The sequence below is a fragment of the Methylophilus sp. genome (assembly GCF_052437885.1).
In the GTDB taxonomy this organism is placed as follows: Bacteria; Pseudomonadota; Gammaproteobacteria; order Burkholderiales; family Methylophilaceae; genus Methylophilus.
The window spans coordinates 283,259-340,929 of record NZ_JBQVPB010000001.1 but is presented as its reverse complement, the minus strand read 5'-3'; the positions used below and the strand labels follow the sequence as shown (position 1 = coordinate 340,929).

The window sequence follows — 57,671 nt, the reverse complement described above, 5'->3', positions numbered from 1 at the left end:
ACACCATTGAGCTTACCGGCTCTTGCAGCAAACTGGATGCATTTATCGAAGCCATAGACCGCAGCGCGATTCTGGAAACCGTGCGTACCGGCGCGTCCGGCATCGGTCGTGGCGACCGCATCCTCAAAGTTTAAACACCCCTAATTTTAAATATATATACCTAAGCATTTGTATTGAAAGGCAAAAGCAGACATGAACGTTTATTACGACAAAGACGCCGACTTAAGCATCATTAAAGGCAAAAAAGTGACTATCGTGGGCTACGGCTCACAAGGTCACGCACACGCAGCAAACTTGCGCGACAGCGGTGTAGACGTCACTATCGGTTTGCGTAAAGGCGGCAGTTCATGGGCTAAAGCTGAAGGCGCCAAACACACGACACTGGAAATCGCTGCTGCAGTGAAAGAAGCTGACGTAGTGATGGTATTGCTGCCAGACGAGACCATGGCAGAGATCTTCCATGCCGAAATCGCACCTAACCTGAAAAAAGGCGCTGCGCTGGCATTTGCTCACGGCTTTAACATTCACTACAACCAGATCGTGCCGCGCGCTGACCTGGACGTGATCATGATCGCGCCTAAAGGCCCAGGCCACACCGTGCGTTCAGAATACCTCAAAGGGGGCGGCGTACCTTCACTGATCGCTGTTTACCAGAACACCTCAGGCAAAGCCAAAGACATCGCATTGTCCTACGCGGCGGCTAACGGCGGCACCAAAGGTGGCGTGATTGAGACTGATTTCCGTGAAGAAACAGAAACTGACCTGTTCGGTGAACAGGCTGTGCTGTGTGGTGGCGCGGTTGAACTGGTGAAAGCCGGTTTCGAGACTTTGGTTGAAGCTGGTTATGCGCCAGAAATGGCCTACTTCGAGTGCCTGCACGAGTTGAAACTGATCGTTGACCTGATGTATGAAGGTGGTATCGCCAACATGAACTACTCCATTTCCAACAATGCGGAATATGGTGAGTACGTGACTGGCCCACAAGTGATCAACAGCCAGTCCAAAGATGCAATGCGTCAATGCCTGACTAACATCCAGAACGGCAACTACGCCAAACAGTTCATCCTAGAAGGCCGTACCAACTATCCAGAAATGACAGCACGCCGCCGTTTGAACGCTGCTCACCCTATCGAGCAAGTGGGTAACAAACTGCGCGCCATGATGCCTTGGATCGCTAAAAACAAACTGGTTGATCAAAGCAAGAACTAATTAAACCAGCCACAAGCAAAAAGCACAGGCAGATATATCGCCTGTGCTTTTTTATTTGTAGAATCTCAAATTGAAAAATGATAAAAAAGATTCTTGTACCAGATCAGTGCCGTCCATTGATCAATAAGCACAAGAGAATAAGGACACCAGTGAAGCTCGCCATTCTGCTGCAATACATTGCCCCCAAACAACTGCTGACAGCCGCTGCCGGCAAACTGGCGCACTGGCAAGCCGGCGGCCTGACTACAGCTTTTATCGGCTGGTTTGTACGCAAATATCACGTCAATATGGAGGAAGCGCTGAACGGCAATATTGATAGCTACAAGACGTTCAACCTGTTTTTTACCCGCCCGCTTAAACCAGGTGCCAGACCATTGGCAGACAATCGCTTTGTTTGCCCGGTAGATGGTGCGATCAGCCAGTTTGGCGAGATCAAGAACGGTCAGATCTTCCAGGCCAAAGGTCATCAGTACACAGCGCAAACTTTAGTCGGTGGCGATGCCAACCTGGCTGCTAATTTTGACAGCGGTAGCTTTGCCTGCCTGTATTTAAGCCCAAAAGATTATCACCGCATCCACATGCCTTGTGATGGCAAATTATTGCAAATGACGTATGTGCCGGGTGATCTATTCTCGGTGAACCCAACCACCGCCGCCAATGTACCCGGCCTGTTTGCGCGCAACGAGCGTGTAGTATGCACATTTGAATCCGCACAACATGGCAAGTTTGTGCTGGTGCTGGTCGGCGCCACCATCGTCGGCAGCATGGCGACCGTTTGGCACGATAGCAAAGACCATATCATCAACCCGCCACGTCCGGGCAAAGTGGTGCAGTGGGATTACAAAGACCGTAATATCACCTTAAAACAAGGTGAAGAAATGGGCCGTTTCCTGCTTGGTTCCACAGTCGTCATGTTATTTGAAAAAGATGTGCTGGATTTTAATGCCAGCTGGCACGCAGGCAAGCCTATCCGGTTAGGTGAAGCAATGGGCCGTTAAGGTAATGGCGACTTAAACACCGCTCAATAAAAAATCAATTGCTGCAATAATTTCAAGCCTTGCTTCAGCAAGGCTTTCTACTTCTTCGCCCAGCTCTCGCTTCGCAATGCCTGCCAATTGCGGTGTCATCATCAAGTATTGGTTTGCCTGGACAGACAACATAGGTGTCAATCTGCTCATCGCATGGTAACCAACCTTGGTAACCGAGGCCAGCGGCACTACTACGCAAGTTTGCATTGCATCCAGTAAATCATTTTGTACATTTAATAGATAAGGAAACTGCTCTTGAGTGGCTGCATTTTGATTACGATACACACTAAACTGTGCCATTAGAATGCTCTCAAGCTGTCACCAAATACACCATTGGATTCAACTTGCTGGTTATATACTTCAATCGCACACTTGTTTTGCTCAAGCCAAGCTTGCTGTTGTCTGGCGACAACAACAGTCGAAAGTGTTTCTTCAAACACAGCAGAAAGATTGATATCAAGCTCGCGTGCCTGACGGAGCAAATCGCTATTTACACTTAAATTAGTTGCGCGCTTGGGCGCATGTGGATTAAATAACATTGATATATCCCGCACCATTGATGCGCATAATATATGCGCATCAATGGTGCGTGTCAAACCCAAATACGTTACTCCGCAAAAACTTACCCATTCAAGCTCTTGCTGACTATCTCGAACACATCTCCAGACAAGCCGGGCGTGGCCTGTATGGCTTCCAGTGCTGCTTTCATCTGCACTTGCAAGGCAGGTGTGTAACGTTTCCACTCGCGCAAGGGGGTGACCATGCGCGCGGCGATCTGCGGGTTGATGGTGTTCAGTTCAATAATCACATCACGCAAGAATGCGTAACCTTTACCGCTAGGGTCGTGGAATTTCACCGGGTTATTGATGGCGAACGCGCTATAGAGTGAGCGTACGCGGTTAGGGTTCTTGATATTGAAATCTGCATGGTTGCGCAACATGGCCAGGTCATCAAAGATCTGTTCGCGACTGGCGATCGCCTGCAGCGAGAACCACTTATCCACCACCAGCGGATAATCCCTGAAGCGCGTATAAAAGTCGGCGAACACCTCGGCACGTTGTGGCTGACTGCTATCAGCCAGGCAGGCCAGCGCGGTCACGCGGTCGGTCATATTATCTGCAGCAGCGTAATGCGCTTGTGAACGGCTGGCGCAGCCGGTGCCGTTGGTCACTGTGAGTATCTCCAGCACCGCATGCTGCAGGGCTCGGCGGCCCATGGCTTGTGGCGTGATCGAGAACGCACCGGCATTGCTATTAGCACTATACAAAGCCGCTAGCGTGTCTTTATGCGCGCTTTTGATCTGTTTGACTATGCTGGTACGCGCCGCATCTATCGCCGCCGGGTCAACCACGGCCTGATGCTGCGCTATCACCCCCAGCAAGGGCAAACTTAATGCTCGCGCCAGCAATGCTTTGTCGCCATGCCCGGCCAGGCCCTGTTCTATCAGGGCGCCTACATCAGCAACAAACTGTGAGATATCGGTATCCGGCTTTTCCATGACACGCTGTATGGTGCGCAATGCCAGGGTCTGACCGGCTTCCCATTTGTTAAAGCCATCGCTGTCATGCACTTGCAGCAAACGCAAATCATCGTCGCTCAGATCTGTTTCCAGTTTCACCGGCGCCGAGAAGCCTCGCAGAATGGAAGGCACAGGCCGGCCGGGCAGATCAGCGAAAGTGAATGTTTGCTCACGCGCTGTCACTTCCAGCACGCGGGTAGGCAGGATCTCTTTGCCGTTGGCATCCAGCAGGCCGAACGCGACCGGGATATGCAAGGGCTGCTTGTTGGTTTGCTCAGGCGTATCCGGCTGTGACTGTTTAAAGGTCAGCGTATAGTTTTGCTGCGCGGCATCATATTGGCTGCTCACTTGCAAGGTTGGTGTACCCGCCTGTTTATACCAGCGGAAGAACTGCGACATATCGCGGCCTGAAGCATCAGCCATGCACTGCACAAAATCGTCGCAGGTCACGGCGTGTCCGTCATAGCGGTCAAAATACAGATCAGTCGCCTTGCGGAAAGTCTGGGCGCCCAGCAGGGTATGCTGCATGCGTATCAGCTCAGAGCCTTTTTCGTAGATGGTCTTGGTGTAAAAGTTGCTGATCTCGATAAACTGGTCTGGCTGCACCGAGTGTGCCAGCGGGCTGCCATCTTCAGGAAACTGCAAGCGGCGCAGACCATTCACATCATCGATACGCTGTACCGCACGCGAGTTCAGGTCAGCACTGAACTCCTGGTCACGGAACACGGTAAAACCTTCCTTGAGCGAGAGCTGGAACCAGTCGCGGCAAGTCACGCGGTTGCCGGTCCAGTTGTGGAAATACTCGTGAGCGATCACGCCTTCCACACTCATAAAATCACTATCGGTCGCGGTTTCCTGATGCGCCAGTACCAGCGCGGTATTGAAAATATTGAGCGAGGTGTTTTCCATCGCGCCCATATTGAAATCACTCACGGCGACAATATTGAACAGGTCCAGCTGATACTCGCGGCCATAAACCTCTTCATCCCACCGCATCGATTTTTTCAGTGACTCCATGGCATGGTCGCACTGCTTTTCGTCGCCCGCCCGCACATAAATATGCAGGTCTACCTGGCGGCCCGAAAGTGTGGTGAACGTATCCGCCACACGTTGCAGATTACCGGCCACCAGCGCAAACAGATAACATGGCTTGGGGAAAGGGTCATGCCAGACACGGAAATGCCGCCCATCTGGCAACCCACCCTCCTCCTGCAGATTGCCATTAGACAGCAACACTGGATACAAACTGGCATCTGCCTCTATGCGCACGGTAAACACGCTCAGCACATCCGGCCTGTCCTGGTAATAAGTGATGCGCCTGAAGCCTTCGGCTTCACACTGCGTGCAATAATTGCCCTGCGACTGATACAAGCCTTCCAGCGCGGTATTCGCCGCCGGGTCGATCTCGCTGATGATGGTTAAGGTAAATTCCTCGCCGGGATCGACTATCGTCATCTGCCCATCGGCAAGCGTATAGCTCTCAAAGCGCTGACCACTCAACGCCACAGAAAGAATGCTTTGCTCTTCGCCATCCAGTACCAGATCACTGGAAACCGCGGCCGGATTCTTCACATATTTCACTTCTGAAGTGACTATGGTCTTACCCGGCAACAAGTTAAAACTCAGATTCACATGCGCGGCTTGATAAGGCGCTGGGGTGTAGTCTTTGAGATAAATGGTTTTTGGTGCTACTGCGTTTTCTGTTCGCATGGGGATGACCTGAGAGATGAGAATTATTTAGGATTATATTTGAGAGTCAGCACTTGGGAATTGGTTTAATCATTAATTAGGTCAGAGCGAGGGGCCATGAGATGGGGAATAGGGGCCAGGGTCTAGTCTAGAGCCCCTGGCCTCTGGCATTTAGGGTTTCACAGGTTTGTCGGGCCGCTGAAAAGTGCCCACCAGCCTGCCTTTGGCAATCACATGGCCAGTCATCGCTTTCAGCAATGTGTCACGGTTGGCACCGGGCGGGATGTCCAGCACAGTATCCAGCGCAAACACCTGCACATTATAATGGTGCGGCGGGTCACCTGCCGGCGGTTTGGGGCCGACATAGCCGATCTTGCCGGTGGTCGCCTGGCCTTGCATCATGCCATCCATACCCTCTGCCTTATCCACCAGCCTATCCTGCTTTTGCAGGCCTTCGCGCAAGGTGGTGATATCTTTGCCTATATTCCACGCCACCCAATGCACTACCGGGGTGACAGGCCTGGCGTCAGGGTCTTCCATAATGATGGCATAGGATTGAGTGCCAAACGGCCCCTTGCTCCAGCTCAGCTCAAAACTCGCATCCTGATCATAGCTGGAATGTATATCAGGGATCTTTTCGCCGTTTTCAAATGCAGGGCTGCTCACATCCAGCTTGCTCGCCTGCTTGCCTCTCACCCCTGTTTCACTGCGCAGCATGGCGATAGGCACGCCGCTACCTTGTGCGGCCTGTTTCTGCATGCTGGTGGCAGGCGTCTGCACCAGGGGTGTGGCTGAAGCTTTCTCATCGCCTTTGTAGCTGACTTTATAAATGGCGCCATTGACATCATCGCTGAATAAAAGATTGCCCTGTTTATCGACTACCAGGCCGAATGGGCGGCCACTCTGGCCTTTAGGGCCGACGAATCCTGTGAGAAAAGGCGCAACCGAGCTGGCTTTGCCGTTCTCAAAATTGATACGTACGATCTCATAGCCGGCAGGTTTTTGCCGGTTCCACGAGCCATGCATGGCGACAAACGCATTGTGACGATATTTTTCAGGAAACTGGCCTGCATTGTAAAACGCCATCTGCATGGGCGCAGCGTGGCCGGTATAGCCCAGCACCATAGGCACGCTGGTTTTACGCCACTCGGATTTTTCCAGTTTGCCGGAAGGGATCAAACGCGGATTTTCGACATTATTGCCAAAGATATACGGCCAGCCATAGCGCTTGCCCTGCTCTATCTTGTTGATCTCTTCAGGCGTCACATCGTCGCCCAGCCAGTCTATGCCATGGTCCATGCCCCACAGTTCACCTGTCTGCGGGTGCCAGTCGAAACCTATGGTATTGCGCAGACCTGATGCAAAAATGACGCGTTTTTTGCCATCCAGCGTGCTGCGCAGCATGGTCGCATTCTCAATATTGGTTTCTATACACTCGTTACAGGTAGAACCCACCGAAATATACAGCATGTTGTCTGGCCCGATGGCAATGGTGCGGTCATGGTGCTGGCCCGCATCCGGCAGATCGGAGATGATCATTTTCAGTGGCCCGAAATTACCCCCTTCCAGCACAGGCGCAGTAAACACTTCTTTCACCGTCACCAGATATACCGTATCGCCGTAAAAAGCGATGCCGTGCATGCCGGAGCGGCTGGCAACACGCACAGGCGCGGCAAAAGTATCGCCGCTATTTTTCAACATCAGCACATCGCCCTGCTCACGCCGTGTCACGTAGAGGTCACCTTTGGGCGAAAGAGCCAGAATACGGGTATTGCCCAGGTTTTCGGCTATCCTGGTGACAGCAAAGCCCGCTGGCACTTTGAGCTCACTGAGCGCAGGCGGCAGCAGCTCGGTAGGCTGCATGATATAGCTTTGTAAGGGCATAAAGACTTTTGCAGACACTTTTGCCTCGTCGGCAGATGCAGTGGCTGTGAATAGCCAGCACATGCTAAAAATGAGACCCAATCGATAAAATAAATCTCGCCCGGTGCTAGTGGGAAAAGATAGCTTGGAGAGCAATAGCATGGGGAATCCTCAACAGGGTGTGATTAGATGATACAGTAGCGGGCTTATGCCTGCGACTGATCAGCGTTTTGCGACTTCGATCTCATCGACGATGCCATCGTCATTAACGACAAATTCAGACACCTGATGCCCGCCCTGATAAAGCATAGCCACATTGGCTTCAGTCGCGGGCACGGTGATGCGCGAATTATTGATCATAAAAACAGTGAAGTACTTATTGGCGTTTTTATCGAAATGCTCCCATACCGAGAATACGTCTTCCAGGTACAGGCCATCGATATTCAAGCCATTCAACTGTAAATCTGTTTTGTTGTAGTTGTTCATTTTATTCACTTCAAACGACAGTAGAGCTTGATTGAAACCTGGGGATCACCTTAGTTCCGGGAAATATCCTTGGTCCTGGTATGTGACACCGCCTTCAATATGCCTATGCCGGTGAGGATCACAGAAGCAATAATGATGTACAAATGCGGCACACCAGCTTCTACCAGCGCCCATGCGATCCCGCCTATGAGAATCGCAAAGCCGATCAGATATAGAACAAACGATGACATATAGTCTCCACAATATTTTTATAGGGTGGTATATGATAGTTTTTAACCAGGCTATCAAGTATCAGACAGGGGCTGAAAAGCGTGTAGGAAATACGGAAATTTGTTGAAAATTGAATTGGTGTATAGCCATAAAAATAAACGCTTTTTGCTATCAAAGCGTTTTCAGTTCGCATCAGCATGACCTATCATTTGTTGGGAAGACTAGAAGCGGGTCAACACTATCCATAAAGCCACAAAATAGGATGCCGTGAAGAATCCATGAATATATTCTCGACTTAATCTGAACTCTGCTGGAGACGGAATAATCCCTCTGTAGATAACATAATAAATCGTAGATAAAATCATTAATGCGAATATCCAGGCCACAGGTGGGAGTAAGCCTAATGCTTTTACAAGCAGATTTTGCCGTTCTTTACGTAAATGATCGCCATTTAGAATGGTGCTGCCATTAATAATAAAGTCAGCTATCAGGTCCCATTTATCCTCTTCTACTGCAGCAGAATGAGATCCAGAAACGTATTTGAACTCGTAGACTCGAGCATTCCCTTGTTGTTTAAATCCATCATGCCCTGCGCCGCCCAAGTCCTGAATTCTAAGAAATTCAAAAAGCTTTGGAAAAATGGCAACGACCCAATCTGCGGTTGCGACAAAATTCAACACGGCCCTCACTCTAGGCTGCTTAGATTGGATATACCGATTCCAATCGAATTTAGTGGTGACAACACTACCTGCGAACACCACATTCTCAAACTTACAGCAGGGGTAGAGCTCTATAGCCTTGGCTAGCAAGTAAGTACCATTACTATGGCCTACATAAGATATTTTAGCTTTTGGATATCTGGCGAGAGCTTCGGTATATTGATCCATAAGCCATTCGACCTTATCTCTCCGAGAGAAGGAAAACAAAAATGGCAGCATGGGAAAATAGCCATAGCTAGAAGTCTCTGTCGCCCATGCTTCAGGATTAGAAACTTTAGCCTTGATTTTTCTGGCAAGCTTGTGTGTCCAGTATCCATTATCACGTATGCCATGAATGACAAAAACCAGTTGCTCAACATTTTCATTGATTGCAGCAACCTTCTCGTCAGCGGGTAATGAAGATATTTTTTTAAGCTCTTCTTCTGTAGCTGCCAATGCTAAATTAAAGATAAATTTACGCTCTGATCCATACTTGTCATCCGAAAAATCAACAACATTTCTATGACCGGAATATGGCACATCCAGATAAATAAAGTCCCCGCCAGAAACCAGATCTATGCTGTCGTTCGGTGAAACCATATCATCGACCGAACCCAATAGTTGTACTGTTAAAGCACCACCAGGTTTCGATTTCACACTTTCAGAGTACTGTATCCGCATGTGTATCCATTGCACTCTTAACTGCGTGATGAATTCCGCACCTTTTTTAATTTGAGTAATGGCAAAAGCCTTACGCGTTAATAGATTAAATAAACGAGCTCCAACCAATCCTATTGACCAGGATATTGCCTTAGCCAAACTCAAATGATGTGTCACTCGCCAACCACGATTCAAACCTGCCAGTAGAATCACCCTGTCAACTTTTTTAGACCATACGCGAGCAGGGATCAGCTCAGCCCCGAATTTCTTTTTGTACACCTGCTCAAAAGGGGCATGTTGCGTTTCACCACATGCCACCACATATAGTTTTCTTGCAAGCACTGCCCCAAAACTATGCCCCACAAAGATAATTCTTTTGATTTCGTTCTTATCAAGGGTTCTTTTTGTATCAATTTCAGAAATTTCAGAAATCAAACGACAAATAATTTGATTTGGATCCTTCAATGAATACCATTGCAGAGGAAGTTCAGGGCAATAAATAATGGCATCAGGCCACTCATCAAGTATGGATTGCTTTACATCATCAAGACTTTTAGCTTTGTTGTTAAAAGCATGCAGCAAGACAACTAAAGTCGTTATATCTGCTGTTACGACGCTGTTTACACTCATACTTATCTCCCAAAGTTTTTAATAAGCAATTCAGAGGACATACATCGGCAATGCGATATTACTTAGATAAACATACATGGAAATAACAGCGAATATCTACCATTTGATCAAAACGAAGCTTAAATAAATCAAATATAAAAACGGAATCACAAAAACTCAATAAAAAAACCGCCTCACAAGACGGTTTTTATTTGCAGCGCTTCGATCTAATTACAAAATGGATTTAACTGTTTTCAATACATCATAAATTGTGGAATAGAAGTTTTTGAACCGCGTGCCGTCTGCTACGGACTCGTTGCTAGTACCCTACTGACCGAGGCACTTTTTAAATTTCTTTCCTTTATTAAGCCTTCTTCACGAACTCCGACTTCAGCTTCATCGCACCAAAGCCGTCGATCTTGCAGTCGATATCATGGTCACCATCGACCAGGCGAATATTCTTTACTTTAGTACCCACCTTAACCACTGATGAAGAGCCTTTGACTTTCAGGTCTTTGATGACAGTGATGGTGTCGCCATCTTGCAGCAGGTTGCCGTTAGCATCGCGTATCACTTTTACTTCTTCTGAATCAGTTGCTGCAGCTTTGCTCCATTCATTTGCACATTCCGGGCATACGTAGTTGTTGCCATCTTCATAGGTGTACTCGGATTGGCATTGCGGGCAGGCTGGGAAGGACATAATCGCTTTCGTGAGACAAATAATATAGGCAGTTATTCTAATGGGTAATTATTTAATTACCTTGTTGCTAATCAATATTCTTAAGTTATTTGTAGGCGGCATGCCGACTTTTTTATTGAATCGCTTAAGCTACACTTCAGCATTTACAAATCACGGTTTATTGCTGACCCATGATTTTTACAAACAGGCGTTGGATGACCCATTTGAGCCTTGCTAAAAACATAAGCCCATTCATCACATTGCTGATCGGCCTGCTCACTCAAAGCTGTGCCGTGATCCCCGATCACGAGCGCACATTTGAAAAGATCAATCCGCAATCACAGCAGGTTGAGATAGTTGGGGCAAAAGACACCCTATCCCAAGCCAAGGTTGATAAGGCCCTGCAAAAGCTCACGCCTGACGAGCAGATCCGGGCGTCACTTGAGAACCACCTTAAAATTGAGCAAAGCATCTCTGATAGCCACTTGTTTGCCGATAACGCATTCACCTTGCTGGCGAATGGCGAATCTACCTTTGGCAAAATAAAAGAGTTGATAGGCCGCGCCGAGAAGCATGTTCACCTGGAATATTTCACTTTTGAAGATGTGGATCTGGGTGGCGTGACGCTCAAGGCATTACTACTTGAAAAACTTGCCAAAGGGGTTGAGGTGCATGTGATTTATGATGCTTATGGCTCCCAGCAAACGCCGCCAGAGTTCTTTGAATCACTGAAGAAAGCCGGAGCCAAGATTACGGTGTTCCATCCCCTGGAAGGTGCATCTCTCAAGCAAATCAATCAGCGCGACCATCGCAAGATCCTGATTGTAGATGGCAAGGTGTCTATCATCGGCGGTGTGAATCTGAGCAAAACCTACCAGAGCAAAGGCTCTTTCAAAACCTATAAAAAGGAAACGCCCAACCCCTTAACCGATGCGGCCTGGCGCGATATGGATGTGCTGATACAAGGCCCTATTCTCGGTGACATTCAGCGCGTATTTCTGGAAAACTGGGATAAAGCCCAGCCATTAGACCAGACACATTTCTTTCCCAAGTTGAACAAACAGGGCAACCAGTTTGCACGTGTGATCGCCACACCAGCGACCAAACGTAAAGATACAGACTCGCCTTATTACCTCTCCATGCTTTCAGCCATTGAAAGTGCGGAAGACCGCATTCTGATCAACGCCGCCTACTTTGTACCGACCAGGGCACAATTAGAGGCGTTAGTAAAAGCGGCCAACCGTGGCGTGCGTGTGGAACTCATGGTGCCCAGTTTTACTGATTCCACCTTGTCACTATTGGTACAGCGTTCCAGATACAGCCTGCTGCTTGAAAACCACATTACGATCTATGAGATGCAAGGGCAGGTGTTACATGCCAAAACCATCACCATTGACGGCGTATGGTCTGCCATCGGCAGTTCAAACTTTGATTACCGCAGTGCCGGGATCAATGCAGAAGTAGACGTAGTGATTCTGGGCAAAGAAATCGCCAGGGGACTGGAAGACCGTTTTAAAGAAGATATGCAAGATGCCAATAAGATAGAGCAAGATACATGGCAAAAACGTGGCCTGCTGGACAGAATCAAACAACAATCGGCACGGATTTTTGAAGGCTTCTTGTAGCCATCAATACGGCGTACCCATAAAAATCGCCTCAGTAAGAGATGATTTCCGAGCAACGATAGCGCCAAATCCTCACAATCGCTTCGGCTTGGGCAGGGCTGCTTTGGCTTCTGCCAAACGCATTTGCCGCGCGGCTTCTTCATCGCGCACGGCGTCTATCACCCGCACTACACTGTGCAGGTCGACCGGCTTGTGATCGGGTTTGAAATGGCCGGTCAGCACGGTTTCCGGCGTCAGCTCGCCATGTGCATACAGTGCCCAGATCTCTTTGCCATATTGTGTATTGAGCAGCTCAGGCGCGAACTGGCCGAAAAAATCAGCCAGATTGCTGACATCGCGTTCCAGCATGCTCATGGCGTGATTGTTGCCCGCCGCGTCTACCGCCTGCGGCAGGTCAATGATCACCGGGCCAGCGTCGCCGAGCAGGATATTGAATTCGGAAAGATCGCCATGCACGATGCCGGCGCACAGCATGCGCACCACTTCTGTCAGTAGTGTCTGGTGGTGCTGCCTGGCCTCTGCAGCGCTAAATACCACATCGTTCAGCCTGGGCGCGGCATTGCCTTCGGCGTCAGCCACCAGGTCCATGATCAGTACGCCTTCGTAGAATTGATACGGCGTAGGCACGGTGACGCCAGCCGCGGCAAGTCTGTACAGGGCATCGACCTCTGCGCTTTGCCAGGCCTCTTCTTGTGCCTGTTTGCCATATTTTGAACCCTTGGCCATGGCTCGCGCCTGGCGGCTGCTTTTGACTTTGCGGCCTTCGGTGTAATCGACACTCTGGCGAAAGCTACGCTTATTCGCTTCTTTATACACTTTGGCGCAGCGTGTCTCTCCGCCACAGCGTACGACATATACCGTGGCTTCTTTGCCGCTCATCAACTGGCGTATCACATCATCAATGATGCCGTCTTCAAGCAGTGGTTGTAATCTTGGCGGGGTTTTCATAATGCAGGAAAATAAGAATGGTGGTCAGACTAACATTAAATCTATGGCCTATGCGTGATTGACCATCGAGTTGTGCATTTATCTGCCTATGCACATAAAAAAACCGCCTCACTGGGAGGCGGTTTTTATTTGCAGCAATCTATTCTAAACTACAGAACAGATTTCACTGTGTTCACAACATTCTCAACTGTGAAACCAAAATGTTTCATCAGTGCGCCGCCTGGAGCAGATTCGCCGAAGGTATCGATACCTACAACTGCACCTTCCAGACCAACATATTTACGCCAGAAGTCTGGGTGAGCAGCTTCAACCGCTACGCGAACAACGCCTGGAGTCAGAACGCTGTCTTTGTAAGCCTGGTCTTGGCGGTCAAATACGTTAGTAGATGGCATTGAAACCACACGTACTTTAGTACCGGCAGCATTCAGTTCAGCTGCGGCTTTAACAGCCAGATCCAGCTCGGAACCGTTAGCGATGAGGATCACTTGTGCACCAGCGACATCAGAGAACACGTAGCCACCCTTGCGGATCGCTGCTAGTTGTGATGCTTCGTGCTTGATACCTGCCAGGTTCTGACGGCTCAGTACCAGGCTGGTTGGGCCTTCTGTACGCTCAACGGCAGCTACCCATGCTACGGTAGTTTCTGTCGCTGAACCTGGACGCCATACATCCATACGAGGGATGTAACGCAGACCGGAAGTGTTTTCAACTGGCTGGTGAGTCGGGCCATCTTCGCCTTGACCGATAGAGTCATGGGTCAGCACGTAGATCACACGTTGATGCATCAACGCAGACATGCGCATGCCGTTTTTCATGTAGTCAGAGAACATGTGGAAAGTACCGCCGAATGGCAACAAGCCACCGTGCAGTGCTACACCGTTCATGATCGCAGCCATACCGAATTCACGTACACCGTAAGAGATGTAGTTACCTGGTTTTTTCGCATCAACGTGTACGAAGCTGCCAGTTGAAGTCAGGTTAGAACCAGTCAGGTCAGCTGAACCGCCCAGGAATTCAGGCAGCAATGGAGCCAAAGCGCCAATTGCGTTTTGTGAAGCTTTACGGGAAGCATTGCCTTCCGCTTTTTCGTTCACTGCAGCGATGATCTTGTCGGTTTCTGCTTTCCAGTTAGCTGGCAATTCATTAGCCGTACGGCGTTTGAATTCTGCAGCTTCAGCCGGGAATGCTTTTTCGTAAGCTGCGAATTTTTCATTCCAGCTAGATTCTCTGGCAGCACCTTTAACTTTTTGGTCCCAGCCTTCGTATACGTCAGCAGGGATCACGAATGGCTCATGCGCCCAGCCGATTTCAGCACGTGTAGCAGCAACTTCAGCGTCGCCTAATGCAGAACCGTGGCAGTCATGTGAACCAGACTTGTTTGGTGAACCTTTACCAATGATTGTTTTACAGCAGATCAGTGATGGTTTGTCAGTCACTGATTTAGCTTCGTCAATCGCTTTCTGGATCGCAGCCTGGTCGTGACCATCAACTGAAACAACGTGCCAGCCGTATGCTTTAAAGCGGCCTGCGGTGTCGTCTGTGTACCAGCCTTCGATGTGGCCGTCGATAGAGATACCGTTGTCATCCCAGAAAGCCATCAGTTTGCCCAGGCCCCAGGTACCGGCCAGTGCACATGCTTCGTGAGAAACGCCTTCCATCATGCAACCGTCGCCCAGGAACACGTATGTGTAGTGGTCAACGATGTCGTGGCCTGGCTTGTTGAATTGGTCAGCCAGCAGTTTTTCTGCCATAGCGAAACCAACACCGTTAGCAATACCCTGGCCCAGTGGACCTGTGGTTGTTTCAATGCCTGGTGCGTAGCCGAATTCTGGGTGACCAGCACAGCGTGAGTGCAATTGACGGAAAGTCTTGATATCTTCGATACCCAGATCGTAACCAGTCAGGTGCAGCAATGAATAAATCAGCATTGAGCCATGGCCGTTAGACAGTACGAAGCGGTCACGGTTAGCCCATTGTGGATTTGTAGGATTGTGGCTCAAATTGTGGTTCCAAACCACTTCAGCGATCTCTGCCATGCCCATAGGTGCGCCTGGGTGACCGGAGTTTGCTTTTTGTACAGCATCCATGCTCAAAGCACGGATAGCGTTGCACAAGTCGACACGTGTTGCCATTGTTTTCTCCCAAATGAAAATAAGAGCGGTCTTACACAAAAAGCTGCAAAACCTTGATTGAATTCTTTAAAAAGGGCGAGAAACCGGCCCTTTTACGGAAAGGGTAGATTATTCCTTAGAACCCGTTTTTCATCAAGGGTTAAAGCCATTTAATTATCGCCGGCAACGGTAGCAGTGAAATCTAAAACCTGTTAAATCCCCGGCTGGCGATAGCCATGTATGGCGTTTTCCCCTACCATGTAAAAAACGTATTGATCACAAAGGAGTATGTAAATGTCTGACGATAGAATCATTATGCGTGTGGGTGAAGCCCTGGTTGCTGGTGGCCCACCGGGAACCGCAGCGGAGCCGGAGGTCGCGATCGGCGAAATGAACGGCCCTATGGGCACTGCCTTCGCCAACCTGCTCGGCGACCAGGTCAAAGGCCACACCCGCGTGCTGGCGATCATGAACACTGACATCATGGTGCGCCCGGCGACACTGATGGTCAGTAAAGTGACAGTGAAAGACCCGCGCTATACCAACATCCTGATGGGCACTGTGCAAGGCGCGATCGCCAATGGCGTGCTGGATGCCGTGCGTAGTGGCGATATCCCCAAAGAAAAAGCCAATGACCTCGGCATTATCGTGTCAGTCTGGTTAAGCCCGGCGATCCTGGAACAGGAAAAGATAGACCACAAAGCCTTGTTCGACATTCATAGAGAAGCGACTTTCAAGGCGATCCAGAAAGCCCTGCGCAACGAGCCCAGCATAGACTGGCTGCTGGAAAACCAGGAGAAGATCGTGCATAAGTATTACCAGATGGGCCTGGATAACAAGATTTAATCGATCGCCGCGTTGTCGCAATAAAAGTCGCAATAAAAAAGGATGCTTGAGCATCCTTTTTTTGATTTAAACCTGTTTCAACTTGAGTTCTAACTTAAGTTCTGTTGATAGACAAACCGCCATCTACCAGTGAAGCAGTACCTGTGACGAACGAGGCATCATCTGAAGCCAGATACAAGACAGATTGTGCGATTTCTTCTGGTTTACCGACGCGCTTCAGTGCATGCATGCCGGTGAGAAACGCCTGTGCTTCTGCCGTATTGTTTTTTTCCCTATACATATCGGTATCGACTGCACCTGGCAACACGGCATTGACTCTCACGCCTTTAGGGCCATATTCGGTTGCCAATGCCTGGGTCAATCCGATCAGGCCTGCTTTACTCGCTGCATAAGCTGCAAACTCAGGAAATGCAGCGGTGTGACCGACAAAGGTAGAAGTAAAGATCACTGACCCACCACCCTGCTTTGCCAGTTCCGGGATCTGGTATTTCGCACCCAGAAATGCGCTGGTTAAATTGATGGACAGTGTCTCGTTCCAGCCTTGTAGCGACACTTTGTCAGATGCGCCTATCTCACCCAGTGTGCCTGCATTATTAAAAGCGATATCCAGCTTGCCGAAGCTGTTGACTGCCAACGCGACCAGCGACTGGTTGAACGCTTCCGACTGCACATCACCGGCGTATGCAATGGCCACACCGCCATCAGCCACGATCTCTGCCACCAGAGTCGCCAGTTCGGATTCCCGGCGCGCGGCAACAACGACTTTGGCGCCATGCTGGGCAAATAATTTGGCAGTGGTGCGGCCTATGCCTGAGCTTGCACCAGTGACGATAGCCACTTTGCCTGCCAGACGTTGATATGTTTTGTTAGTCGTATTTGTCATGCTGTTCTCCTTAATTAAATGAAAGATGTTCTGTAACCACGAGTGCAGTATGCGCGCCTGATTTAATTAAAAATAGCCATGAATAATTACAAATACTTTATACTAAAAGTATAAGATAAAGCGGGATGGCCCTGATGGAAACACTAAGCAGCATTGAATCTTTTGTCCGCAGTGCCGAGCTTGGCAGCTTTTCTGCCGCAGCACGCAGGCTAAGCCTGACGCCGGGCGGTGTGAGTAAAAATGTGGCGAAACTGGAAGCCGATCTAGGGGTGCGCTTGTTTCATCGCAGCACGCGCAGCCTGACGCTTAGCGAAGCGGGAGAGCAGTTTCTGGCACAAGTGACAGGCGGCCTGGACGCGATACAATCAGCCATTGCCAATACCAGCACTGTCGCCGGCCAGCCTGCCGGCACGCTGAAGGTAGGCATGGCCATGGCGTTTGGACGCGACCATATATTGCCTTTACTGGGGGAGTTTCTAAATGAATACCCGGCGATCAGACCTGATTGGCGCTTTGATAACCGACAGGTGGATCTGATACGCGAAGGGTTTGATGCGGCCATCGGTGGCGGCATTGATATCGCGCCCGGTGTGGTGGTGCGCGAACTGGCCAGGATACACCTGGTGCTGGTCGCTTCACCAGCGTATCTCGCCAGTCGATTTACGCCTGAAACGCCTGCCGAGTTAGCGCAACTTGATGCACTGATACGTTACTCTCAAACCACCAACCGTCCCACGCCCTGGCATCTCAAGACACTCGCTGGTGACCAGGCGACCCTGGAGCTCCCGCCACGCGCCACCCTGAATGACCCCGAAATGTTATGCAATGCCGCCATGGCTGGCCTGGGTATCGCGCACGTACCAATGCCGCATGCAGTGCGCCATCTGGAAAGTGGTGCCTTAGTCAGGGTATTGCCGCAGTGGTATACAGAAACCGGGGTGATCTGCTTGTATTTTGCGGCCAAAAAACTGATGCCCGCCAAAACCAGGGTGTTTGTGGATTTTATTGTCGAAAAATTTCGCGCTGAACGCTATTCCGAGAGATGGTCTGCGGTTTAAAGCGCCTGGCGTTGCAGATGGCCACCCAGAGGACGGGGCCATCAGCCCCATACGTCATTATTTAGTTAATGCAGCGATCACCGCTTCAATCGCCTTGCAGTTACCCCTGGCATCATCAAAGGTCAGCAATGGCGCTTTGTCATTCAGCACACAGTCGCTGAAATGCTCGATCTCCAGATCAAAGTGATTGGCTTTAGGCAACACCAGGGTTTCCGATTTGCCGCCTGCCTCCCAACTGATCACAGGGTCATCGCCAGGGTAGCTCCACATGTTATGACACTTGATCCAGCCTTTGTCACCTATCAGTTCATATTCGGCTTTGCGGCTGCGCTCAAAGCTCACATCAAACTGGCCAAAACGTGCACGCCCTTGTGCATCCGGCCCAAAATCCAGCACACCACTCGCCACTACATCGGCGCCATGTTCGTTTAACTTGCCATAAGCGACGACATTATTCGGCTCTGCCGGCGCATGCCCGCCACCAAAACACCAGCGCAAGGCATGAATGGCATAAGGGCCTATATCCCACAGTGCACCACCGCCGTTAGCCATGCTGCGGTTGATGCGATACATGCGGGCAGGCGGCATCAGGAAAGAAAAACTGGCGCGGCAGGACAGCACATCACCAATCAAACCGGAATCCACCAGCTCTTTAATTTTTGCGTGCTGCGGATGGAAGCGGTACATAAAGCCTTCCATCACCTTGACACCTTTGGCTTTGGCAGCGGCTTCAATCTTGTCTATATCCGCCAGGTTGGTGGTCATCGGTTTTTCAATCAGGATATGCTTGCCTGCATTGATCGCTTTCAGCGCCCACTCGGCATGTTCCTCGTTCGCCATCGGGCAATACACTGCCTGCACATTGCTGTCGTTGATCAGGCTATCCATATCGTCGTAGCAAGTGACACCAGTTGCATCAGGTGCATACTTGTCCAGTATGGCTTTGGCGGCACCGGCACGACGGCTGCCTATCGCTACCAGCCGTGAATTTTTTGCCTCGACAATAGCTGGCAATAAGCGCTCATTGACGCGGGCGGCACCGAGAATGCCCCAGTTGAGTTTTGTAGTCATTGTGTATCTTCCTGTTTTTTAATCGCTGCCTTCTGATCGGTCTGATTATACCCCGCAAAAAATGCCAGGATATTTCACATGCATCAAGTGAAGACAAAAGCCGGCCAGCGTTAGTGCCCTGACTCAGGCAGAAGTGCCCTGAATCAAGCTAGATTAGCCCCATTTTCTGTGCACTGATCGCCGCTTCAGCGCGTGAAGAAACATTTAACTTGCGGTAGATCTCTTTCACATAGCCGGCGATGGTATTGCGCTTGAGGCCCAGTATATTGGCGGTTTCTGCCATCGTCATGCCTTTGGCGATGATAGACAGCACTTCTTTTTCACGCTCAGTCAGCAACTCTTGCGGCTGCTGGCTGTAGGGCTCATGAAAGTGCCGCAATAATTTTCTGGCGATGGCTGGCGACAACGGTGGCTGGCCGGTGACTATGCCGTTCAAGGCCTGCACCAGCGCATGCTGAGGCTGATCCTTGAGCAGGTAGCCATGTGCGCCAGCTCGTAAAGCCGGGAAAATATGTCTATCGTCGTCAAAAATGCTGGCAACTACGCAAATCGTGGACGGAGAGTGGCGATTAAACCATTCAATCACCGTAATGCCACTGCCATCTGGTAGACTTAAATCTATTAAAGCGATAGCGACTGGCGGGCCAGTAGAAATCACGGCGATGGCCTGGGCGATATTATTTGCAGCAGCAATCGCGATGCCGGGAAAGCTATTGTGTAATACTTCTGATAACCACAGTTGTGACTCCGGCGTATCTTCAAGTATGAATGCGGTTTTCATGGGGTGGCCAGCTCGCGTGCGCTCAAACAGATTAGAGTGACTATATACGAATTTAAAATGAATACACTCCCGCAAACGCGGGGGCTCGCAGACAAACAACAAAAATAATCAGCAACATAATAATAAGCACCATGACCTACCTATACACGCACGTCTCAAAGATGCACTCGCCCGCATGGCTGATGTTATGGGCGTCATCCATCGCCGCCCCTAACGCTTTCGCCAGCGACAACATTCCCACCGCGTCCTATTTTGCGCTGGATACCATGGCGCCGGAAAGCAGCTGGGCGCTACGCTTTGAACAGCGTCACAACCATTTTGATGCGCGTTATGATGACCGTGGACATCTGTCGCCCACAGGCAGCGGCTTTAACAATCTGAACCTGAATGCCAGCATGTTTCCCGCGCTTTCCGCCCTGGGGCCTGGTGCCTCATTGGGCAGCACGCGCTTTGATCACAAAACCGAGAACCAGATCAGCATCTTAACCATAGGCTATGGCTTGACGCCCAACCTGACCATAGGCGCGATCATTCCTTATGCTATTTCTCAAACGCGGGTGAATTTTGCCGTCCAGGGTGGTAATGTCGGCTTCAATCCGGCATTTAATGACAGCCAGCCTATAGGGCCGGGCAACTTTCCATTTGCGCCGGCGGGTGGCGGCATTGCACCCATAGGCACGGCCGGGGTGCAGAATATACTGACCAACCCTGCATACGGCTATCAATACAAAGCACTGAAAGACAACCGCAGCGAAGGCTTTAGTGACCCCACGCTGGGCCTGTTATGGCGCGCGGTGAAATCGCCGGCTGAAAGCCTGATCCTGGGCCTGGGGCTACGCATGGGCCTGGCAAAAAAAGACGACCCGGACAATTTACTGGATATACCGCTAGGCGATGGCAGCACCGACATCCGCAGCCGGGCGGAGTACTTTCATGACCTGGGCGGCAACTTTGACTTGCGCCTGCTGGCCGATTACAACTGGCAATTCTCGGATGAAGCCCGCATGCGTATCGCCGCGCCCGGTCAGGCCCTGGCACCAGCAAGCTCTAAACAGACGCTGCATAGAGACCTGGGCGATTATTTCGAAACAGATATTGAATTAGGTTACCGCTGGTCGAACTGGCGGCTTGCCGGCACCTGGCATCGCTTCCAGAAAAGATCCGATGAGTATAGGTCCAGCCTGGGCACTGACACTGAGTCGCTGGAGGCTTACACCGACCGCCGGGCAGACCAATACCGTGTCAGCGCGACCTGGAGCGGAGTGCAGGCATGGCAGCAGGGCAAACTGGCTATGCCGGTGATCGTTAAACTGGAGTTTCAGGATACCTATGCCGGCCGTAACTTTACTGATGTGCAGGATATCTACCTGCAAGTGATCACCTTGTTCAAATGAAAAAGCGCGCGCTATTTTCATCCTGCATCTTCATTCTGGGCTGGTTGCTCGCCGTGATACCCGCCGGGGCCGGCGCCGCGCCTGCTGTTGCAGCGGGCATAAAAATAAACCAGGCCGCTTTTGTCCTCAGCGAGAGTGCCACCCCGCCACCGGCACAGGCGGCCTGGTCATCGACTGACCTGCCGGATATATGGAAGCTGTCGCACCCTAACACCTTCGGCAGCGGCTGGTACCGCTTTCAGTTTGATTACCCCGGCCTGGATGCACATGAGATCCATGCCTTGTACCTTTCGCGCATGAGCCTGAATGCCGAGGCTTTCCTGAATGGCAGGAAGATAGGTTCCGGCGGCTCATTCACAGAACCAGTGTCGCGTAACTGGAACCGCCCGCTGCTGTTCACCATCCCGCCCACACTTCTGAAAGCCACGCATAACACGCTGTATATCCGGGTGATCGCGCCGCAGAACTCGCAAGGCATGCTCTACCCGCCGCAGATAGCCCAGTTGCACAAACTGCAGCCGGAATATGAGAAAGCGAGGTTTATCCGCATCACCCTCAACCAGACTTCTAGCCTGCTGATCGTCGGCATAGGCCTGCTCATGCTTAGCCTGTGGTGGCGCCGCAAACAGGATACCGCTTACGGCCTGTTCGGGCTGGCGGCTTTCGTCTGGGCACTGCAATCGCTTAATTTCTACATTATCACCGCACCGCTGCCCACCGCGCTGTGGGAGATACTGGTGAATGCCAGTTTCCAGGCGATCGCCACCTTGTGGCTGATCTCACTGCTGGACTTTGTCGGCATCCGCCTGCCACGTTTCAATCAATTGCTGTGGGGGATCTTGATCCTGGCGCCGCTGACATTGCTGCTCACGCCAGCAGACTACTTTATGCTGGCCACCGATTTCTGGCATCTGATCACCATGGTGGTCGTGGTGTTCGGCCTGGCCTTGCTGGCAAAAACCGGGTTTGTGCATCGCAACAAAGACGCCAGGCTATTGCTGATGACGCTGAGTATCATTCTGCTGTTTGCTTTCCATGACTGGCTGATACACACCAATGTGCCCGGTATCAATGCCTGGCTGATCACAGAAGAAGAGTATCTGATGCAGTTTTCAGCGCCGGTGCTGTTCCTGATCGTCGGGCTGATGATGACTTCACGCTATGTCGGTGCGCTAAACGATTATGAGCAGCTGAACCAGCAACTGGAACAACGCGTGATCTCCAAACACCAGGAGCTGAACGCTAACTTCCAGCAGTTGCAATCCATCCTGAAAGAGCAGGCAACGCTGGAAGAACGTGAGCGCATCTACCAGGATCTGCACGATGATCTGGGCGCCAAACTGCTGACGCTGGTCTACCGGGCACAAAACCCCAACAATGCCGAACTGGCGCGCTCTGCGCTGCAGGATCTGCGCGACGTGGTCTCCCGCGCCGGCGATGAAAGCAGCGCCTTGAACGACATCATGGCCGATTACCGCATCGAATGTGAAAAGCGGCTGGCTGATGTACAGATCCAACTGCGGTGGGACAACCAGATAGCGGACGCCAGCTGGCAGCTCACACAACCGCAGGCCTTGAATCTGGGCCGGATCATCCGCGAAACCATCTCCAATGTCATCCGCCATGCGCAAGCCACCGAACTGGCTGTCGCCTTGCAGCCCACCACCCATCACTTGCTGCTGGAGATTGAGGACAATGGCATAGGCTTGCCTGCAAATAACGATAAATCGGCGGGCCGCGGTTTGAGCAATATCCAGAAACGCGCCGCATTACTGGGGGGAGAAGTCCACTTTGCCGTCAGCGCCAGCGGTGGATTAAAACTCAGCCTTTACCTGCCCTGGCAACTGATCTCGCGGCAGCCGGCCTGACTCAGGCCTGGCCCGGCCAGACTCACAATCTCTTCACGACTTGCACCGCCATCAGTGAGACCCCCTGTTCTGGGGGTGCACGCTTTCATCGCCATCCGTTACGCTTATCAGGAAATTAAAAAAATGCGTATAGCTACTTTTGAGAGAGGATGGCAACATGGATGGCACAACATCAAGATTATCACTGTGGGGCATGGCATTCAGCCTGTTGCTGCCTTGCTCGTCGAATGCCAGCGAGATCGCAACCAACATACAATACACATTCAATGAGACAGCTGATTTCAGCGCCGGCATAGACAAAGCCATCACGCTGGATGCAGCAAAGATAGACGCACGTTTGCTGAACAGCCGTTTAGGTACCTTCAGCAGCGGCGATCTGGTGTTCACCATCAATGCCAACCAGAGCGTCTCCCTCAACGACCCCGGGGTCACCACATCACCCAGTGAAGCGCGCCAGCTTATCCAGGTCAACGGCAGTGCTTCAGCCTCAGGTGCATTGCTGCCTGCAGCGGTCTCGCTCAATATAGGCAGTATCTGGATCTGCCCGGCGAATTTCCTGCAATGTAATAGCAACCAGGCTTTTGGTACGGTTAAAAGCAACACGCAAACCCTGAGCCTGCCGGCAGACCCGGCCACACTGCTCACACCTATCCGCTTGCAATCCAGCATCAGCTCGGTGACGCCACTGGCAGAGAACAGCACACTCAACTATGGCAAGCTGCATTTGAACGGCTCACTGCAGCTCAATGCACTGTTCACAGCCAAAACATCGACACAATATGTCAGTGACGCATTGCTGGCGACTTCGGCCACCAGCGGCAGCCAGCGCTGGGCGGCGGCCGCAACAGATATTCAGGCCTTGCGCAACGGCAGCTGGACAGATGTGGCCGTCGCCAGCAACCTGCAAGCCAGCAAGACCCCTACGTTGGAAGCCGCTCACCGTTTACTGGCCATTGCGCGCGACAGTGCCACCATATTAAACAGTGGCAGCACGGCGGGTACCAGCTTAGCCACGAATTTCAGCCTGACAAAACAGCTATGGAATGTCGCCGCAACGGCAGCCCCGGCGCTGGGGCGTGATCTGGCGGGCAGCAGCAGTGTCAGCTTCAGCACCACGGATCTGGCGGCAGAGATCGCCGTACTGCGCATGGTGCTGGATGGCGTGGATGACACCAGCTTTGTGGCTGGCGTTGAGCACGCATTAAATAACCCGTTGACCACGGGCTCTGCGCCGGTATTGTCGTTTGACGGCTCGCTGATCGGCCTCAATGGCGCGACCATGTCAGTGTTTTATCTGGGTGACAGCAGTGGCCGGGTCGACATCGACCTTGCCGCGGCAGACCGCTACGCGCTGTGGCGCACTGCTTACAGTTTCGACAGCATTGCTTTTCTGCAAGGTGCGCAAGAAGGCGTCACCGTAATGGGTGGCAACTATGGCGGTACACAGATAGGCCTGGGTGAATATGAATATGTGGGCGAGATCTACAACGACGAACTATTTTATTTGAGTGGCAACCAGGCTGCGTCACGCCTGCAACTAAACAACTTCTACAGCAATCAGCTGTTAGTGGTTGCCAGCTGGGCGGTGACGCCAGTGCCAGAACCCAGTGTTTATTGCCTGCTGCTATTCGGCCTGGTGCTGGTCGGGCGCATGAAAAAAATCCGCTGAATACTTGCTACACCAATAACAATAAACTGATGTTACTTTCCTAGTGCTTGCTCTAGCCTGGCGCAAGCGTTAGCAGACCCTGGTGGCCTGCTAACGCTTGCAATTTTTTTACTGCTGCCCCCCTGCCCCTCATTTATCTTCAGCCGATCGAATGGATCTGCGCCCGGTTTGCGCTGCATCAAACATATGTTTGCAGATGCCAGCTAAACTGAGTCCTTAGCTTTTGCAGTGAAGGGTGTCATATGCAGCAATTTATTCAGATCTCACCGCCTGATAAAACTACACCTGGCTATAGATTCGCCTTGTTCAATCTCGGTTTCCGTCCGTTTTTCCTGCTCGCCTCCGCCTTTGCCGCCATTTCCATCGCTGCCTGGATGTGGTCATACCTGCGCTTCACCCTGCCGCCGTTATTCTATGTCTCTGCCTCACAATGGCATGCGCATGAAATGCTGTATGGCTTTGCCTTTGCAGTCATCGCCGGTTTCCTGCTCACCGCAGTCAAAAACTGGACTGGCAGGCAGACCTTACAAGGGCCTGCTTTAGCCGCACTGGTGGCCTGCTGGACAGGGGCACGTGCTGTGATGCTGATCGCCCCCGACCTGGTCATGCTCGCCGCTATCCTGGACCTGTCATTCAACCTGTGGCTGATGCTGGCTATCGCCCGCCCTGTCATTCAAGTGAAACAGTGGCGGCAACTTGGTGTGCTGGCAAAAGTGGCGGTGCTGACGCTGGGCAATGCGGCGTTTTATGCCCAGGCCCTGGGCTGGTCCATGAGTGGCGCGCGTGCCTCCTTGTGGATAGGCCTGTTGCTGAATGTGAGCCTGATCCTGGTGATCAGTCGCCGTATCCTGCCGGGGTTTATAGAGCGAGGCGTGCAAGAAAAGGTCACACTCAAAAACATGGCCTGGCTAGACCGGTTATTGATGTTGTCGCTAGTGGTCTTGTTGTTGAATATCCTGACTGTAGATTCGGCCATGGTTAACATGGTGTCAGGGCTCACCACAGGCACAGCCAATAGCCTGCGTTTATTACGCTGGCACACACCGGGCTTATGGCGGGTGCCGCTGCTGTGGAGTTTTTACAGCGGACTGTGGCTGATCACTGCCGGCTTCTTCCTGTACGCGCTCAGCTTTATGCCTAGTGGCGTGTCATTGATCCTGGCTATTCATTGCTGGGCTATCGGCGGCATTGGAGTCATCACACTAGCCATGATGGCGCGTGTATCGCTAGGACATACGGGCCGAAATATTCACACACCACCGGCCAGTGTTTTCTGGATATTTGCGCTAGTCATCGCCGCTACTTTATCCAGAGTATTTTTACCATTGCTATGGCCTGAAACTTACCGTTTATCCGTAATGCTGGCGGCGGCCTGCTGGATCGCCGCCTTCACCTGGTTCTGCATCGCCTATTGGCCTATGCTGAGCAAGCCACGCGCTGATGGCATGCCGGGTTGAGCGCCCGTCACGCTTTCCACTTGATAGAGCAACCGATACTCTGCACCTGCGCTTTTGGCCCATGGCCAGTCTGTGAGACTTGCTTCATGGCCTTGAATAAATCGCGGCTGCTATCGGGCGCAGTCTCCTTGCGGCTCTCGTCAAAGCGGCCACGGTATTGCAAGGCAAAATCTTTATTGAACCCAAAAAAGTCTGGCGTGCATACCGCATCATAGGCCTGTGCGATCTGCTGGCTTTCATCAAACAGGTAAGGGAAAGGCAGCGCCAGTTCTGCAGACAGTTTTTTCATATTCTCCGGGCTATCTTCAGGGTAATCAGCCGGGTCGTTGGACATGATGGCGACGGTATTGATGCCTAATGCCTGCAACTCAGTGACATCGGCTATCAGGCGCGGCAGGATCGCTTTCACATACGGGCAATGGTTGCAGATAAACATGACCAGCAGGCCTTGGTCACCCATGCTGCCTTCAAGATCGACCAGCTTGCCATTGACATCAGGCAGCCTGAATTGCGGGGCTTTCCAGCCAAAATTGCATGCTGGGGGATTGATACTAGCCATGTGATTCCTTTCAAAGACTTTCTAGAACTTCACTATATAACTTTGTGCAATTTGGGCGAAGGCTAACTCGGTGAAACCGATGTTAAGTGTAGCGGCCGTAGCCATCATCACTCTTCAGCACCATCCCAAAAAGTGTATGGTACGTGATTAAGTCGCGCAGGTGTATGCCGCTGGCCAATGTAAGCATCCGCCATTTTGGTTACAATGTGAGACATGAGTAACTTACGCTTTTACAGCCCCACCCCTCTCGCCATAGGCAACACCACAGCACTCAGCGAGAATGCTGCCACGCATGCCATACGCGTCATGCGCCTCAAAGCGGGTGATACGCTGGTTTTATTCAGTGGCGACGGCTTTGATTACCAGTGCGCACTGACTACTATCGAGAAAAAATCCGCGTATGTCGAAGTGCTGGGCCGCACCGCCGCGAGTAATGAATCGCCACTGAATATTCGCCTGCTACAGGGCATCTCCAGCGGCGACCGCATGGATTACACCATACAGAAAGCGGTTGAATTAGGCGTGACCGAGATCTTCCCGCTGACAACCGAACGCAGCGTGACCAAGCTGAGTGGCGACCGCGCCGGCAAGCGTGTAGAGCACTGGCAAGGTGTGGCGATCGCCGCCTGTGAACAAAGCGGCCGCGCCTTACTGCCGCTGGTGCATGCGCCAGTCACACTGGCACAATGGCTGGGCCAGCATGAGACACACGCCAGCCTGAATATATTGTTGAACCCGGTGGGCGCGAAACGCCTGGCACAACTAGCTAAACCCTCTGCGCACATACACTTGCTGATAGGCCCTGAAGGCGGCTTAAGTAGCAGCGAGATCGCACTGGCTACACAACACCATTTTCAATCCATAGTGTTAGGACCAAGGATACTGAGAACTGAAACCGCCGCAGTGACGGCGATCGCCAGCATGCAAACCTTGTGGGGCGATTTTTAAATGTGGTTTTATATCGGTATTTTTACAACGGTGATTGCAACGATGATTCGATTGCAACAAAAGCTGAGTTTAAAATCCGAATTACAGAATCGTCCAACAAATCTGATTCCTGTGCATGGAAAATATAAATACGAGTGGTCTCCCACACATGAAAAGGCACCTTCCTTCGGCTATTTAGAGCTTGCCTGTAAAACAAGTATTCAATTTGCTGCCAGACGTGAGCACTGGTTTGATCGCTGGTCAAAACAGATAGGCCTGGCTTATGAATGCCAAACTGGTCACAACGATCTCGATCAACACATTTACCTGACCGGCATTACAGAAAACGATGCCGACTTTATTGGTCAACATGCTCAATTGCCAAAGCAAATCCTGGCAATCCTGAGTAAAAACAAAAGGGATCCATTCATTAACCCTGGCAATCAATTGATTTGCGATGGCGAACACTTATTTTTAAAAATCGTTAATCCCGATAAAGAAGGCAACACTCAAGAAGCTTTCATAGGCGAAAAGTTAGAATTACTGCAACAATTAGCACATGCGCTACAGGAAAAACCCCTGGCATCGCCACATTTCTGGAAAGTACCTTCTCAACGCAATACTGCAATTATCCTGGCCATCAGCTCCACCATTGCAGTATTAGGGGGATTAGAGTTTATCCGCTTCTTTCTTTTCCGGGATAACCAGCTATTCACGCCATTGGCGATGATTCCTACAGCCATCAGCATTGCTTTAATCGGAGCCGGCCTGATGCTGGGGTTCGTCTTAAGCTATGTAAAAGCTTCAGCGAGGCGCCATCTGATCCTGGCAGAAGTGTGCATCATCGGATTTTCAGGCCTGGCATTTGCCAGCTATGGCTGGCTATACGACCTTAATATGCGCCTGGAACCACAGGCAACCATCTATCAAGAAGTTGTTGTCACCAATAAATACAAGATTCATCATCATGGCAGGCGCAGCAATTATGACACCTACCATTTAAGCCTCTATCCGGCAAATCCACCGTTACCCGGTGAACTATCCGTTTCACTGAATGATTACCTGCGCGCCGAGCAAGGAAAGCACTTACGTATCAGCATCAAAAGTGGTTATTTTGGTTACTCTTGGTTGCGTTCAATTGAAAAATTTGACGCCAACTCATCATAATTCAAGCTAAGGCTCAGAATGTTTCAAGTCATGCTACAAATGGCGCTGCTGATCATGGCAGGCATTGCCTGGCAGCGGTTCGCGCCTGACCATATCTCGGCCACCTCGCACAGGCGGGCGCTGACCGACCTGGTGTTTTATATCCTGTTGCCGGCATTAGTCATAGATGTGCTGTGGCAGGCACCATTGGATGCGGATACTTTCAGCATCCAGCTCACTGCCATCACCAGACTGGCCACTGCAGCCGGCTTGATGTGGTTATGCCTGCAAGCGTTTAACCGCTTTAAACCACTGTCGCGTGCGCAGCAAGGCGCGCTGATGCTGGCGGCCACCTTCCCCAATGCGACCTATCTGGGCTTGCCGGTGACCAGCGAAGTGCTGGGCGACTGGGCACAGGAGATGGTGCTCAAGTTTGATCTGTTTGCCTGCACGCCTATCTTATTATCCGTAGGCATGCTGATGGCACAGGCTTATGGCAAGAGCGAGGGCAGGTCTAACCCGTTGCGTGAATTGCTGCGTGTGCCGCCGCTATGGGCGCTGCTGATCGCCTGCCTGCTCAACCTGGCGCAGGTGGCGCAACCAGAGATGCTGGGCCATGCCCTGCACACCCTGGCCGGTGGCGTGATACCGCTGATGCTGATCGCCCTGGGCATGAGCATACGCTGGGATAGTTTCAGGCTGGCGCTGATCCCCAAGTTATTGCCGGTGTGCATCATAGGCCTGCTGCTGGCGCCGCTGGCTGCCATGCTGGTGGCGGAGTGGCTGGGGCTGGGCGGGCACACGCTGACTGCCATCACCTTATTGAGCGCCATGCCGACCATGGTGTTCGGCGTCATCATCTGCGAACGCTACCATTTGGATGGCGCACTGTATGCCGCCGCCGTGTTCTCCACCACGTTCATCAGTATTTTCACGCTGCCGGTGTGGTTTCAGTTGCTATCGCATTAATGACCGTTGCCGCCGGCAGAACAAATCCCGCAATCGCTGGTCAATCTTCATACGTTATATAACGAGTATTCAGACGATCTGCGGCGGTTTAAGATAGCGCTGAATCCTGTGTGATCTGTATGCGTTTTGGAGGAGTTTCACCGCGATGCCAAAAACTACATTGAATCATTTTGTGGCGCAACAGCCTGCGCCACCAGAAACCCTGGTCAAACTGCTGGGCAAGACTGGCATCACCATCAACGGCGATGCGCCGTGGGATATACAGGTCTATGACGAAAGCGTGTATCGCGATGTGCTCACCCGCGGCACACTGGGTTTTGGCCAGGCCTATATCGAAGGTCGCTGGGACTGCAGCCGCCTGGATGAATTCTTCACCCGCGTGATGCGCGCCGACATTGATGAAGACATGGGCGGCTGGGGCAAACTGCAGCTGTTGGGCGATATCCTCAGACATGCCCTGTTCAACCTGCAGGCACCCGAGCGCGCCTTCCAGGTCGCGCAACTGCACTACGATATCGGCAATGACGTGTTTGAAGCGATGCTGGATTCAAGCATGAGCTACTCGTGTGCCTATTGGGAAAACGCCCACACGTTGGAAGAAGCACAGACGCAAAAGCTGGACATGATATGCCGCAAACTGGACCTGCAGCCAGGCGAGCATGTACTCGAGATAGGCTGTGGCTGGGGCGGGCTGGCCAAACATATGGCGCAGCATTATGCGGTCAATGTGCTGGGCATCACCGTGTCGGTAGAACAGCAGGCCATGGCAAAAGAGCGTTGCGCCGGTTTGTCGGTTGATATACAGCTGATGGATTACCGCAAATTGCAGGGGCAGTTCGACAAGATCGTGTCTGTAGGCATGTTTGAACATGTAGGGCCAAAAAACTACCCGATTTATTTTGCCACCGTGCATAGGCTGCTAAAAGACAACGGCCTGTTTTTGCTGCACACCATAGGCAACCACAAGACCGCACTGTATACCGATGCCTGGATAGACCGCTATATCTTCCCTAACGGCAAACTGCCTTCTGCCAGCGAGGTAAGCGATGCCATAGAGAAAAAATTCCTGATCGAGGACTGGCATAATTTCGGCCCGGATTATGACCGCACGCTGATGGCCTGGTGGGATAAATTCAGCCGTGCCTGGCCGGAACTGCAGTTTAAATATGATGAAAGTTTTTACCGCATGTGGAAATACTACCTGATGTGTTGTGCCGGGTATTTCCGCTCGCGGCAAGGGCAGCTTTGGCAACTGGTACTGAGCAAGCGGCAGAGCAACCGCGTTTACCGCTCGGTGCGCCCGGGAGCCAAAAGTTGATGTGAACGTCGTCTCTCTCTGTATCATTTAACATGACGGCTTAGGCCGTCATTTTTTATGTTTAATTTGCATAAAAAACCAAATTGATTTATTGTTTTGCAAATTAACTTAACAACTCGCAGAAATGATAGGCTCAAACATCAGAAATTTGCGAAAATCGCAAAATCTAACTTTACAGCAGCTGGCGGCACGCATGGGCACGGATACCAGCAATCTGTCGCGCATAGAACGCGGCGAGATCGGTATTTCTGACGCCCTGTTGCGCGCGGCCGCTCAGGCCATGAGCACCACGCCAGGTCGTTTATACGACGCCGACCTGACGCCCAGCAACCTGACCAATACGCCACCAGCCATCCTCTCCAGTGCCAACAGCAAAGACTTTGTACACTGGTTCCGCTCTGCCGCGCCGTATATCCATGCCTTTGGCGGCAGTACCTTCGTGATCGCCTTTGGCGGCGAAGTCGTCAGCGAGCAACAGTTTATCGCGCTTTCGCACGATCTGAACCTGCTGGCCAGCCTGGAAGTGCGCCTGGTGCTAGTGCACGGCGCACGGCCGCAGATCGAGCAACGGCTTAAGCGCGACCACCTGATCCCCAAAATGCATAACGGCCTGCGCATCACCGATGATACGGCGATGGAAGCCGTGAAAGAAGCCAATGGCACAGTGCGGGTGGAAATAGAATCGCTGCTGTCCATGGGCATTTCCAACTCGCCGATGGCCGGCAGTGATATCCGGGTGGCGAGTGGCAATTTTGTCACTGCCAAACCTCTGGGTGTGCGCGACGGCGTAGATCTGCAACATACCGGCGAAGTGCGCAAGATCGATGCGGTCGGCATCCAGAAACGGCTGGACGATGGCGAACTGGTGCTGCTTTCGCCTATGGGCTATTCGCCCACTGGCGAGATCTTTAACCTGACACTGGAAGATGTGGCAGTCAGCGCGGCGATCGCACTGGATGCGGAAAAACTGATCTTTCTCATGGGCACCGAAGGCATACACAATCTGCGTGGCGAACTGTTGCGCGAGATGACTTCGGCCAAAGCCAAGAACATGCTGCGCAATGTGCAGGAGAGTGATGAACCCATCAACATTTCGGAAGATGTGAATTACTACCTGCCCGCGGCCGTGCGTGCCTGCGAGCATGGTGTCGCCAGGACGCATCTGATCTCAAGACATATAGACGGCGCCATTATCCAGGAGCTATTCACCCGCCAGGGCATAGGCACCATGATCACCGAGCTGCCACTGGAAACCATGCGCCAGGCCAATATCGACGACGTAGGCGGCATACTCATGCTGATAGAGCCGCTGGAGAATGAAGGCATACTGGTGCGGCGCGGACGTGAGCGCATTGAAATGGAGATCAACTATTTCTATGTCATGGAACATGATAACCGGGTAATAGGCTGCGCCGCCTTATACCCCTTCCCGGCCGAGAAAATGGTCGAATTCGCCTGCCTGGCGATAGACCCGGCCTATCGCGGCGGCGGGCGCGGTGACAAACTGTTCAATTACTGTCAGGAGCAGGCAAAAGCCATGGGGCATCAATTATTGTTCTGCCTGACGACACGCACCGAGCACTGGTTTCTGGAGCGCGGCTTTACTGAACAGACTGTGGATCAGTTGCCGCAAGAAAAACAGCAGCTATATAATCTGCAACGCAAATCCAAAGTGTTTGTGAAGGTACTGAGCTGACCAGACGCGCGGCGCTGACCCGCGCCTGTCAGCTCAACCACAGCCAGCGCTTGCAATGTCTTAATTGCTTCATCTAAAGCGAATAAAGTTGAACAAAGTTGGCAAACCGGCTTCTTATTCAACATCCTGAGTAAAATTAAGCGCACTATGCATTCACTGTTTAACTGTCAGCAGATAGAATACGCATATTCTTAATCGCAAATCCATATGATGAACATATCAAAAGCCGCCCACAAGGCGCAAACCCTCGCCGAAGCCCTGCCTTACATCAAACGCTTTTTCGATAAAACCATAGTCATCAAATACGGCGGCAACGCCATGACCGATGAACGCCTGAAAGAATGTTTCGCCCAGGACGTGGTGTTGCTGAAACTGGTGGGTATGAACCCGGTAGTCGTGCATGGCGGTGGCCCGCAGATCAACGAGATGCTGGATAAGCTGGGCAAAAAAGGCGAGTTTATCCAGGGCATGCGCGTGACCGACGAAGAAACCATGGACGTCGTGGAAATGGTGCTAGGCGGCCAGGTGAACAAAGAGATCGTCAACCTGATCAACCGCCATGGTGGCAAAGCGGTCGGCCTGACCGGCCAGGACGGTAATTTCATCCATGCCCAAAAGCTGCTGATGGAAGACCTGAAAGACCCGACCAAAATGATAGATGTCGGCCAGGTGGGGGAGATCACTGCGATAGACCCCAGCATCATCACCTTCCTCGACAGCGGTGACTTTATCCCGGTGGTGGCACCTATAGGGGTGGGCCGTGACGGTGAAACCTACAATATCAATGCCGATGTGGTGGCTGGCAAGCTGGCCGAGATCCTCAATGCCGAAAAACTGATCTTACTGACCAACACGCCCGGCGTGCTGGATAAAGAAGGCCAGTTGCTGACCGGGCTGACGCCTAGACAGATCGATGACCTGGTCGCCGACGGCACATTGAGCGGCGGCATGCTGCCTAAGATCAGTTCTGCGCTGGATGCGGCACGCAGCGGCGTGAAAACCGTGCATATTATTGATGGCCGTGTCGAGCACGCCTTGCTGCTGGAAGTGCTGACCGATGAGGGTGTAGGCACTTTGATCAAAGCCAAGTAAGCGACCACTCACTTTATTCCTATTTGTCATGTCGCGCAGGGTGTGGATTTTTGATCTGGATGACACCCTGCACGATGCCTCCGCGCATATCTTCCCGGTCATGAATCAATCCATGACGCGTTACATCATGGATCTGCTGACGCTGGAAGAGCCAGCGGCCCATCAGTTACGCCAGCATTACTGGCGCATTTATGGCGCCACCCTGAAAGGGCTGATGCGCCACCACGGCGTGGACCCGCACCATTTTCTGGCCGAGACCCATGCTTTTCTCACCGATGATATGGTGCAGGCGACCAGGCAATTACGCCAGTTATTGCAGCGCCTGCCTGGCCGTAAATGCGTGTTTACCAATGCACCACGTGCCTATGCCGTACAGGTGCTTAAAGTATTGGGCATCAGCGACTGTTTCACCCTGGTGTTCAGCGTTGAATCATCGCGCTTTCATGCCAAACCGTCAGTACGCGGTTTCCGCATGCTGCTACGCCAGTTGCGTTGCTGCGCCGCCGACTGCACCCTGTTCGAAGACAGCCTGCCCGCCCTGATGACCGCAAAACGGCTGGGCATGCGCACCGTGTGGATCAGCCGCCGCCTGCACAAGCCAAACTTTGTGCAATATAGATTGCCGCATGTGTTGGCACTCACTCACAGCCCATTGAAAAAACACGCCTGCTGCATTCCGGCCCCAGGCGAATCAGGTTAAAATAGCCGCAAAACAACAACACGCATTCTGGGATCAGGGAACACATCATGGCGACCACCAACAAAGAAATAAGAGCAAACCGCAAACAGCAGATCCTGGAAACACTGGCCAGCATGCTGCAAACGCCACGCGGCGAAAAGATCACCACTGCCGCTCTGGCAGGCAAACTGGAAGTCTCCGAAGCAGCGCTGTACCGCCACTTTGCCAATAAAGCCAAAATGTTTGAAGGCCTGATCGAGTTTATTGAAGGCGCACTGTTTGGTGTGATCAATAAAATCACCAGCGATGAAACCGACGGCCTCAAGCAGGTGCAACTGATGCTGCAAACCATGCTGAGATTCGCCGAACGCAACCCCGGCATGTCACGCGTACTGATAGGCGATGCCCTGGTCAATGAAGATGAAGCCTTGCAGGCACGCATCAACCAGTTGATAGACCGCCTGGAAGCCAGCGTCAAACAGTCGCTGCGCATCGCCGAGGCACAAGGCAACACTATCACCAATGCCGGTGTGGCTGCCAACACCATGATCAGCTTTGTGGTCGGCCGCTGGCACGCGTTCGCCAAAAGCGGATTCAAGCGCAAACCCAGTGAAAATCTGGAACAGCATATTACGCAGCTGATCACAGCCAGCCTGCAATAAGGCGGCTTACCTTTATTTTCATCCACTGAAAGTCTTCATTCATGGAAAACACGATTTTTGGCATGACCGAAGCCCAGCTGACTGAAGTCGGCATGACTTACGGCCTGGCCGCACTAATACTCTTCCTTATCTTTATCGTTGGCAACCTGGCCTGGAAGGCAAAGGCCGGCAAGGTGGGGACATTTGCCTTGTTCCTGGCCCTGACACTGGGTATGGTCGGCTTTCTGGCCAAGCTGGTGATTCAGCACTTTCTGAATATCCAATAACGAAAAAAACGTTCTGGCCCATGAATATCCTTAAGATCTTCGGGCTTGTTTTACTGGCGTGTGGCGCTTATCTGTTGGTGGATGACTGGCTGCTGCCCTGGTTCAACGCCAGGCAAGCCCAGCACTTGCCAGCGCTTGAACAAGCGCCCGTCCGTTTTAGCCGACCGGCCAAAGTTGAAGCTGCGCCTGCTGCGGCTAGCGTTGCACCAGTGCAAGCAAACCGTCGTTGTGATGGCCGCACACATTGTTCGCAAATGACCTCCTGTGCTGAAGCACGCTTCTTTCTGGCAAATTGCCCTGATACCGAAATGGATGGCGACCGTGATGGCGACCCTTGCGAGCGCCAGTGGTGCAAACGGGCTTCAAAATGAGACCCTGCCTGGCTGGCGTGAAGGAGTAGCGCATGCAACATATCCTGGTGTACTCAGACTCGCTCAGCTGGGGCATCATCCCCGATACGCGCCAACGCCTGCCGTTTGAGCAACGCTGGCCAGGGGCGATGGAGATCGCGCTAAGCCAGCAGGGTCGCGCTGTGCGTGTGATAGAAGATTGCCTGAACGGCCGCCGCACTGTGTTCGAAGACCCGTTCAAGCCTGGCCGCAATGGGCAACAAAGCCTGGCGCAGCGCATAGAGATACACTCGCCACTTTCTTTAGTGATCCTGATGCTGGGCAGCAACGACTTTCAATCCATGCATGCGCATACGGCCTGGCACGCCAGCCAGGGTATTGCCAGCCTGGTTCACAGCATACGCAGCGCGCCTATAGAACCTGGCATGCCGGTGCCACCTATCCTGGTAATCGCACCGCCACCCATACTGCCCCCTAAAGGGCTGATCGCGCCCAAATTCAAAGGCGCAGAAGCCAAATGCACAGGCCTGGCTGATGCTTATGCAGCGGTGTGCCGCCAGCTGGACTGTGCTTTCTTTGACGCAGGTAGCGTGGTCAGCGCCAGCCACATAGATGGCGTGCACCTGGATGCTGATCAACACAGTGTGCTGGGCCTGGAGATGGCCAGAAAAGTTAACGCTTTCTTACCTGAATAGGCCTGATGGGCTATTGCTTAGTGCTGGTCAGTTGGGTAACCTGATTAACATATTGTGATAAAGAAGTGCGCGAAATGCATACACCGCCCGCTGAAACTGATACCACCATTTACAAGACCCTGCTGGAATCCACCAAAGCCATTCCGTGGAAGATAGACTGGGCCAGCAAACAGTTCGCCTATATAGGCCCGCAGATAGAGCAGGTACTTGGCTGGTCGCAAGACAGCTGGAAAACTGTGGATGACTGGGTTAGCCGCATCCACGAAGACGAGCGCGAGCGTATCGTTAACTTTTGCGTGGAACGCTCATTGCAGGGCGAAGACCACGAAGCCGATTACCGCGCCCTGACCAAAGCCGGCGACTATGTCTGGATCAGGGATGTGGTGCATGTGGTGCGCACGCCCACTGGTGAGCCGGAAGCGCTGATAGGCTTTATGTTTGATATCAGCGAACGTAAAAAGACCGAGCAGCAATTACTGGAGTTGCAGAAACAGCTGGAAGAGTACTCATACAAGGATGGCCTGACCGAAGTCGCCAACCGCCGCATGTTTGATATTGTGCTGGAACAGGAATGGCTGGAAGCCAAACGTAACCAGCACCCCTTGTCGCTGGTCATGATAGATATTGATTTTTTCAAGCAATACAATGATCTGTACGGGCACCTGCAAGGCGATGAGGTATTAAAACGCGTGGCGCATACCTTGAACGCTGCCGGCCTGCGCGCCAAGGATTTCTTTGCCCGCTTTGGCGGGGAGGAGTTCGCATTGATCCTGCCGGAAACCAACGAAACCTCTGCGATCAAGATCGCCGAACGCTGTCGTAACCTGATCTTCAAGCAGCAGATCCCGCATGCTGCCTCTAACATCAGCCAGCTACTGACCATCAGTATCGGTGTGTCCAGTATCATCCCCGCCAGCAATCAGCAACCCAAGGCATTCGTGGAGTTTGTCGACAGCCTGTTATACCAGGCGAAAGATGGCGGCCGTAACCGCACCGTGATGGCTGGCGCGCCCGGGTAAGCGTATCCCTGCAACAGCTCAACGCGCACAGCTTGTTTATCCAAACGCTTTCTTGAAGGTCAGGATCACCTCGCGGATGATCTTCTTCTGTGGCGCAGGCAAGGCCAGAAAAACTTCAAACAACTCGCGCTCCTGATAGCCGATATCATCGGTCCAGCGTTTTCTTGCTCTATCGACCTTGTGCTTGATCTCCAAACCAAACATCAATTCATCCGGTGGCACTTGCAGCCACTCGGCTAAAGTCATGATCTTTTCAAAAGGCGGGATAGATTCGCCTTTCAGCCATTTATTCACCCCATGCAATGTCATGGATTTGCCAAAATGGCGCAAATTGAATTCACGCTCCAGCACCGATGCTCGCGGCAAGTAGCCCTGCTGCTCCATCGCTGTCACCAGCCGCTTTGAGAATTCCAGCTTTATATTCATTATTCCAGATTATTTCACTTAACCTTTAATTACGTCATCTATCAAATAATTACGTTTTAAACTAAACTATCGATTACCTTAACTTATGTAAACATCAAACTTTACGGTCTATGAGCTATGTCAACAAATCACATCCTGCTAAAAAAGTGTGTCGTAATGTCCGGCGACACCTGTACAAATGGACGCCTAACCCATGCCATGCGCGCGCTGGTCAAGCTGCAAACCGTATGCATATCGCCAGGAGTAGCCTGCGGCCAGCGGCCATTTCAATGCCGGCATGTTTTGCGTGGCCTGGCTGTTGCTTGAATCATCATGCGGTCTTTACCCCTAAACACCGTAAACCAGATACTGGATCTGTTGCCGGCCCAACTTTGGCGAAACCCGGATGCCAAGTTCCTGGACCCCGTTGCCAGACACTGTGAGCTGCTGCGCGAGATAGCCAGGCGTCTGAACCATGGTCTGGAAAAACTTATCCCCGACCGCCAAGCGCGTCTGAACCATATATTCGCCAACCAGTTGTATGGCATTGCGCTGACCGCGCCCTACGCAGTCATGGCACGTCAGCGGGTTTACTGCTCAAGAACCGCCAACGGCTGCACTTCTGTCTGCAATGCGTTCACCGATGTGCAAGGCAATATCCGTTACCAGCCAGCGCTACACCAGTGGCAAAACGGCAAGTGCCGGTTTTGTGGCACCCGCCAGGCCAGCAATAAGCACGCAGCCAGGCAGCAAAGCGACGCCTATCCATTTATCCATAGCGATGACCCCAATACGCTGTTCGGCCATGAAATAAAGTTTGATGTGATCCTAGGTATCCCGCCCGCACAACTGAGTGATGACCGCGCAAACGCCAGCGTAACGCCTGTCTACCATCGATATGTGCAACAGGCGAAGAAAATGGCGCCCGATTTCCTGTTGATGATCATCCCTGCCCGCTGGTATGCAGATGGTAAAGGCTTGGGGGCATTCAGGAAAAGCATGCTGTCAGACAGGCATATCAGAGAGCTGCATGACTTCCCGGACGCAACCGATCTGATCGCGGGGATGCAAATCAAGGGCGGGCTTTGTTATTTCCTCAGGGATCAGCGAAAAGCAGGTGATTGCAAGGTCAGCGCTTACCATGCCGGTGGATTGCGCTCTGTCATGACCCGCTCGCTACAGGAGAATGGCAATCACCTGTTCATCCGCCATAACGAGGCCATCCCTATCCTGCAAAAAGTATCCGCCATCAGCCAGCAGACGCTGGAAAGTAAAGTCGTTGCTGGAACAGCATTCGGCCTGCCAGTCACCTTTAAAGGCAAAGACAACCGTTCTGAAAATGTGATATCACTCTATCAGCATGGTGGCAAAGCTTATGTGGAAGCAGAGGCGATCTCGGTCAACATACACTTGATCAGCCAGTATAAGGTGTTGATCCCCAGGTCAGGCAGCGGCAGTCCCACTATGGGCAAGCCAGTGCTGGCTGAGCCAGCATCAGCCTGCACCGATGCATTTCTGCTGATCGCCAGCTTTGATGATTTAAACAGCGCACAGAATATGCTGACCTATCTCAACACCGGCTTTGTCAGGTTTATGCTGCTACTGTCTCACCATAGACAAGATACCGGCGCAAAAATGTACAAACTGGTGCCAGACCAGGCGATGCAAACTGCCTGGTCTGACGAGAAGCTTTACGCAAGATACGGGCTGACCCAGGCAGAAATAGATTTTATCGCCAGTATGGTGTGATTTGTGGCATCTGATGACGACGAGGCCTAAAGCCAAGGTCTTGCAGGTCAGCTTGCAATACGGGAACTAAGGTCAGGGAGAATGTGCTTTTATAGCGATTATTCTAAAGTAAGCGTCTGATCGGCCTATGCTGCTTTATCGCATGAACGCCGGAACAGCAGGCCGGTGATGACGTTGACTTAAAACAGTGCCGCTTCGATGGCATGGGCCCTGGCATCGGCCACTGCCTGTTTGATCGCAGCAGGGTTGCTGCACTGTGTGGCAATGGCGCCAGCATCGACAGACAGCGCGGCCTGCAAAGCCTTGCGCAGATGCTCGGCATCATCCAGCGGGCAGTTCTCAAGCCCCAGGCGCCCGCGGCTGTCACTCTCGCATGCCAGCAGAAAATCATCAAAGCGAGAGCGTTGCCTGAACGCATCCAGTTGCTCAAGAAAATTCAGCAAAGTGCTGGCTTTCATTTCTCTGGCGGCGTGCAGTTTGCCATGAAACTTTGCCACTACCAGCGCCAGGTCCTTGCAGTCATTGGGCACTTTGAGCCGCGCCACCACATCGCGTATCTGGTCTACACTGCGCAACTCATGGCCGATATGCCGTGGCAGTACGTCTGCCGGGGTAGTGCCCTTGCCCAGGTCATGCGTGAGGGCAGCAAAGCGCACCGGCAAGCTGAAGCCTTGTTTGGCAGCGTAATCTATCACCATCATGACATGCACGCCGGTATCCACTTCGGGGTGGTAGAGGGCCGTCTGAGGTACGCCCCACAGGCGCGCCAGCTCAGGCAGTATCACCTGCAAAGCGCCGCAGTCACGCAGCATTTCAAACATGCGGCTAGGCTGTTTTTCCATCAGGCCTTTGGCGATCTCCTGCCAGACCCGCTCCGGCACCAGGGCATCGACTTCGCCAGCCGTGACCATTTCACGCATCAGCGCCAGCGTCTCTGGTGCCACAGTGAAATCGGTGAAGCGGGCCAGAAAGCGTCCTGCACGCAAGATGCGCACCGGGTCTTCGCTGAAGGCGGCGGTGACATGGCGTAACAGTCTGTTCTGTATATCCTGCTGCCCGTGGAAAGGGTCTACCAGCGTGCCATCTTCGGCCTGGGCAATGGCATTCATGGTGAAGTCGCGCCGGGCGAGGTCTTCTTCCAGCGTCACTTCCGGCGCGGCATAGACGCTAAAGCCTTTGTAACCCTTGCCGGTTTTACGCTCGGTGCGCGCCAGGGCGTGCTCCTGCCTGGTGACGGGGTGGAGAAAGACCGGGAAATCCTTGCCGACTGCGCGATAACCAGCCGCCAGCATCTGCTCGGGTGTAGCACCGACGACCACATGATCGCGGTCTTTGACCGCCAGGCCTAGCAGGCCATCACGCACGGCGCCGCCTACCTGGTAGATTCTCATAAGCGGGTCCTGGGTTTGATCGCTATGCACGCGACAGAAGGCGCATCAGCGCCTGGCGTTGATGACGCGACCAGCGGCAGCGCGAAACTGATCATAAGCACCACGCGGATTATTTTTCACCAGGTAGCCGGAGATCACCGCAAACATATCGGTAGGCACTACGCCCAGCTCATTGGCCATAGGCTGCTGGCAGACGTTATCGACCTGCATGGACTTCACATTGTCGCGCGATAACAATTTGATAGGCAGCAACTGCATAAAACTGCCTTGCAGCAGCGAAAGCCTGGTGCTCAAGCCTATGATAGGTCGTTGTACGCCTGTGGTTTTCATCACGGCTTCCATCACCTGTTGCAAGGTCATGATCGCCGGGCCACCCAGTTCGTAGATTCTGCCATAGGTAGCGGGCTCATCCACCGCATTGACGATGGCTGCGGCGACATCTTCTACCCAGATAGGCTGAAATTTGGCTTGTGGCATCGCCAGCGCCAGCACCGGAATATACTGGATCAGCTTGGCAAACAGGTTGATAAAGCGGTCACGTGCACCAAAGATCACCGAAGGACGGAAGATAGTCACCTGCAGTTTTTTGCTGCATTCCATCACCGCCTCATCACCGGCCGCCTTGCTGCGCAAGTATTCGCTAGGGGCACTGACTGCCGCCTGCAAGGCGCTCATTTGCAGCAGCCGCGGGATGCCCAGCTCGACACAGAGCTGCGCCACACGACGCGGTAGCTGATGGTGCATCTTCTCAAAACCATTGTCGCTGGTCTGGTGCAGGATGCCGATCAGGTTGATCACCACGTCGCTGCCGGCCAGCTGTGCGCGCAATGCGCCCTGGTCGTTGACATCGCACTCGACCACTTGCACAAAAGGTAACAATATCAGGTGTTTGGCCTGCTCCCTGCGGCGCGTCAATACCTTGACCTGATAGCCGGCCTGATCCAGCCCGGCCACCACACTGCTACCGACAAAACCGCTACCACCTAATACTGTGACTGTCTTCATATCGCTGATTCCTGATGCATGTTGGTATTAAAGAAGGCTATGCGCAAACCTGTCTTCATCGTCATCGCTTGTTGCCCATAAAAATATTGCTTATATCACCCATGGGACCCTGGCTGTTTGCGATGCAGCCACTATGGTGGCCGCCGCCAGACTGGATCCCCGCCTGCGCGCTAATGACGTATCAAGCGCAAGCGTCTGCTTAAAGAGGATTGTACAGAAAAACGCCGGATTAGCTTACTCCTGCTCTGAAATGGTGATGGTGGTGGTCACCGTTTCCGTCTCGGCGAGGCCAGAACTACGGGCCGGGATAGTCCCCAGGCGTTTTTTCAGTGTGATGACAGGCAAGCCCAGCCTGGGCGCATACATGTGCGCGTTTGCCAGCACTTTCTTCACGTAGTTGCGTGTTTCGCCGAACGGGATAGTCTCTGCATAAATGGCACCTTCCAGCGGCGTGTTGGCCGCCCAGCGCCTGGCGCGGCTGGGGCCTGCGTTATAAGCGGCTGTCGCCATCGCTTCCTGGCCGTTAAAGGTATCCAGCGTATAGCGCATGTAATAAGTACCGAGGTTCACATTGGTATCTATGTCATGCAGCATGGCATCGCTGTAACCGCTCCAGCCCAGCTTTTTGGCTATCCACTTGGCGGTGGCAGGCATCACCTGCATCAAGCCGCCGGCGCCTACCGATGATCTGGCATAGTGCATAAAGCGGCTTTCCTGGCGGATGATACCGTAGACCCAGGCTTCATCGATCTCGCGCGCTTTCGATGCCTTTTGCAGATAATCCCGGTAAGGCGTGGGGTAGCGTAACTCGAAGTTATGCGTACGGCTGGTCTTATCGGCCGCCAGAACGGTCAGATCGTACCAGCCCTTGAGCAGCGCATATTGCGCGGCAACGATGCGCGTGGGGTCATCCAGCGCCTCCAGCAGATACATCCATTCCAGCCTGGCTTCATAGCGCGCGTCGGCATCAAACAAGGCTTCCATGCGCTTGATCGCCGGCAATCTGGCAAACTGGCGCACCTCATCATCGGCGGGCTGATAGGTCGCCATAGGCTCACCGGCCACCGGGCCCAGCTCTTCAGCCGCCAGCCAGCCATAAAAATGGCGTTCTTGCGACAGCTTTGCCAGTAACAGATTGGCTTCGGTGATCTGACCCTTGCTCTTAAGCGCACGTGCTTTCCAGTAGCGCCAGGTGTGCTCGTCTGCCAGGGCATTGGGCATATTGCCTATGACTTTCAGCAGCACCGTCCAGTCCTGCTCGCGTAATGCACTGCGCGCATACCATTCCCACTGCTCATTACTCAGGCTGGCCGGCTCGACTTTAGCAAACGCTTTGAGCGCCTCAGGCTCGTGTTTCCTGGCTGATTCCAGCGCGATATACGCTTGCATCAGCTGCTTTTCCTCATTGTTGAGCACCGCGCTGTATTTCTGGAAACTGCTTTGCGCCAGGGCGATATCCGCCTTGGCCTGGCGATGTATGGCGTACAGATACAGCGCGCGGCCATAAGCTGACTTATCCTGCACATTGTTCTTTTTGAGCACCAGCGCCGGATTCTGCGCGACGTCATCTATCTGTTTTAGCAGCGTGGTATCGGTTTTTCGGCTGCGTTTGGCCAGTGTTTTAGCCATGCCGGGCTTATTGGCAAACAAGGCATTGCGGTAAAGCGTCAGCAGAAATGCCTCATCCAGTACGCCCACCTGTTGCAAGGCTTCCAGCATGCCCTGGCAATCGGCAGGCAGTTCCTTGCCTGACAGCAATAGTGTTTTGCCGTCTTCGTAAGCTGTCGGGTCATCCAGCGCGATACCGGCCTGCACCTGAAAACACTGGTTACCGGTGTCGTTCAGGCTGTAATAGTTGGGGATCTGCGCCCGCATCTCGACAAACTGGTCCCAGAACTGCACCCGCCCCAGCCGCTTGAGCCAGAGTTCGCGTACGCGTTGTGCCAGCAGTGTCTCGTTGTTCTCCTGCAGAAAGGCCTGCACCTGGTAATAGGAGAGCTGATCCATGGTCAGTATCATTTGCCAGTACTGCAGATAAGGCGCCAGCGGTGAGCGGCGCTGCCGCAGCGTCTCCAGCGACTCGGTCAGTAGCGGCAGGTTCTTGCTCTGATAGGCCTGTTTGGCCTGCAGGTAAGTCTCGGTATCACCGGCGCGAACAGCGGTGGTCAGCACCAGCAGGCTGGCGCCCAAGAGACAGGCGGTAAGGGAATAGAGATGGCGGAATGTAGTCTTCATGAGTCAATTAATCACAGGGTCTTACTATGCTCACGTCCGATTGAATATTTATCTGCACAGAATATTTACCTGCCAAGGTGCAGCCGAAGTGCAGACTACGCATCACGTGTATTTAGAGGGTGGCGCTCAAATTCTGGCCAGGCGACTCAGAAAGAAAAACAACAGCAACAGCAGCAAGACGATAAAGCCGCCTTTCCATACTTTTTTCAGCCATTGCCAATAGCGCGCGTTGCCGGTTTGCCAGCCTAGCAGGGCCAGCACCAGGGTACTCAGCACCAGCACCGCAAATAATATCCGTATCCACCACATGATCTTGATCTACACTTTAAGCCGCAGGCAAAAATGGCGCCGGGCTGAAGTAATCACGCTGCCGCACAAAACCGACCGGCGCCTGGCTGTCGTCAAAACTACAGTACTCCCAGGCGCTGTCGTCTTTAAGCAAGGCGCGTAGCAATTGATTGTTGAGCGCATGGCCGGATTTGAAAGCCGAAAACTGGCCGACGATAGGGTAACCGAGGATATATAAATCGCCGATGGCATCCAGCACTTTGTGCTTGGCAAACTCATCTTCATAGCGCAGACCGCCGCCATTCAGCACTTTATACTCGTCGAGCACGATCGCGTTATCCAGGCTGCCACCTTTGGCCAGGCCATTGGCACGCAGGTATTCCACCTCGTGCATAAAGCCAAAGGTGCGCGCACGGCTGATCTCGTCCACATAACTCTGGCTGTCGTAATCTATGGTCACGGTCTTGCCGGAGAATTCGAACACCGGGTGTGCGAAATCAATGGTGAATTCGGCTTTAAAACCATGATGCGGCGTAAATCTTGCCCATTTATCGCCCTCTTGTACTTCTACCGGTTTCAGGATGCGCACAAATTTCTTGGGCACGTCCAGCTCGGCCAGACCTGCCGTTTGCAACAGATAGATAAACGGCCCCGAACTGCCATCCATGATAGGCACTTCGGCTGCCGTTAATTCTATCAATACATTGTCTACCCCCAGGCCGGCCAGGGCAGACATCAAATGCTCCACAGTAGCAACGCGCGCACCTGAAAACTCTAGGGCGGAGCTCAGGCGGGTGTCGTTGACTGCCGTCGGGGTGACCCGCATGGCAGGCGCATCGGGCAAATCGATGCGCTTGAACACTACACCATGATCAGCAGGCGCGGGTTTGAGCGTCAGCGTGACTTTCTCACCGCTGTGCAGCCCGACGCCGGTCGCGCTAATCTGTTGTTTAAGCGTGCGTTGCTTTAACATGGTTTTCTCTTTTATCAGTGTCTGACGACTATTATAAGCCAATCCCACTGCTTAGCCGACAGGCAATCACTGCCTGAAGGTTAATCAGCCTGCTTGCGCAAGAAAGCCGGGATATCGTACTCTTCTATCCCTGAGTTCTTCATCGCCTCAACCTGGGCACGACGGCTGTTGCTGGTAAACACCGCTGGCTCATCTTCTTCAACCACATTCTGGAAGATAGGCTGGTTGGTGGTACCGTCACGCAATGTGCTGGTCGTCATGACTTTCAACTCTGGTTTGGCCTGGCGTTTGCCGATAGAACCGTTCAAACCAGTGGCGACCATGGTCACACGCAGGTTATCACCCATGGCTTCGTCCATCACGTTACCGATGATCACAGTCGCATCTTCTGCAGTGAATTCTTTGATAGTGTTCATCACATCATAGTATTCACGCATCTTGAAGCTGTTGCTGGCGGTGATATTCACCAGTACACCACGTGCATTGGCCAGGTTCACATCTTCGAGCAACGGGCTGGCAACTGCCTGTTCGGCCGCGATACGCGCACGGTTCGGTCCTGTGGCTTCAGCAGAACCCATCATCGCCATGCCCATTTCAGACATCACGGTACGCACATCGGCAAAGTCGACGTTGACCGTACCCGGGCAATTGATGATCTCGGCAATGCCGGATACCGCATTCTGCAATACATCATTGGCCGCACGGTAAGCTTCTACCACGGTCACATCTTCACCCAGCACATCCATCAGCTTTTCGTTAGGGATAACGATCAGAGAGTCTACATACTGTGAAAGTTCTTCCAGACCTTCCTGGGCGACTTTGGCGCGTTTGCCTTCAAAAGCAAATGGCTTGGTCACCACGGCGACGGTCAGTATGCCCATTTCACGCGCGACTTCGGCGATGATAGGTGCAGCGCCGGTACCAGTACCGCCACCCATACCTGCAGTGATGAACAGCATATCGGCACCATCTATGGTTTCGGCGATACTGTCGCGGTCTTCCAGTGCCGCTTCACGGCCGATCTCAGGCTTGGCACCAGCTCCCAGGCCTTTGGTGATGTCAGAACCTATCTGCAATACCACTTTGGCATTGCTCTTCTTCAACGCCTGCATATCGGTGTTGGCGCAAATAAACTCCACGCCAGGCACCATCTTGGTCATCATGTGTTCCACGGCGTTACCACCGCAACCACCGACACCAATTACCTTGATGACAGCACCTTCATTCTCTTTATCAAAAATTTCAATCATACTAACCCTCCATTGCCTAATTATTTGAGTGATTGGTTTGCCCCGCACACTCGCCCTAAAAAAAGTTAAAAATTACCTGTAAACCAACTCTTCATTCTCTCCAGCAACCGGCCGACCGAGCCCGACTGCAAATTTCCTACCATTTGTTTTTCTACCTGCTGTTTGGCCATCAATAGCAAGCCTATCCCTGTTGCATAACGGGGATTACCAACTACCTCTGATAAGCCTTCCACGTAGCGCGGTATGCCAAGGCGCACCGGCGTATGAAAAATTTCTTCACCGAGCTCGACCATGCCGCGCATCTGTGCCGCGCCACCAGTGATGACGATGCCGGAAGCGATCATTGATTCCATGCCGCTACGGCGCAGTTCCTGCTGTACGAACTCATAAATCTCTTCGACGCGGTCTTCTATCACCTCGGTCAATGCCTGGCATGAAAGCTGGCGTGGCTCGCGGCCATCCACCGCTTGCACTTCCACCACTTCACGCGGGTCTGCCAGCTGGCGCAGGGCACAGCCGTGCTTGACCTTGATCTCTTCGGCTGACTGCGTAGGTGTACGCAAAGCCACCGCGATATCATTGGTGATCTGGTCACCGGCGATAGGGATCACCGCGGTATGGCGGATCGCGCCATTCTTGAACACCGCGATATCAGTGGTACCGCCGCCTATATCCACCAGGCAGACGCCCAGCTCTTTTTCATCTTCAGTCAGCACCGACTCACTGGAAGCCAGCGGTTGCAGAATGAGGTCGCTGACTTCCAGCCCGCAACGCTTGATGCACTTGACGATATTCTGTGCCGCCGCGATCGCGCCAGTCACGATATGCACACGCACTTCCAGGCGTATACCGCTCATGCCCAGTGGCTCGCGCACATCTTCCTGGCCATCGATGATGAATTCCTGGGTCAGGATATGCAGTATCTGCTGGTCGGCGGGCAAGGCGATCGCCCGTGCGGTATCGACCACACGGTCTATATCGCTTTGCGAGACTTCGCTCTCCTTGATCTTCACCATGCCATGTGAATTCAGGCTTTTGACATGGCTACCGGCAATGCCGGAATAGACGGTGTTGATCTTGCAATCTGCCATCAACTCGACTTCTTCGATCGCGCGCTGTATCGCCTGCATGGTGGAATCGATATTCACCACCACGCCTTTTTTCAGGCCGCGTGAGGCATGCTGGCCCACACCTATGACCTTCAGCGTGCCTTCCGGCAATATTTCAGCCGCGATCGCCACGATCTTGGATGTCCCGATATCCAGGCCGACGATCAAATTTTTATCTTCTCTTGCTCTACTCATGTTTTTTCCTTGCTTGCGGCCATCCCTTAAGCGCCATTACGTGGCATACGTAATGCAAAACCATTGGGATAGCGTAAATCTGCATACCGCCAGTCACTTTCAGCGATGGCTGGCTGTTGGCTGTAAGCGGCCACAAACTGTTGTAATCGTTGCTTGGCGGCTTCGCGGCCCAGCATCATTTGCCGTTTATCGGTGGTCCTGATCTCCCAGGCGCGGCGTGACGACAGGCTCAGCTGCTGTATCTGCAGCGAGGTCACCGACAAGGTCTGCGCAAAACTGGCATAGCCTTGCGCCAGTTCTTTCACCGCATCACCCGGGCCGTAAAACACCGGCAACTGCTCGTCAGAGGCTGCCTGGAACAACTCGCCATGCCGGTTGACCAGGGCGACACCGCCCCAGCGCCCCAGCGCCTGATGCTCTTCTATCTGTACCACTATGGTGTCCGGCCACTGGCGGCGCACACTGACCTTGCGTGCCCATGGCAACTTTTCAAAAGCGGTACGCGTGCGCTGTAAGTCCAGCGTATAAAAATTACCTTTTAAATACTTGCTGACTATCAGCTGGATCTGTTCATGATTGACATGGTCCAGATTGCCTTCTACCTGCACATGCTTGACCGGGAAGATAGGCAAGTGCAGCACCACGAATAACAGGGCGTACAGCAGCAATACCACTGCCAGCGAAAACAGCAGGTTGGCAGTCCAGTTCAGCAATGTCGGCCTATTCCACATGGTCTATTCCGTTACGCCTTTAATGTCTGTTGCAAAATACGCACCACCAGTGCATCAAAATCCAGGCCGGCGGCCTTGGCAGCCATAGGCACCAGGCTGTGGTCTGTCATGCCCGGGCTGGTATTCACTTCCAGGAAATAATGTTTGCCGGCTTCATCCATCAAAAAGTCTACCCGGCCCCAGCCGCTGCAACCCAGCACCCTGAACGCCTGCAATGCTTCGGCCTGTATCTGTTGCTCCTGTGCGGCAGACAAGCCGCTAGGGCAACGGTATTCGGTATCGTCACGCAGATACTTGGCTTCGTAATCGTAGTATTCGTTTTTTGGCACTATGCGTATCACTGGCAACGCGGTGTCACCGAGTATGCCGACCGTGTATTCACCGCCACCGACAAATTGCTCGGCCAGCACCAGCGGGTCAGAAGCCTTGGCCAGCGTGTAGGCCGCAGCCAGTTCACTGGCCTGCTTGACCTTGCTCACGCCTATGCTGGAACCTTCGTTGGCCGGTTTCACAAACAGCGGCAGACCCAGTTTGGCAACCACGGCGGCGGCAGAGGTGCTGTCATCCATCAGCACATAATCAGGGGTGACTACGCCTGCCGCAGTCCACAACAGTTTGCTGCGCCATTTGTCCATGCCCAGGGCCGAGGCCATCACGCCACTGCCGGTGTATGGGATATCCATTAACTCCAGCGCGCCCTGGATAGTGCCATCTTCACCATAGCGGCCATGCAGGGCGATAAAGGCGCGGTCAAACGCTTTCAGTGCCGAGAGCTCCTGCGTGGCCGGGTCAAAGGCATGCGCATCCACACCCTGGCGCAGCAAGGCTGCCAGTACCGCCGAACCGCTCTTGAGCGAGACTTCACGCTCGCCGGAGCGGCCACCGAATAACACTGCCACCTTGCCAAAATTTTGCTGTGTCACACTCATTCTCTTAAACGCTTTCCCCGATGACTTTTACTTCCTGTATCAATTCCACACCCTGCTTCTCCTGCACGGTGGCTTTCACACGCGCGATCAGCGCTTCTATATCTGCCGCACTCGCATGCCCCAGATTGACGATGAAATTGGCATGCTTTTCTGAAACCTGTGCCCCACCTATGGTGACGCCCTTTAAACCTGATGCTTCTATCAGCCTGGCGGCAAAATCGCCTTCCGGGTTACGGAAAGTCGACCCTGCACTGGGCATATTCAAGGGCTGGCTCGCCAGGCGTTTGGCCAGCAACTGCTTGATCTTTTCGGCAGAGGCTTTGCCATCGCCTTGCGGTATGGCAAACCAGCCACCCAGGAACCACTCATCCGCCACCGGGTGCGTCACATGCCGGTATACCGGCTGGTACTCTGCGCGGTCGCGTATCTGCACTGCCCCACTGCGGTGTATGGTTTTCACCTGGTCTACCCATTGCCAGGTCTCACCGCCATAGCAACCGGCATTCATCGCCAGTGCACCACCCACCGTGCCGGGAATGCCTGCCATGAATTCGGCACCGGCTCTGTCATGGCTGGCAGCAAAGCGGGCCAGTTTGGCGCAGGTGACACCGGCATCGGCATACACGCGCTCGCCTTGCATCTCCAGTTGCTGCAAGGCCTGGTGCATGACCACCACGGTGCCGCGCACACCACCATCGCGCACCAGCAGGTTGCTGCCCAGGCCGATGAATGTCAGCGGCTCGCTGGCTGGCAGTTGCTGCAGAAACTGCTGCAACTGGGCCACGTTGTCGGCCAGCACCAGCTGATCGGCCTCGCCACCTACACGCCAACTGGTGTAGCGGGTCAGCGGTTCGTGCTGCAATACCTGTAAGGCAGTCGCGCTCATAGCACTGCCAGCTCCCGTGTTTTTGCCGCCACACTACCGATATTGCCTGCACCCATAACGACGATCACATCATCCGGCAGCAGGCTTTCCAGAATCGCCTGCGGTAATTCCTCGGAAGTCTCTACAAAGCGTGGTTCCACTTTGCCATTCACACGCACGGCACGGATCAGGCTGCGGGTATCGGCAGCCACGATAGGCGCCTCGCCTGCGGCGTAAACCTCGGTCAATAACAGCGCATCCACGGTAGAGAGCACTTTTACAAAATCTTCAAAGCAGTCACGCGTGCGGGTATAGCGATGCGGCTGGAAAGCCAGCACCAGGCGCCGCCCGGGAAAAGCACCGCGGGCAGCGGCGATCACCGCCTGCATTTCAACCGGGTGATGGCCATAATCATCCACCAGGGTGGCATGGCCATTTGCGACCGGGATCTCGCCATAGCGCTCGAAGCGGCGACCTACGCCCCTGAACTCGGCCAGCGCTTTCAGGATGGCCGCATCAGGTACATTCAGCTCAGTGGCGATGGCGATCGCAGCTAGCGCGTTCAGCACATAATGATGGCCGGGCAGGTTGAGCGTGACTTCATTGCGCACCGTGGTGCCATTCTTGCGTATCAGCGTGAAATGCATACGGCCGCCATCGGCGACGATATTCTCGGCGCGTATGCTGGCTTCTTCATGCGTGCCATAGGTGGTCACCGGGCGCGTGACGCGCGGCAGTATCTCACGCACGTTGGCGTCATCTATGCACATCACCGCCATGCCCCAGAACGGGATCTGCTGCAAAAATTCGACAAAAGCGGTTTTCAGCTTGTCGAAGCTGTGCTCGTAGGTATCCATGTGGTCCTGGTCGATATTGGTGACCACCGCCAGCACCGGGTTCAGGTGCAGGAAAGAAGCATCAGACTCATCCGCTTCTACTACTATCCACTCACCCGTACCCAGGCGGGCATTGGCACTGGCCGCTTCCAGCTTGCCGCCTATGACGAAGGTCGGGTCCATATCCGCTTCAGCCAGAATGCTGGCGATCAGGCTGGTGGTGGTGGTTTTACCGTGGGTACCGGCCACGGCTATGCCCTGCTTGAAGCGCATCAGCTCGGCCAGCATCAGGGCGCGCGGGATCACGGCGATCTTGCGTGCACGGGCGGCGATGATTTCCGGGTTCTCTTCATTGATGGCACTGGAGACCACCACCACGTCGGCATCACCCAGATGCTCGGTGGCATGGCCCTGGAACACGGTGGCACCAAAACCTTGCAGGCGCTTGGTGGTGACGTTGCTGGCCAGGTCGGAGCCGCTCACTTCAAAGCCAAGATTCAGCAACACCTCGGCGATGCCGCTCATGCCCGAGCCGCCTATGCCGACAAAATGAATTTTTTTGACTTTATGTTTCATAGCGAACTTTGTTTCATAGTTGTATTTGCGGCCGCCAGTTGCTGGCAGATCTCTGCCACTTGCTGCGTGGCGTGCGGCCTGGCTAAAGCACGCGCCTTTTGTGCCATGCTCAAACAGCGGTCACGGTCCAGCGTTTGCAGGGTAGCCGCCAGTTGTGCGACATCAAGGTCGCGTTGCTGGATCAACAGGGCAGCACCTGCCTGTTGCAGATAAACCGCATTAGTAGTCTGGTGGTCATCCACTGCGAACGGGAACGGCACCAGGATGCTGGCGGCACCTACATTCGCCAGTTCGGCCACTGTCAGCGCGCCGGCACGGCAGATCACCAGGTCAGCCCAGGCATACACCTGCGCCATATCCTGAATGAACGCGCGGCAATCGGCTGCCACATCCGCGGCTGCATAGGCCTGTTGCAGTGCCTGTATATGTTTTTCACCCGCCTGGTGAATGATTTGCGGCCGTGCATTTGCAGGCAGTAGTGCGAACGCCTTGGGCAACTGCGTATTCAAGGCGGCTGCACCCAGGCTGCCACCCACTACCAGTACCCGCAGTGCGCCATCATGTTCTGCAAAACGTACTTCCGGCACCGGCAAAGTGGTAATCACTTCACGTACCGGGTTGCCTACCATCTCGCCTTTGCTGCCCAACGCGTGCGGAAAACCGGTCAACACCCGGTCAGCGATCTTTGCCAGTGACTTGTTGGTCAGCCCGGCCACAGAATTCTGCTCATGGATCACCAGCGGCACACCTGCCAGTTTCGCCATCACGCCACCAGGGAAAGCAGCAAAGCCGCCCATGCCCAGCACCACATCCGGCTGGTGCTGTTTGATCGCCTGCCTGGCCTGACTGAAGGCACGCACCAGCTTCACCGGCAATGTCAGCCAGCCGAGCAGGCCCTTGCCGCGCACGCCTTGCATGCTCATCATGGCTTTCGCATACGGCTTATCGGCGATCAGGCGATTTTCCATGCCACCCTCGGTCGCCAGCCAGACGATGTTCCAGCCTTGCGCCTGCAAGGCATCTGCCACCGCGATCGCCGGATACACATGGCCGCCCGTGCCGCCTGCCATCACCATTAATGTGTGCTGCCGGCTCATGTCTGCAAGCCTTTCTGCAGCCGTCTATTTTCAAAATCAATACGCAGCAACACGGCCATGGCGATGCAGTTCGCCAGTATGCCGCTACCGCCGTAAGACAACAGCGGCAGGGTCAGACCTTTGGTCGGTAGCAAGCCCATGTTGACGCCCATATTGATAAAGCCCTGCACACCTATCCAGACACCAATGCCCTGGGCCAGCAAGGCGGCGTAATAACGTTCGTTGGCCACTGCTTCCTTGGCGATGCTGAAAGCGCGGATCACCAGCCAGGCGAACAGCAGCACGACCACCATGACGCCGACAAAACCTAATTCTTCAGCGACTACTGCCAGCAGGAAATCGGTATGCGCTTCCGGCAGGTAGAGCAGTTTTTCCACGCTGCCGCCCAGGCCTACGCCCCAGAATTCGCCGCGGCCGAATGCGATCAGCGCATGTGACAGCTGGTAGCCGGTATCGAACGGGTCATCAAACGGGTTGAGGAAGCCTTTCATACGCTCAAGCCTGTACGGTTCCATCACCACCAGCCCGACCACTGCCAGCGGTAACGCAGCCAGCATGGCCAGGAATATCTTGATATGCACTCCGCCCAGCCACATGATGGAGAAGGCGATAGAGGCGGTCACGGCAAAGGCGCCGAAATCCGGCTCGCGCAACAGCAAGACGCCGACAAACACCATCACGCCCAGCATGGGCAGAAAGCCTTTGGTGAAACTGTGCATATTGCTGGCTTTGCGTACTGCGTAATCCGAGGCATACATGGCAATAAACAGCTTCATCAATTCAGAAGGTTGCAGGTTCATGACCAGCAGGGAGATCCAGCGACGACTGCCGTTGACCACTTTGCCTATGCCGGGGATCAGCACCAGTACCAGTAACACGATGCCAAACACGAACAGGTAAGGCGACATCTTTTGCCACCAGGCCATGGGCACCTGGAACACGATCACGGCGGCCACCAGCCCTACCGCGATATACAGCGCCTGGCGCATCAGGAAATAGGTACTTTTATGGCCGAACATCTTGCTGGCATCGGCATAGGCGATAGAGGCCGAGTAAACCATGACCATGCCGAACGCCAGCAACGACAGCACCACCCACAGCAGCGACATATCGTAGCTGGGGGAGTTGTAGCGCTCGCGGGTCATCATCAACGGGCCAAGCATGCGGCCTCCATGGCTTTGACGGCCTCAACAAATACCTGCGCTCTGTGCTCATAGTTCCTGAACATATCGAAACTGGCGCAGGCAGGCGACAGCAACACCGCATCCCCGGCTTCTGCCAGTGTCTTGGCGATATGCACGGCCGCGGCCAGATCAACGGCATCTACCACCGGCACCTGCACGTTCTGCAGCACCTGCTGGATCTTGGGCCCATCGCGCCCTATCAGTACCACCGCGCGCGCGTACTGTACCACAGCCTCTCGCAGCGGGCTGAAATCCTGGCCTTTACCGTCACCACCGGCGATCAGCACCACTTTCTGCGGTTTGCCCTGTTTGAGCATGCCGCTGATGGCAGCAGTGGTCGCGCCTACATTGGTGCCTTTGGAGTCGTCATAAAAATCGACTTCGTCAATATTGGCGACCCATTCCACGCGGTGCGGCAGCCCGGTGAAAGACTGCACGGTGTGCAGGATAGAGACTTTGTCCACGCCTATGGCCTGGGTCAGAGCGATCGCCGCCAGCGCATTGGCGATATTGTGTTTGCCACGGATACGCAAACTGTCGGCTTCGATATAGTGCCTGTGCCCGGCGCACAGCCAGCCCAGGTCATTCAAACCATAATCGTTGATGCTGGGTGCCGGGTTCACGCCGAACGATACCTGCGGCAACTGGCCGGCCAAGGCGGCACTGGCAGGGTCATCACGGTTGACGATGGCGATACGGGCATGCTGGTAGATACGCGCCTTGGATTGCGCATAATCGTCCATGCCGGCATACCTATCCATATGATCTTCAGACAGATTCAGCACGGTTGCCGCGTCTACCACCAGGTGATGAGTGGCTTCCAGCTGAAAACTGGACAGCTCGAGCACGTAGACATCAGGCGCCGTCATCTGCAGGGTATCCAGCACCGGCACGCCTATATTGCCTGCCACTATGGTGTTCAGCCCGGCCTGTTTGCAGATCTCGCCGACCAGGGTAGTGACCGTGGTTTTGCCGTTGGAGCCGGTGATAGCGATCACTTTGGCATAGGGCGCACGGAAACGGGCGAACAACTCGATATCACCGATCACGCTTTTGCCCTGCGCCAGCAGTTGTTGCAGCACCGGCTCTTTCAGCGAGACGCCGGGGCTGGTGACTATGGTATCCATGCCGGATAGCAGTGCCGCATTGAATGGCCCCAGATGGCATTCCACCGTAGGGAACTCTTCGTGCAGCCTGTCCTGCCCCGGTGGATGCAGGCGTGAGTCGAACATCACCACTTCGGCACCCATTTGACGCAGCCAGCGCAAAGCAGAGAAGCCGGTGTCACCCAGTCCTATCACTGCTACCCGCTGTTGTTCAAATTGTTTTTTCATGGCTATGTTCGAATGAATCCTGTTGTATGTTTATGTGCTTATCTGAGTTTCAGGGTTGAAAGCCCCACCAGTACCAGCATCATGGTGATGATCCAGAAACGCACCACCACTTGCGTCTCTTTCCAGCCTTTTTGCTCATAGTGGTGATGCAAAGGCGCCATCAGGAAGATACGTTTGCCAGTGCCTGTCATTTTCTTGGTGTACTTGAAATACAGCACCTGGGCGGCCACCGAAAAAGTCTCCACCACAAACACGCCGCCCATAATGAACAGCACGATCTCCTGACGCACGATGACGGCTACCACGCCCAGGGCTGCACCCAGCGCCAGCGCACCTACATCGCCCATAAACACTTCGGCCGGATAGGCGTTAAACCAGAGAAAGCCCAGCCCGGCACCGGCCATCGCGGCACAGAACACCATCAACTCGCTGGCGCCCTCTACATAAGGGATACCCAGGTATTTGGCGAACACGATGTGGCCGGCGACATACGAAAACAGCGCCAGTGCCGCAGCGACCATCACGGTAGGCAGAATGGCCAGGCCATCCAGGCCGTCGGTCAGGTTGACCGCATTGCTGCTACCGACGATCACCAGGTAAGTCAGTACGATGAAACCCACCGCACCCAGCGGCAGCACCAGGTGTTTGAAAAACGGCACGATCAGGGTGGTTTCTACCGGCGTGCTGGAAGTGGCATATAAGAATACGGCGACGCCAAAACCGATCAGGCTTTGCCAGAAATATTTCTCTTTGGCGGCCAGGCCTTTAGGGTTCTTGTAAACCACTTTGCGGTAATCATCGACCCAGCCCACCGCGCCAAAACCCAGGGTGGTGATCAGCACCACCCAGATAAAACGGTTATGCAGATTGCCCCACAGCAGGGTAGAGATGGCGATCGCCACCAGGATCAGCGCACCACCCATGGTCGGGGTGCCGGCTTTCACCAGATGGGTCTGCGGGCCATCATCACGCACCGCCTGGCCGACTTTATATTCAGTCAGCTTGCGTATCATGGCTGGCCCGACCAGAAAGGAGATCGCCAGTGCAGTGAGCGTCGCCAGCACCGCGCGCAGCGTGATGTAATCAAAGACATGAAACCCACGTACGTCTGACGACAGCCACTTTGCCAATTCCAATAACATAAGTTTCCCTATTTCCCCACCAGTTCGGCGGCTTGTGTTTCCACCAGCGCATTGACTACGCGTTCCATCTGCATGAAACGTGAGCCTTTCACCAGTACGATGTCTTCTGCGCTTGTATTTGCCTGCAATGCAGCGATCAATTCTTCTATGGCTTCGAAATGACTGGCCTGGCTGCCAAATGCTTGCACGGCCGCTTTGCTGTGCCTGCCCATGGCGAACAGGGCATGCACGCCATGCGCTTTGGCATACTGCCCGACCTCTGCATGCATGGCTTCGGCGTCATCACCCAGTTCGCCCATATCGCCCATCACAAACACGGTGCGCTGGCTGGCGTTATGCCGACAGTAGTTGTGCAACACATCGAGTGCCGCTTTCATTGAATCCGGGTTGGCGTTGTAAGTGTCATCTATCACCCGGGCGCCATTGACCGCGGTTTTCTGTTGCAAGCGGCCTTTCACACCGCCAAAACCCTGCAATCCCTGCGCCACTTCATCCAGTGTGGCACCGGCGGCCAGGCTGGCGGCAGCGGCAGCCAGTGCGTTCATCATGTTATGTGCACCAGGCACTGCCAGCGTCAGCGTGACTGCTGCCTGCTGGTAATGCAGTTTGAAGGCCCCCTCAGCCAGGGCCTCAGCGCG

General features: G+C 53.4%; 54 protein-coding genes (2 of these 54 running past the window's edge). 23 read left to right on the top strand and 31 right to left on the bottom strand.

What is annotated here, in order from left to right; all coding sequences use genetic code 11:
* From ilvN to asd, 3 genes are all read left to right on the top strand, one after another.
* Window positions 1-134, top strand: partial view of an acetolactate synthase small subunit gene (gene ilvN / locus ACT6RZ_RS01690; RefSeq protein WP_055828089.1) — the 3' portion only. Its footprint begins 358 nt before the window's first position; 134 of the gene's 492 nt are visible here — the last part of the coding sequence; its start codon lies beyond the left edge, outside the window; its stop codon occupies window positions 132-134.
* Window positions 135-192: 58 nt separating this feature from the next.
* The gene (gene ilvC / locus ACT6RZ_RS01685; RefSeq protein ID WP_444700448.1) at window positions 193-1,209 is read left to right on the top strand and encodes a ketol-acid reductoisomerase; all 1,017 of its coding nucleotides are present in this window, start codon (window positions 193-195) and stop codon (window positions 1,207-1,209) included.
* 149 nt (window positions 1,210-1,358) lie between these two features.
* On the top strand, window positions 1,359-2,207 hold the full coding sequence (gene asd, locus ACT6RZ_RS01680) for an archaetidylserine decarboxylase (protein WP_444700447.1): 849 nt from the start codon (window positions 1,359-1,361) through the stop codon (window positions 2,205-2,207).
* A 12-nt stretch (window positions 2,208-2,219) separates the two neighbouring features.
* On the opposite strand, the gene ACT6RZ_RS01675 is transcribed toward asd, so the two are convergent.
* From ACT6RZ_RS01675 to ACT6RZ_RS01640, 8 genes are all read right to left on the bottom strand, one after another.
* Window positions 2,220-2,537, bottom strand: a complete 318-nt coding sequence (locus ACT6RZ_RS01675) for a CcdB family protein (protein WP_444700446.1) — start codon at window positions 2,535-2,537, stop codon at window positions 2,220-2,222.
* A complete protein-coding gene (locus ACT6RZ_RS01670) occupies window positions 2,537-2,776 on the bottom strand; it encodes a type II toxin-antitoxin system CcdA family antitoxin (RefSeq protein WP_444700445.1) in 240 nt (79 codons plus the stop codon). Before ACT6RZ_RS01670 ends, ACT6RZ_RS01675 begins: the two co-directional genes overlap by 1 nt.
* A gap of 83 nt (window positions 2,777-2,859) precedes the next feature.
* Window positions 2,860-5,466, bottom strand: coding sequence for an aminopeptidase N (gene pepN / locus ACT6RZ_RS01665; RefSeq protein ID WP_444700444.1), 2,607 nt, complete (start codon window positions 5,464-5,466; stop codon window positions 2,860-2,862).
* Window positions 5,467-5,616: 150 nt separating this feature from the next.
* Window positions 5,617-7,347 (bottom strand): YbhB/YbcL family Raf kinase inhibitor-like protein, encoded by a 1,731-nt coding sequence (locus tag ACT6RZ_RS01660; protein WP_444700443.1) that lies wholly within the window; start codon window positions 7,345-7,347, stop codon window positions 5,617-5,619.
* Window positions 7,348-7,530: 183 nt separating this feature from the next.
* Complete coding sequence (locus ACT6RZ_RS01655) at window positions 7,531-7,794, bottom strand: hypothetical protein (protein ID WP_444700442.1); 264 nt, start codon at window positions 7,792-7,794, stop codon at window positions 7,531-7,533.
* Window positions 7,795-7,844: 50 nt separating this feature from the next.
* Complete coding sequence (locus tag ACT6RZ_RS01650; protein WP_379057618.1) at window positions 7,845-8,024, bottom strand: hypothetical protein; 180 nt, start codon at window positions 8,022-8,024, stop codon at window positions 7,845-7,847.
* A 201-nt stretch (window positions 8,025-8,225) separates the two neighbouring features.
* Window positions 8,226-9,992: an alpha/beta hydrolase gene (locus ACT6RZ_RS01645; RefSeq protein ID WP_444700441.1), complete on the bottom strand. Its 1,767-nt coding sequence runs from the start codon at window positions 9,990-9,992 to the stop codon at window positions 8,226-8,228.
* 343 nt (window positions 9,993-10,335) lie between these two features.
* Window positions 10,336-10,674 (bottom strand): zinc ribbon domain-containing protein YjdM, encoded by a 339-nt coding sequence (locus ACT6RZ_RS01640; RefSeq protein ID WP_444700486.1) that lies wholly within the window; start codon window positions 10,672-10,674, stop codon window positions 10,336-10,338.
* A 191-nt stretch (window positions 10,675-10,865) separates the two neighbouring features.
* On the opposite strand from ACT6RZ_RS01640, the gene ACT6RZ_RS01635 reads away from it, so the two are divergent.
* Window positions 10,866-12,275, top strand: coding sequence for a phospholipase D-like domain-containing protein (locus tag ACT6RZ_RS01635; RefSeq protein WP_444700440.1), 1,410 nt, complete (start codon window positions 10,866-10,868; stop codon window positions 12,273-12,275).
* A gap of 72 nt (window positions 12,276-12,347) precedes the next feature.
* Here ACT6RZ_RS01635 and ACT6RZ_RS01630 read toward each other — a convergent pair whose 3' ends face one another.
* Complete coding sequence (locus ACT6RZ_RS01630) at window positions 12,348-13,223, bottom strand: PA4780 family RIO1-like protein kinase (RefSeq protein ID WP_444700439.1); 876 nt, start codon at window positions 13,221-13,223, stop codon at window positions 12,348-12,350.
* A gap of 149 nt (window positions 13,224-13,372) precedes the next feature.
* A complete protein-coding gene (tkt, locus tag ACT6RZ_RS01625; protein WP_444700438.1) occupies window positions 13,373-15,355 on the bottom strand; it encodes a transketolase in 1,983 nt (660 codons plus the stop codon).
* Window positions 15,356-15,628: 273 nt separating this feature from the next.
* On the opposite strand from tkt, the gene fae reads away from it, so the two are divergent.
* A complete protein-coding gene (gene fae, locus ACT6RZ_RS01620) occupies window positions 15,629-16,180 on the top strand; it encodes a formaldehyde-activating enzyme (protein WP_049639931.1) in 552 nt (183 codons plus the stop codon).
* Between the two features lie 94 nt (window positions 16,181-16,274).
* On the opposite strand, the gene ACT6RZ_RS01615 is transcribed toward fae, so the two are convergent.
* Window positions 16,275-17,063 (bottom strand): SDR family oxidoreductase, encoded by a 789-nt coding sequence (locus ACT6RZ_RS01615; protein WP_444700437.1) that lies wholly within the window; start codon window positions 17,061-17,063, stop codon window positions 16,275-16,277.
* A 134-nt stretch (window positions 17,064-17,197) separates the two neighbouring features.
* Here ACT6RZ_RS01615 and ACT6RZ_RS01610 point away from each other — a divergent pair, with 134 nt between their 5' ends.
* Window positions 17,198-18,121, top strand: coding sequence for a LysR family transcriptional regulator (locus ACT6RZ_RS01610; RefSeq protein ID WP_444700436.1), 924 nt, complete (start codon window positions 17,198-17,200; stop codon window positions 18,119-18,121).
* A gap of 57 nt (window positions 18,122-18,178) precedes the next feature.
* Here ACT6RZ_RS01610 and ACT6RZ_RS01605 read toward each other — a convergent pair whose 3' ends face one another.
* Together ACT6RZ_RS01605 and ACT6RZ_RS01600 are read right to left on the bottom strand one after the other, a co-directional pair.
* Window positions 18,179-19,192 (bottom strand): Gfo/Idh/MocA family protein, encoded by a 1,014-nt coding sequence (locus ACT6RZ_RS01605; RefSeq protein ID WP_444700435.1) that lies wholly within the window; start codon window positions 19,190-19,192, stop codon window positions 18,179-18,181.
* Between the two features lie 148 nt (window positions 19,193-19,340).
* Window positions 19,341-19,973: a LuxR C-terminal-related transcriptional regulator gene (locus ACT6RZ_RS01600; RefSeq protein ID WP_444700434.1), complete on the bottom strand. Its 633-nt coding sequence runs from the start codon at window positions 19,971-19,973 to the stop codon at window positions 19,341-19,343.
* 131 nt (window positions 19,974-20,104) lie between these two features.
* On the opposite strand from ACT6RZ_RS01600, the gene ACT6RZ_RS01595 reads away from it, so the two are divergent.
* The 4 genes from ACT6RZ_RS01595 to ACT6RZ_RS01580 all read left to right on the top strand — a co-directional run bounded on the left by ACT6RZ_RS01595 (window position 20,105) and on the right by ACT6RZ_RS01580 (window position 26,361).
* Window positions 20,105-21,367 (top strand): hypothetical protein, encoded by a 1,263-nt coding sequence (locus ACT6RZ_RS01595; RefSeq protein WP_444700433.1) that lies wholly within the window; start codon window positions 20,105-20,107, stop codon window positions 21,365-21,367.
* Entirely contained in the window at window positions 21,364-23,235 is a 1,872-nt protein-coding gene (locus ACT6RZ_RS01590; RefSeq protein ID WP_444700432.1) for an ATP-binding protein, read from the top strand. Before ACT6RZ_RS01595 ends, ACT6RZ_RS01590 begins: the two co-directional genes overlap by 4 nt.
* Before the next feature lie 157 nt (window positions 23,236-23,392).
* Window positions 23,393-24,904 carry a PEP-CTERM sorting domain-containing protein gene (locus tag ACT6RZ_RS01585; RefSeq protein WP_444700431.1) on the top strand — a complete coding sequence of 504 codons (1,512 nt, stop codon included), beginning with the start codon at window positions 23,393-23,395 and terminating at the stop codon, window positions 24,902-24,904.
* Window positions 24,905-25,146: 242 nt separating this feature from the next.
* Entirely contained in the window at window positions 25,147-26,361 is a 1,215-nt protein-coding gene (locus tag ACT6RZ_RS01580; protein WP_444700430.1) for an NnrS family protein, read from the top strand.
* 7 nt (window positions 26,362-26,368) lie between these two features.
* Here the strand turns inward: ACT6RZ_RS01580 and ACT6RZ_RS01575 are convergent, their stop codons facing one another.
* Window positions 26,369-26,920, bottom strand: a complete 552-nt coding sequence (locus tag ACT6RZ_RS01575) for a thioredoxin family protein (RefSeq protein WP_444700429.1) — start codon at window positions 26,918-26,920, stop codon at window positions 26,369-26,371.
* 213 nt (window positions 26,921-27,133) lie between these two features.
* On the opposite strand from ACT6RZ_RS01575, the gene ACT6RZ_RS01570 reads away from it, so the two are divergent.
* The 12 genes from ACT6RZ_RS01570 to ACT6RZ_RS01515 all read left to right on the top strand — a co-directional run bounded on the left by ACT6RZ_RS01570 (window position 27,134) and on the right by ACT6RZ_RS01515 (window position 37,739).
* Entirely contained in the window at window positions 27,134-27,868 is a 735-nt protein-coding gene (locus ACT6RZ_RS01570; protein WP_444700428.1) for a 16S rRNA (uracil(1498)-N(3))-methyltransferase, read from the top strand.
* Window positions 27,869-29,014 carry a hypothetical protein gene (locus ACT6RZ_RS01565; RefSeq protein WP_444700427.1) on the top strand — a complete coding sequence of 382 codons (1,146 nt, stop codon included), beginning with the start codon at window positions 27,869-27,871 and terminating at the stop codon, window positions 29,012-29,014.
* A 30-nt stretch (window positions 29,015-29,044) separates the two neighbouring features.
* The gene (locus ACT6RZ_RS01560; RefSeq protein WP_444700426.1) at window positions 29,045-29,962 is read left to right on the top strand and encodes an AEC family transporter; all 918 of its coding nucleotides are present in this window, start codon (window positions 29,045-29,047) and stop codon (window positions 29,960-29,962) included.
* 145 nt (window positions 29,963-30,107) lie between these two features.
* Entirely contained in the window at window positions 30,108-31,280 is a 1,173-nt protein-coding gene (gene cfa, locus ACT6RZ_RS01555; protein ID WP_444700425.1) for a cyclopropane fatty acyl phospholipid synthase, read from the top strand.
* 124 nt (window positions 31,281-31,404) lie between these two features.
* Window positions 31,405-32,976, top strand: coding sequence for an amino-acid N-acetyltransferase (argA, locus tag ACT6RZ_RS01550; protein WP_444700424.1), 1,572 nt, complete (start codon window positions 31,405-31,407; stop codon window positions 32,974-32,976).
* A 207-nt stretch (window positions 32,977-33,183) separates the two neighbouring features.
* Window positions 33,184-34,068: an acetylglutamate kinase gene (gene argB, locus ACT6RZ_RS01545; protein WP_444700423.1), complete on the top strand. Its 885-nt coding sequence runs from the start codon at window positions 33,184-33,186 to the stop codon at window positions 34,066-34,068.
* A 28-nt stretch (window positions 34,069-34,096) separates the two neighbouring features.
* Window positions 34,097-34,768: a pyrimidine 5'-nucleotidase gene (locus ACT6RZ_RS01540; RefSeq protein ID WP_444700422.1), complete on the top strand. Its 672-nt coding sequence runs from the start codon at window positions 34,097-34,099 to the stop codon at window positions 34,766-34,768.
* Window positions 34,769-34,815: 47 nt separating this feature from the next.
* Window positions 34,816-35,409 (top strand): nucleoid occlusion factor SlmA, encoded by a 594-nt coding sequence (gene slmA / locus ACT6RZ_RS01535; RefSeq protein WP_444700421.1) that lies wholly within the window; start codon window positions 34,816-34,818, stop codon window positions 35,407-35,409.
* A 41-nt stretch (window positions 35,410-35,450) separates the two neighbouring features.
* Window positions 35,451-35,675, top strand: coding sequence for a DUF2788 domain-containing protein (locus ACT6RZ_RS01530; RefSeq protein ID WP_444700420.1), 225 nt, complete (start codon window positions 35,451-35,453; stop codon window positions 35,673-35,675).
* Window positions 35,676-35,695: 20 nt separating this feature from the next.
* Window positions 35,696-36,046, top strand: coding sequence for an excalibur calcium-binding domain-containing protein (locus ACT6RZ_RS01525; protein ID WP_444700419.1), 351 nt, complete (start codon window positions 35,696-35,698; stop codon window positions 36,044-36,046).
* Window positions 36,047-36,078: 32 nt separating this feature from the next.
* On the top strand, window positions 36,079-36,720 hold the full coding sequence (locus tag ACT6RZ_RS01520) for an SGNH/GDSL hydrolase family protein (protein WP_444700418.1): 642 nt from the start codon (window positions 36,079-36,081) through the stop codon (window positions 36,718-36,720).
* 74 nt (window positions 36,721-36,794) lie between these two features.
* Window positions 36,795-37,739, top strand: a complete 945-nt coding sequence (locus ACT6RZ_RS01515) for a sensor domain-containing diguanylate cyclase (RefSeq protein WP_444700417.1) — start codon at window positions 36,795-36,797, stop codon at window positions 37,737-37,739.
* A 36-nt stretch (window positions 37,740-37,775) separates the two neighbouring features.
* Here ACT6RZ_RS01515 and ACT6RZ_RS01510 read toward each other — a convergent pair whose 3' ends face one another.
* Window positions 37,776-38,165: a hypothetical protein gene (locus ACT6RZ_RS01510; protein ID WP_444700416.1), complete on the bottom strand. Its 390-nt coding sequence runs from the start codon at window positions 38,163-38,165 to the stop codon at window positions 37,776-37,778.
* 312 nt (window positions 38,166-38,477) lie between these two features.
* On the opposite strand from ACT6RZ_RS01510, the gene ACT6RZ_RS01505 reads away from it, so the two are divergent.
* Window positions 38,478-39,893, top strand: coding sequence for an Eco57I restriction-modification methylase domain-containing protein (locus tag ACT6RZ_RS01505; protein ID WP_444700415.1), 1,416 nt, complete (start codon window positions 38,478-38,480; stop codon window positions 39,891-39,893).
* Between the two features lie 179 nt (window positions 39,894-40,072).
* Here the strand turns inward: ACT6RZ_RS01505 and ACT6RZ_RS01500 are convergent, their stop codons facing one another.
* From ACT6RZ_RS01500 to ACT6RZ_RS01425, 16 genes are all read right to left on the bottom strand, one after another.
* Window positions 40,073-41,284 carry a multifunctional CCA addition/repair protein gene (locus ACT6RZ_RS01500; protein ID WP_444700414.1) on the bottom strand — a complete coding sequence of 404 codons (1,212 nt, stop codon included), beginning with the start codon at window positions 41,282-41,284 and terminating at the stop codon, window positions 40,073-40,075.
* Between the two features lie 45 nt (window positions 41,285-41,329).
* Window positions 41,330-42,289 carry a complex I NDUFA9 subunit family protein gene (locus tag ACT6RZ_RS01495; RefSeq protein ID WP_444700413.1) on the bottom strand — a complete coding sequence of 320 codons (960 nt, stop codon included), beginning with the start codon at window positions 42,287-42,289 and terminating at the stop codon, window positions 41,330-41,332.
* A gap of 234 nt (window positions 42,290-42,523) precedes the next feature.
* Window positions 42,524-44,524, bottom strand: a complete 2,001-nt coding sequence (locus ACT6RZ_RS01490; protein WP_444700412.1) for a transglycosylase SLT domain-containing protein — start codon at window positions 44,522-44,524, stop codon at window positions 42,524-42,526.
* Window positions 44,525-44,650: 126 nt separating this feature from the next.
* Complete coding sequence (locus ACT6RZ_RS01485; RefSeq protein ID WP_444700411.1) at window positions 44,651-44,833, bottom strand: hypothetical protein; 183 nt, start codon at window positions 44,831-44,833, stop codon at window positions 44,651-44,653.
* A 16-nt stretch (window positions 44,834-44,849) separates the two neighbouring features.
* Window positions 44,850-45,785: a UDP-3-O-acyl-N-acetylglucosamine deacetylase gene (lpxC, locus tag ACT6RZ_RS01480; RefSeq protein WP_444700410.1), complete on the bottom strand. Its 936-nt coding sequence runs from the start codon at window positions 45,783-45,785 to the stop codon at window positions 44,850-44,852.
* Between the two features lie 80 nt (window positions 45,786-45,865).
* Window positions 45,866-47,035: a cell division protein FtsZ gene (ftsZ, locus tag ACT6RZ_RS01475; RefSeq protein ID WP_444700409.1), complete on the bottom strand. Its 1,170-nt coding sequence runs from the start codon at window positions 47,033-47,035 to the stop codon at window positions 45,866-45,868.
* 65 nt (window positions 47,036-47,100) lie between these two features.
* Window positions 47,101-48,339, bottom strand: coding sequence for a cell division protein FtsA (ftsA, locus tag ACT6RZ_RS01470; protein ID WP_444700408.1), 1,239 nt, complete (start codon window positions 48,337-48,339; stop codon window positions 47,101-47,103).
* Window positions 48,340-48,365: 26 nt separating this feature from the next.
* Window positions 48,366-49,070 (bottom strand): cell division protein FtsQ/DivIB, encoded by a 705-nt coding sequence (locus tag ACT6RZ_RS01465; RefSeq protein WP_379057562.1) that lies wholly within the window; start codon window positions 49,068-49,070, stop codon window positions 48,366-48,368.
* Window positions 49,071-49,081: 11 nt separating this feature from the next.
* Window positions 49,082-49,999: a D-alanine--D-alanine ligase gene (locus tag ACT6RZ_RS01460; protein ID WP_444700407.1), complete on the bottom strand. Its 918-nt coding sequence runs from the start codon at window positions 49,997-49,999 to the stop codon at window positions 49,082-49,084.
* Window positions 50,000-50,003: 4 nt separating this feature from the next.
* Window positions 50,004-50,885 carry a UDP-N-acetylmuramate dehydrogenase gene (gene murB, locus ACT6RZ_RS01455; RefSeq protein ID WP_444700406.1) on the bottom strand — a complete coding sequence of 294 codons (882 nt, stop codon included), beginning with the start codon at window positions 50,883-50,885 and terminating at the stop codon, window positions 50,004-50,006.
* A complete protein-coding gene (gene murC, locus ACT6RZ_RS01450; protein ID WP_444700405.1) occupies window positions 50,882-52,276 on the bottom strand; it encodes a UDP-N-acetylmuramate--L-alanine ligase in 1,395 nt (464 codons plus the stop codon). Before murC ends, murB begins: the two co-directional genes overlap by 4 nt.
* On the bottom strand, window positions 52,273-53,373 hold the full coding sequence (gene murG, locus ACT6RZ_RS01445) for an undecaprenyldiphospho-muramoylpentapeptide beta-N-acetylglucosaminyltransferase (protein WP_444700404.1): 1,101 nt from the start codon (window positions 53,371-53,373) through the stop codon (window positions 52,273-52,275). The genes murC and murG overlap by 4 nt, the downstream gene beginning before the upstream one ends.
* On the bottom strand, window positions 53,370-54,536 hold the full coding sequence (gene ftsW / locus ACT6RZ_RS01440; RefSeq protein ID WP_444700403.1) for a putative lipid II flippase FtsW: 1,167 nt from the start codon (window positions 54,534-54,536) through the stop codon (window positions 53,370-53,372). The genes murG and ftsW overlap by 4 nt, the downstream gene beginning before the upstream one ends.
* Window positions 54,521-55,891: a UDP-N-acetylmuramoyl-L-alanine--D-glutamate ligase gene (murD, locus tag ACT6RZ_RS01435; protein WP_444700402.1), complete on the bottom strand. Its 1,371-nt coding sequence runs from the start codon at window positions 55,889-55,891 to the stop codon at window positions 54,521-54,523. The genes ftsW and murD overlap by 16 nt, the downstream gene beginning before the upstream one ends.
* A gap of 38 nt (window positions 55,892-55,929) precedes the next feature.
* Entirely contained in the window at window positions 55,930-57,033 is a 1,104-nt protein-coding gene (gene mraY / locus ACT6RZ_RS01430; RefSeq protein ID WP_444700401.1) for a phospho-N-acetylmuramoyl-pentapeptide-transferase, read from the bottom strand.
* A gap of 8 nt (window positions 57,034-57,041) precedes the next feature.
* A protein-coding gene (locus ACT6RZ_RS01425) for a UDP-N-acetylmuramoyl-tripeptide--D-alanyl-D-alanine ligase (RefSeq protein ID WP_444700400.1) crosses the window boundary here: on the bottom strand, window positions 57,042-57,671 show its end. Its footprint extends 747 nt past the window's final position; the window shows 630 of its 1,377 coding nt (coding positions 748-1,377); the start codon falls outside the window, past its right edge — the gene reads right to left on this strand; it ends in the stop codon at window positions 57,042-57,044.

Coding starts and splice junctions, on each gene's coding strand:
- ilvC (WP_444700448.1), top strand. CDS start 193: ATGAACGTTTATTACGACAAAGACGCCGACTTAAGCATCATTAAAGGC.
- ACT6RZ_RS01675 (WP_444700446.1), bottom strand. CDS start 2,537: ATGGCACAGTTTAGTGTGTATCGTAATCAAAATGCAGCCACTCAAGAG.
- ACT6RZ_RS01670 (WP_444700445.1), bottom strand. CDS start 2,776: ATGTTATTTAATCCACATGCGCCCAAGCGCGCAACTAATTTAAGTGTA.
- pepN (WP_444700444.1), bottom strand. CDS start 5,466: ATGCGAACAGAAAACGCAGTAGCACCAAAAACCATTTATCTCAAAGAC.
- ACT6RZ_RS01655 (WP_444700442.1), bottom strand. CDS start 7,794: ATGAACAACTACAACAAAACAGATTTACAGTTGAATGGCTTGAATATC.
- ACT6RZ_RS01650 (WP_379057618.1), bottom strand. CDS start 8,024: ATGTCATCGTTTGTTCTATATCTGATCGGCTTTGCGATTCTCATAGGC.
- ACT6RZ_RS01645 (WP_444700441.1), bottom strand. CDS start 9,992: ATGAGTGTAAACAGCGTCGTAACAGCAGATATAACGACTTTAGTTGTC.
- ACT6RZ_RS01635 (WP_444700440.1), top strand. CDS start 10,866: ATGACCCATTTGAGCCTTGCTAAAAACATAAGCCCATTCATCACATTG.
- ACT6RZ_RS01630 (WP_444700439.1), bottom strand. CDS start 13,223: ATGAAAACCCCGCCAAGATTACAACCACTGCTTGAAGACGGCATCATT.
- tkt (WP_444700438.1), bottom strand. CDS start 15,355: ATGGCAACACGTGTCGACTTGTGCAACGCTATCCGTGCTTTGAGCATG.
- fae (WP_049639931.1), top strand. CDS start 15,629: ATGTCTGACGATAGAATCATTATGCGTGTGGGTGAAGCCCTGGTTGCT.
- ACT6RZ_RS01615 (WP_444700437.1), bottom strand. CDS start 17,063: ATGACAAATACGACTAACAAAACATATCAACGTCTGGCAGGCAAAGTG.
- ACT6RZ_RS01610 (WP_444700436.1), top strand. CDS start 17,198: ATGGAAACACTAAGCAGCATTGAATCTTTTGTCCGCAGTGCCGAGCTT.
- ACT6RZ_RS01605 (WP_444700435.1), bottom strand. CDS start 19,192: ATGACTACAAAACTCAACTGGGGCATTCTCGGTGCCGCCCGCGTCAAT.
- ACT6RZ_RS01600 (WP_444700434.1), bottom strand. CDS start 19,973: ATGAAAACCGCATTCATACTTGAAGATACGCCGGAGTCACAACTGTGG.
- ACT6RZ_RS01595 (WP_444700433.1), top strand. CDS start 20,105: ATGACCTACCTATACACGCACGTCTCAAAGATGCACTCGCCCGCATGG.
- ACT6RZ_RS01590 (WP_444700432.1), top strand. CDS start 21,364: ATGAAAAAGCGCGCGCTATTTTCATCCTGCATCTTCATTCTGGGCTGG.
- ACT6RZ_RS01585 (WP_444700431.1), top strand. CDS start 23,393: ATGGATGGCACAACATCAAGATTATCACTGTGGGGCATGGCATTCAGC.
- ACT6RZ_RS01580 (WP_444700430.1), top strand. CDS start 25,147: ATGCAGCAATTTATTCAGATCTCACCGCCTGATAAAACTACACCTGGC.
- ACT6RZ_RS01575 (WP_444700429.1), bottom strand. CDS start 26,920: ATGGCTAGTATCAATCCCCCAGCATGCAATTTTGGCTGGAAAGCCCCG.
- ACT6RZ_RS01570 (WP_444700428.1), top strand. CDS start 27,134: ATGAGTAACTTACGCTTTTACAGCCCCACCCCTCTCGCCATAGGCAAC.
- ACT6RZ_RS01565 (WP_444700427.1), top strand. CDS start 27,869: ATGTGGTTTTATATCGGTATTTTTACAACGGTGATTGCAACGATGATT.
- ACT6RZ_RS01560 (WP_444700426.1), top strand. CDS start 29,045: ATGCTACAAATGGCGCTGCTGATCATGGCAGGCATTGCCTGGCAGCGG.
- cfa (WP_444700425.1), top strand. CDS start 30,108: ATGCCAAAAACTACATTGAATCATTTTGTGGCGCAACAGCCTGCGCCA.
- argA (WP_444700424.1), top strand. CDS start 31,405: ATGATAGGCTCAAACATCAGAAATTTGCGAAAATCGCAAAATCTAACT.
- argB (WP_444700423.1), top strand. CDS start 33,184: ATGATGAACATATCAAAAGCCGCCCACAAGGCGCAAACCCTCGCCGAA.
- ACT6RZ_RS01540 (WP_444700422.1), top strand. CDS start 34,097: ATGTCGCGCAGGGTGTGGATTTTTGATCTGGATGACACCCTGCACGAT.
- slmA (WP_444700421.1), top strand. CDS start 34,816: ATGGCGACCACCAACAAAGAAATAAGAGCAAACCGCAAACAGCAGATC.
- ACT6RZ_RS01530 (WP_444700420.1), top strand. CDS start 35,451: ATGGAAAACACGATTTTTGGCATGACCGAAGCCCAGCTGACTGAAGTC.
- ACT6RZ_RS01525 (WP_444700419.1), top strand. CDS start 35,696: ATGAATATCCTTAAGATCTTCGGGCTTGTTTTACTGGCGTGTGGCGCT.
- ACT6RZ_RS01520 (WP_444700418.1), top strand. CDS start 36,079: ATGCAACATATCCTGGTGTACTCAGACTCGCTCAGCTGGGGCATCATC.
- ACT6RZ_RS01515 (WP_444700417.1), top strand. CDS start 36,795: ATGCATACACCGCCCGCTGAAACTGATACCACCATTTACAAGACCCTG.
- ACT6RZ_RS01510 (WP_444700416.1), bottom strand. CDS start 38,165: ATGAATATAAAGCTGGAATTCTCAAAGCGGCTGGTGACAGCGATGGAG.
- ACT6RZ_RS01505 (WP_444700415.1), top strand. CDS start 38,478: ATGCGGTCTTTACCCCTAAACACCGTAAACCAGATACTGGATCTGTTG.
- ACT6RZ_RS01500 (WP_444700414.1), bottom strand. CDS start 41,284: ATGAGAATCTACCAGGTAGGCGGCGCCGTGCGTGATGGCCTGCTAGGC.
- ACT6RZ_RS01495 (WP_444700413.1), bottom strand. CDS start 42,289: ATGAAGACAGTCACAGTATTAGGTGGTAGCGGTTTTGTCGGTAGCAGT.
- ACT6RZ_RS01490 (WP_444700412.1), bottom strand. CDS start 44,524: ATGAAGACTACATTCCGCCATCTCTATTCCCTTACCGCCTGTCTCTTG.
- ACT6RZ_RS01485 (WP_444700411.1), bottom strand. CDS start 44,833: ATGTGGTGGATACGGATATTATTTGCGGTGCTGGTGCTGAGTACCCTG.
- lpxC (WP_444700410.1), bottom strand. CDS start 45,785: ATGTTAAAGCAACGCACGCTTAAACAACAGATTAGCGCGACCGGCGTC.
- ftsZ (WP_444700409.1), bottom strand. CDS start 47,035: ATGATTGAAATTTTTGATAAAGAGAATGAAGGTGCTGTCATCAAGGTA.
- ftsA (WP_444700408.1), bottom strand. CDS start 48,339: ATGAGTAGAGCAAGAGAAGATAAAAATTTGATCGTCGGCCTGGATATC.
- ACT6RZ_RS01465 (WP_379057562.1), bottom strand. CDS start 49,070: ATGTGGAATAGGCCGACATTGCTGAACTGGACTGCCAACCTGCTGTTT.
- ACT6RZ_RS01460 (WP_444700407.1), bottom strand. CDS start 49,999: ATGAGTGTGACACAGCAAAATTTTGGCAAGGTGGCAGTGTTATTCGGT.
- murB (WP_444700406.1), bottom strand. CDS start 50,885: ATGAGCGCGACTGCCTTACAGGTATTGCAGCACGAACCGCTGACCCGC.
- murC (WP_444700405.1), bottom strand. CDS start 52,276: ATGAAACATAAAGTCAAAAAAATTCATTTTGTCGGCATAGGCGGCTCG.
- murG (WP_444700404.1), bottom strand. CDS start 53,373: ATGAGCCGGCAGCACACATTAATGGTGATGGCAGGCGGCACGGGCGGC.
- ftsW (WP_444700403.1), bottom strand. CDS start 54,536: ATGCTTGGCCCGTTGATGATGACCCGCGAGCGCTACAACTCCCCCAGC.
- murD (WP_444700402.1), bottom strand. CDS start 55,891: ATGAAAAAACAATTTGAACAACAGCGGGTAGCAGTGATAGGACTGGGT.
- mraY (WP_444700401.1), bottom strand. CDS start 57,033: ATGTTATTGGAATTGGCAAAGTGGCTGTCGTCAGACGTACGTGGGTTT.